The sequence below is a fragment of the Hyphomicrobiales bacterium genome (assembly GCA_030688605.1).
Classification (GTDB): domain Bacteria; phylum Pseudomonadota; class Alphaproteobacteria; order Rhizobiales; family NORP267; genus JAUYJB01.
Genome location: JAUYJB010000041.1, coordinates 1 through 51861, shown reverse-complemented (window position 1 = coordinate 51861; position 51861 = coordinate 1). Strand labels below are relative to the sequence as shown.

Annotated in this window: 45 protein-coding genes and 1 pseudogene; 21 read left to right on the top strand and 25 right to left on the bottom strand. The window is 61.7% G+C overall.

The window, feature by feature from the left end; all coding sequences use genetic code 11:
* Positions 1 to 199: 199 nt before the first annotated feature.
* The 5 genes from Q8P46_05255 (at position 200) to Q8P46_05235 (ending at position 5079) form a co-directional block, all read left to right on the top strand.
* On the top strand, positions 200 to 895 hold the full coding sequence (locus Q8P46_05255) for an IS6 family transposase (GenBank protein MDP2619568.1): 696 nt from the start codon (positions 200 to 202) through the stop codon (positions 893 to 895).
* 220 nt (positions 896 to 1115) lie between these two features.
* Positions 1116 to 1979: a type IV toxin-antitoxin system AbiEi family antitoxin domain-containing protein gene (locus Q8P46_05250; protein MDP2619567.1), complete on the top strand. Its 864-nt coding sequence runs from the start codon at positions 1116 to 1118 to the stop codon at positions 1977 to 1979.
* Complete coding sequence (locus Q8P46_05245; GenBank protein MDP2619566.1) at positions 1972 to 2886, top strand: nucleotidyl transferase AbiEii/AbiGii toxin family protein; 915 nt, start codon at positions 1972 to 1974, stop codon at positions 2884 to 2886. The genes Q8P46_05250 and Q8P46_05245 overlap by 8 nt, the downstream gene beginning before the upstream one ends.
* Positions 2887 to 3044: 158 nt before the next feature.
* Positions 3045 to 3254: a hypothetical protein gene (locus Q8P46_05240; GenBank protein ID MDP2619565.1), complete on the top strand. Its 210-nt coding sequence runs from the start codon at positions 3045 to 3047 to the stop codon at positions 3252 to 3254.
* A 49-nt stretch (positions 3255 to 3303) separates the two neighbouring features.
* Positions 3304 to 5079 (top strand): recombinase family protein, encoded by a 1776-nt coding sequence (locus Q8P46_05235; protein MDP2619564.1) that lies wholly within the window; start codon positions 3304 to 3306, stop codon positions 5077 to 5079.
* 79 nt (positions 5080 to 5158) lie between these two features.
* On the opposite strand, the gene Q8P46_05230 is transcribed toward Q8P46_05235, so the two are convergent.
* The 8 genes from Q8P46_05230 to Q8P46_05195 all read right to left on the bottom strand — a co-directional run bounded on the left by Q8P46_05230 (position 5159) and on the right by Q8P46_05195 (position 11792).
* A complete protein-coding gene (locus Q8P46_05230) occupies positions 5159 to 5737 on the bottom strand; it encodes a TetR family transcriptional regulator C-terminal domain-containing protein (GenBank protein MDP2619563.1) in 579 nt (192 codons plus the stop codon).
* 196 nt (positions 5738 to 5933) lie between these two features.
* Entirely contained in the window at positions 5934 to 6248 is a 315-nt protein-coding gene (locus Q8P46_05225; protein ID MDP2619562.1) for a hypothetical protein, read from the bottom strand.
* Between the two features lie 62 nt (positions 6249 to 6310).
* Positions 6311 to 6697: a hypothetical protein gene (locus Q8P46_05220; protein MDP2619561.1), complete on the bottom strand. Its 387-nt coding sequence runs from the start codon at positions 6695 to 6697 to the stop codon at positions 6311 to 6313.
* A 390-nt stretch (positions 6698 to 7087) separates the two neighbouring features.
* Positions 7088 to 8140 (bottom strand): NAD(P)-dependent oxidoreductase, encoded by a 1053-nt coding sequence (locus Q8P46_05215; protein MDP2619560.1) that lies wholly within the window; start codon positions 8138 to 8140, stop codon positions 7088 to 7090.
* Positions 8068 to 8460: a cupin domain-containing protein gene (locus tag Q8P46_05210; GenBank protein ID MDP2619559.1), complete on the bottom strand. Its 393-nt coding sequence runs from the start codon at positions 8458 to 8460 to the stop codon at positions 8068 to 8070. Before Q8P46_05210 ends, Q8P46_05215 begins: the two co-directional genes overlap by 73 nt.
* Positions 8460 to 9263 (bottom strand): creatininase family protein, encoded by an 804-nt coding sequence (locus tag Q8P46_05205; GenBank protein MDP2619558.1) that lies wholly within the window; start codon positions 9261 to 9263, stop codon positions 8460 to 8462. The genes Q8P46_05210 and Q8P46_05205 overlap by 1 nt, the downstream gene beginning before the upstream one ends.
* The gene (locus Q8P46_05200) at positions 9253 to 10344 is read right to left on the bottom strand and encodes a Gfo/Idh/MocA family oxidoreductase (GenBank protein MDP2619557.1); all 1092 of its coding nucleotides are present in this window, start codon (positions 10342 to 10344) and stop codon (positions 9253 to 9255) included. The genes Q8P46_05205 and Q8P46_05200 overlap by 11 nt, the downstream gene beginning before the upstream one ends.
* Positions 10345 to 10553: 209 nt before the next feature.
* Entirely contained in the window at positions 10554 to 11792 is a 1239-nt protein-coding gene (locus tag Q8P46_05195) for a hypothetical protein (protein MDP2619556.1), read from the bottom strand.
* Positions 11793 to 12499: 707 nt separating this feature from the next.
* On the opposite strand from Q8P46_05195, the gene Q8P46_05190 reads away from it, so the two are divergent.
* The 4 genes from Q8P46_05190 to Q8P46_05175 all read left to right on the top strand — a co-directional run bounded on the left by Q8P46_05190 (position 12500) and on the right by Q8P46_05175 (position 16436).
* A complete protein-coding gene (locus tag Q8P46_05190; protein MDP2619555.1) occupies positions 12500 to 13360 on the top strand; it encodes an ABC transporter ATP-binding protein in 861 nt (286 codons plus the stop codon).
* A complete protein-coding gene (locus Q8P46_05185) occupies positions 13360 to 14244 on the top strand; it encodes an ABC transporter permease (GenBank protein MDP2619554.1) in 885 nt (294 codons plus the stop codon). Before Q8P46_05190 ends, Q8P46_05185 begins: the two co-directional genes overlap by 1 nt.
* Before the next feature lie 61 nt (positions 14245 to 14305).
* Positions 14306 to 15367, top strand: coding sequence for an ABC transporter substrate-binding protein (locus Q8P46_05180; GenBank protein ID MDP2619553.1), 1062 nt, complete (start codon positions 14306 to 14308; stop codon positions 15365 to 15367).
* Positions 15368 to 15626: 259 nt separating this feature from the next.
* Positions 15627 to 16436, top strand: a complete 810-nt coding sequence (locus Q8P46_05175) for a glutathione S-transferase family protein (GenBank protein ID MDP2619552.1) — start codon at positions 15627 to 15629, stop codon at positions 16434 to 16436.
* Between the two features lie 69 nt (positions 16437 to 16505).
* Here the strand turns inward: Q8P46_05175 and Q8P46_05170 are convergent, their stop codons facing one another.
* The 3 genes from Q8P46_05170 to Q8P46_05160 form a co-directional block, all read right to left on the bottom strand.
* Entirely contained in the window at positions 16506 to 17687 is a 1182-nt protein-coding gene (locus Q8P46_05170; GenBank protein MDP2619551.1) for a UxaA family hydrolase, read from the bottom strand.
* Positions 17688 to 17699: 12 nt separating this feature from the next.
* Complete coding sequence (locus tag Q8P46_05165; protein MDP2619550.1) at positions 17700 to 17987, bottom strand: UxaA family hydrolase; 288 nt, start codon at positions 17985 to 17987, stop codon at positions 17700 to 17702.
* 184 nt (positions 17988 to 18171) lie between these two features.
* Positions 18172 to 19314: an alpha/beta hydrolase gene (locus Q8P46_05160; protein ID MDP2619549.1), complete on the bottom strand. Its 1143-nt coding sequence runs from the start codon at positions 19312 to 19314 to the stop codon at positions 18172 to 18174.
* Between the two features lie 173 nt (positions 19315 to 19487).
* Here Q8P46_05160 and Q8P46_05155 point away from each other — a divergent pair, with 173 nt between their 5' ends.
* On the top strand, positions 19488 to 20411 hold the full coding sequence (locus Q8P46_05155) for an alpha/beta hydrolase fold domain-containing protein (protein ID MDP2619548.1): 924 nt from the start codon (positions 19488 to 19490) through the stop codon (positions 20409 to 20411).
* A gap of 238 nt (positions 20412 to 20649) precedes the next feature.
* Here the strand turns inward: Q8P46_05155 and rfbA are convergent, their stop codons facing one another.
* The 13 genes and pseudogenes from rfbA to Q8P46_05090 all read right to left on the bottom strand — a co-directional run bounded on the left by rfbA (position 20650) and on the right by Q8P46_05090 (position 36307).
* Positions 20650 to 21531, bottom strand: coding sequence for a glucose-1-phosphate thymidylyltransferase RfbA (gene rfbA / locus Q8P46_05150; GenBank protein ID MDP2619547.1), 882 nt, complete (start codon positions 21529 to 21531; stop codon positions 20650 to 20652).
* Between the two features lie 40 nt (positions 21532 to 21571).
* A complete protein-coding gene (gene rfbD, locus Q8P46_05145; protein MDP2619546.1) occupies positions 21572 to 22474 on the bottom strand; it encodes a dTDP-4-dehydrorhamnose reductase in 903 nt (300 codons plus the stop codon).
* 3 nt (positions 22475 to 22477) lie between these two features.
* Positions 22478 to 23554 (bottom strand): dTDP-glucose 4,6-dehydratase, encoded by a 1077-nt coding sequence (gene rfbB / locus Q8P46_05140; GenBank protein ID MDP2619545.1) that lies wholly within the window; start codon positions 23552 to 23554, stop codon positions 22478 to 22480.
* A 76-nt stretch (positions 23555 to 23630) separates the two neighbouring features.
* On the bottom strand, positions 23631 to 24194 hold the full coding sequence (gene rfbC, locus Q8P46_05135; protein ID MDP2619544.1) for a dTDP-4-dehydrorhamnose 3,5-epimerase: 564 nt from the start codon (positions 24192 to 24194) through the stop codon (positions 23631 to 23633).
* 245 nt (positions 24195 to 24439) lie between these two features.
* On the bottom strand, positions 24440 to 26641 hold the full coding sequence (locus Q8P46_05130) for a glycosyltransferase family 2 protein (protein ID MDP2619543.1): 2202 nt from the start codon (positions 26639 to 26641) through the stop codon (positions 24440 to 24442).
* Positions 26638 to 27399 (bottom strand): ABC transporter ATP-binding protein, encoded by a 762-nt coding sequence (locus Q8P46_05125; GenBank protein MDP2619542.1) that lies wholly within the window; start codon positions 27397 to 27399, stop codon positions 26638 to 26640. Before Q8P46_05125 ends, Q8P46_05130 begins: the two co-directional genes overlap by 4 nt.
* 26 nt (positions 27400 to 27425) lie before the next feature.
* Positions 27426 to 28208 carry an ABC transporter permease gene (locus tag Q8P46_05120; protein ID MDP2619541.1) on the bottom strand — a complete coding sequence of 261 codons (783 nt, stop codon included), beginning with the start codon at positions 28206 to 28208 and terminating at the stop codon, positions 27426 to 27428.
* A gap of 63 nt (positions 28209 to 28271) precedes the next feature.
* Positions 28272 to 29048, bottom strand: a complete 777-nt coding sequence (locus tag Q8P46_05115) for a Stf0 family sulfotransferase (protein ID MDP2619540.1) — start codon at positions 29046 to 29048, stop codon at positions 28272 to 28274.
* Between the two features lies 1 nt (position 29049).
* Entirely contained in the window at positions 29050 to 29826 is a 777-nt protein-coding gene (locus Q8P46_05110; GenBank protein MDP2619539.1) for a class I SAM-dependent methyltransferase, read from the bottom strand.
* 263 nt (positions 29827 to 30089) lie between these two features.
* Positions 30090 to 31127, bottom strand: coding sequence for a hypothetical protein (locus Q8P46_05105; GenBank protein ID MDP2619538.1), 1038 nt, complete (start codon positions 31125 to 31127; stop codon positions 30090 to 30092).
* 30 nt (positions 31128 to 31157) lie between these two features.
* Complete coding sequence (locus Q8P46_05100; protein MDP2619537.1) at positions 31158 to 34313, bottom strand: hypothetical protein; 3156 nt, start codon at positions 34311 to 34313, stop codon at positions 31158 to 31160.
* Positions 34314 to 34630: 317 nt separating this feature from the next.
* Positions 34631 to 35896, bottom strand: a complete 1266-nt coding sequence (locus Q8P46_05095) for a glycosyltransferase (protein ID MDP2619536.1) — start codon at positions 35894 to 35896, stop codon at positions 34631 to 34633.
* A 288-nt stretch (positions 35897 to 36184) separates the two neighbouring features.
* Positions 36185 to 36307: pseudogene (locus Q8P46_05090) on the bottom strand (helix-turn-helix domain-containing protein).
* Positions 36308 to 36916: 609 nt separating this feature from the next.
* Here Q8P46_05090 and Q8P46_05085 point away from each other — a divergent pair.
* Both Q8P46_05085 and Q8P46_05080 read left to right on the top strand, forming a co-directional pair.
* Positions 36917 to 38266, top strand: a complete 1350-nt coding sequence (locus tag Q8P46_05085; GenBank protein MDP2619535.1) for an aspartate aminotransferase family protein — start codon at positions 36917 to 36919, stop codon at positions 38264 to 38266.
* An 80-nt stretch (positions 38267 to 38346) separates the two neighbouring features.
* Entirely contained in the window at positions 38347 to 39204 is an 858-nt protein-coding gene (locus tag Q8P46_05080; protein ID MDP2619534.1) for a TIGR01459 family HAD-type hydrolase, read from the top strand.
* Positions 39205 to 39237: 33 nt separating this feature from the next.
* Here Q8P46_05080 and Q8P46_05075 read toward each other — a convergent pair whose 3' ends face one another.
* Positions 39238 to 39621 (bottom strand): response regulator, encoded by a 384-nt coding sequence (locus Q8P46_05075; GenBank protein MDP2619533.1) that lies wholly within the window; start codon positions 39619 to 39621, stop codon positions 39238 to 39240.
* A 329-nt stretch (positions 39622 to 39950) separates the two neighbouring features.
* On the opposite strand from Q8P46_05075, the gene Q8P46_05070 reads away from it, so the two are divergent.
* The 9 genes from Q8P46_05070 to mutL form a co-directional block, all read left to right on the top strand.
* Entirely contained in the window at positions 39951 to 40412 is a 462-nt protein-coding gene (locus Q8P46_05070) for a MaoC family dehydratase (protein MDP2619532.1), read from the top strand.
* Between the two features lie 41 nt (positions 40413 to 40453).
* Positions 40454 to 41440, top strand: coding sequence for a bifunctional riboflavin kinase/FAD synthetase (locus tag Q8P46_05065; GenBank protein MDP2619531.1), 987 nt, complete (start codon positions 40454 to 40456; stop codon positions 41438 to 41440).
* A gap of 114 nt (positions 41441 to 41554) precedes the next feature.
* Entirely contained in the window at positions 41555 to 44512 is a 2958-nt protein-coding gene (gene ileS / locus Q8P46_05060; GenBank protein ID MDP2619530.1) for an isoleucine--tRNA ligase, read from the top strand.
* A 16-nt stretch (positions 44513 to 44528) separates the two neighbouring features.
* Positions 44529 to 45029 carry a signal peptidase II gene (gene lspA, locus Q8P46_05055; protein MDP2619529.1) on the top strand — a complete coding sequence of 167 codons (501 nt, stop codon included), beginning with the start codon at positions 44529 to 44531 and terminating at the stop codon, positions 45027 to 45029.
* A 69-nt stretch (positions 45030 to 45098) separates the two neighbouring features.
* Entirely contained in the window at positions 45099 to 45836 is a 738-nt protein-coding gene (locus Q8P46_05050) for a hypothetical protein (protein ID MDP2619528.1), read from the top strand.
* Positions 45837 to 46035: 199 nt separating this feature from the next.
* A complete protein-coding gene (locus Q8P46_05045; protein ID MDP2619527.1) occupies positions 46036 to 47409 on the top strand; it encodes a pitrilysin family protein in 1374 nt (457 codons plus the stop codon).
* A 23-nt stretch (positions 47410 to 47432) separates the two neighbouring features.
* The gene (locus tag Q8P46_05040) at positions 47433 to 48764 is read left to right on the top strand and encodes a pitrilysin family protein (GenBank protein ID MDP2619526.1); all 1332 of its coding nucleotides are present in this window, start codon (positions 47433 to 47435) and stop codon (positions 48762 to 48764) included.
* Between the two features lie 37 nt (positions 48765 to 48801).
* Positions 48802 to 50115 carry a glucose-6-phosphate isomerase gene (locus tag Q8P46_05035; protein MDP2619525.1) on the top strand — a complete coding sequence of 438 codons (1314 nt, stop codon included), beginning with the start codon at positions 48802 to 48804 and terminating at the stop codon, positions 50113 to 50115.
* Positions 50116 to 50139: 24 nt separating this feature from the next.
* The coding region (gene mutL / locus Q8P46_05030) for a DNA mismatch repair endonuclease MutL (protein MDP2619524.1) at positions 50140 to 51861 on the top strand (1722 nt) is incomplete at its 3' end.

Genomic DNA, 51861 nt, shown 5'->3' with positions numbered 1-51861 from the left:
AATTCGTCTCGCTCGCTCTCCGCAAGCACCAGTTCTCTTTCCTGAGGTCGTCCAATGCGCGCCATGATCCCCTCCCTGGCAGGAGCGAATCATGAATCCGTTCGCAAGATATGTAAATTTATTAATGGGACAGAACACTAGTGGGCATTGACACGTTAAGTGGCTGGCCGTTGTTGGCAGGGGCCGGTACGGTCTCTGGATGACCCCCATTTCGTTCAAACGACATCGTTTTCCGCCGGTGATTATCCAGCATGCGGTCTGGCTTTATGCCCGGTTTACGCTGTCGTTTCGCGATGTCGAGGATCTGCTGGCTGAACGCGGCATCGACGTTTCGAACGAGACGGTTCGGCGCTGGTTCCTGAAGTTCGGCCGGCTGATCGCCGGCAATCTTCGCCGCAGCCGGCCGCGTGCCAGCGCGCGCTGGCATCTCGACGAGATGGTCATCAAGATCCGCAGCCGGAAACACTGGCTGTGGCGCGCAGTCGATGACGAAGGCGAGGTGCTCGACTTCCTGGTCCAGCGCCGACGCTGCGCCCGATCGGCCCGGAGACTGTTGCGAAAGCTGCTGAAGAAGCAGGGTTTTGCGCCGAAGCGCATCACCACCGACAAGCTCAGATCCTACGCCGTCGCCATTCGTAAAGAGCGGCTTTCCGCGGTCCATGACCAGGGATTACGGGCAAACAATCGAGCCGAAAATTCACACCAGCCGGTACGGCGTAGAGAACGAAAACTGCAGCGGTTCAAGTCGCCAGGATCCGCCCAACGGTTCCTGTCGATCCACGCCGCCGTCCACAACGCCTTCTACATCCAACGCCATCTTCTGCCGCGCCGCATCTTCAAGGAATTTCGCGCCGGTGCATTCGCTGTCTGGAATCAGAGTTGCCTTCCTGCCTGACCGGGGTCACAGCCGAATTTCAGCCGACTGCCTCAGTTAACGTGTCAGTGCCCTCTATTCTGAGTTGGAGAAAGCCATATCTCACATATGGCTTGGGGCCGGGATGGCGAACTTCGGGCGATTTCGAGATATGATGATTTTAATGGTTTTTAGCCATTGAAACAGAAGATGTTCGAAATTACCCTTGCCCATATTTTGGAAATGTGCAATTTTGATGGTTATGGACCATCAACGGACCCCACGTCTGAAACCCCTCCTGGAGCGCGTTCCGCCCGGCTTCATGGTCGATGCCGCGTGGCTGAAGCGCCAAGGCATCGACCCTAAGTCGATCCATGACTACGTGCAACGGGGCTGGCTGGAAAGGGTGGTGCGTGGCGTCTATCGCCGCCCGCTGGCGGGGCAGGTGCCTTCGGCATCGGCGGCCGACTGGCAGTTCCCTCTGCTCTCCATCCAGTGGATCATGGGGTACGACGTTCATCTGGGCGGGCCGAGTGCGCTCGCATGGCATGGGCTTTCCCACTACCTGCCGCTGGGCGGCGAGGCCCACGTCTGTCTTTACGGCACGGTTCCCGCCTGGCTCGCGCGCCTGCCGGTCAACGTGCAGTTTATCGTTCGCTCGCGCGCTCTGTTCGGCGACGATCTCGCCGGCGTCGAGAACGCAGAGCATCAGCTCGATACCGTCCCGGGATCGGAGCTCGGCGGTGGTCCGACGGTGAGCCCCTGGCGCTGGCCACTCAAGGTCTCTTCTCCGGAGCGCGCCATCTTCGAGGCGCTCGATGAACTGCCCAGTCATGCGAGCTTCCATAACCTGGATATGGTCTTTCAGGGGCTCTCGAACCTGCGCCCCCGACACTTGATGTCTCTCTTGCATGCCTGCCGTAGCATCAAGGTCCGACGTCTGTTTTTCGTGTTTGCCGACCGGCATGAACACGCCTGGCTGAAGCATCTGGACAAGGATGCGATCGATTTCGGCTCCGGTCCTCGCGCGCTCGTCAAGGGTGGCAAGCTGCATCCGACCTACCGGATCTATGTGCCGGAGGAGCTCTTGCCCGCCGACGTGACGGAGGGCGCGACGCATGCATGAGCGGTACATCGAACAGGTCCGTCTGCTGATGCGTGCGCTCCCGTCGATTGCAGAGGAGAAGGTCTTCGCGTTGAAAGGCGGCTCGGCCATCAATCTCTTCTATCGGGACATGCCGCGTTTATCGGTCGACATCGATCTGGTCTACCTACCGGTGGAGGATCGGGAAACGTCCCTGCGCAATATCGACGAGGCGCTCGATCGGATCGTCGGCACGCTCGCCCGGCGCAGTCCGGATATGCGGCTTCAGCGCATCGCCGGCGGCGGGAACAACGAAACCCGCATCATGATCGGCAGCGGACGTGCGCAGGTGAAGGTCGAAACCTCTCCAGTCGGACGGGGGATCGTTCTGGCGCCTCAATCGCTGAGGGTCGCGGACGTGGTCAAGGATACATTCGGCTTTGCCGAGATGCAGGTGGTCGCGTTCGAGGACCTTTACGGAGGCAAGCTGCACGCCGCCCTGGACCGGCAGCACCCGCGGGACTTCTATGACGTCAAGCTGCTCTACGAGAACGAGGGCCTGACCGACAGTCTGTTCCGCGTCTTCCTGGTCTATGTCTCCGCGTCCGGCCGGCCGATGCATGAACTGCTGGCGCCTGCCAAGGCGTCTCTCGACGCGTTGTACACGGAGGAATTCGCCGGAATGACCCGCGACGTTGTGAGTCTCGATGAGCTCGAATCCGCGCGGGCGCGCCTGCTTGATGACATCCGGACCCGGCTGACGGGCGATGCCGCTACGTTTCTGCTTTCGCTCCATGACGCCGAGCCGGATTTTGGGTTGATCGGTCTGCCCGACGCCGAACGCCTCCCAGCCGCTCAGTGGAAGCTCCTGAACCTGCGAAAGCTCAAGGCCGATAATCCCAAAAAGCATGCAGAGCAGCGGGCGCTGTTGAAAGCCTTGCTTGGATAGAGGGTGATCGTCACACGATGTATGATTGCGCACACGAACACGTAGTGCCAATAGAATGCGGCATAAACGCATGGAGAGGATAGAAGGGGTCAGTTTTTCTTCTTTCGCTTTGGGGCGAGCCTGCTTCCTGACCGCAACTGGTTGGAAGAGGTGCGCTCATGAAGGAGACGGACGAGGAGGCGGCGGAAATCATCCCGCCGGCAGCGAATGACACCGACGCGCCGGAAGGCAGTCAGACAGCCGGATCACTGGATCCGCGCATCCGCATCATCGCCCGGGCTATCGGCCGCCATATCGCCCGCGAGAACATAAGGTCCTGGGAGAAGGAAAGGCGGGAGAAGGCGGCCAACGACAACGGACAAGAGTGAGAGGGCTGAAAACTTGGGGGTGAATTGGCCATGTGCAGGAGAGAATTCCATGACCCGCGTTGCGCTATACGCCCGCTATTCCTCGGACAACCAGAGTGTTGCCTCGATCGACGATCAATTCCGTATCTGCCGGGACCATGCGGCGCGGGAGAGGTGGAAGGTTATGAGCACCTACAAGGACGCTGCCATCTCGGGCGCCAGCGTCACCCTGCGGCCGGGCATCCAGGCGCTCTTGCAGGACGCGCAGGCAGGTAAGTTCGACATCGTGCTCGCCGAAGCCCTGGACCGCGTTTCGCGCGACCAGGCTGACGTGGCCATCCTCTACAAGCATCTCAAATTCGCGGGCGTCCAGATCGTCACTTTGGCCGAAGGCGAGATTTCCGAGCTTCACGTCGGCCTCAAGGGCACGATGAATGCCCTGTTTCTGAAGGATCTTGCCGCCAAGACCCATCGCGGCCTCCGCGGCCGGGTCGAGAAGGGTAAGGCGGGTGGCGGCCTCTGTTACGGCTATACCGTGGTCAAGCGTCCCAACAGCGAAGGCGAACAGGTGCGCGGAGAGCGCAACATCAATGAAGCGGAGGCTGTGGTGGTGCGTCGCATCTTCCGGGAGTTCGCCGCCGGTAAGAGCCCGCGCGCCATCGCCGCCGATCTCAACAGTGAGGGCATCCCCGGTCCGCTCTCCCGCGCCTGGGGCGACACCTCCATTCGCGGCCATGTCTGCCGCGGCACCGGCATTCTGAACAACGAGCTCTATGCCGGCGTGCTGGTCTGGAACCGGCTGCGCTACGTCAAGAACCCGGCGACGGGAAAGCGCGTCTCGCGCATCAACCCGGAATCCGAATGGATCAGGACCGAAGTACCTGAGCTGCGCATCGTCGATGAGGAACTGTGGCAAGCGGCGCGCCAACGACAGACAGAGATCGCCAAGCAGTTCGAGAATGTCACGAAGGGCGTGCGCGCCTATCGCGCCAAGCATGTCAACGAGCTGCGCCGTCCGTCCTTCCTGTTCTCCGGGTTGCTCAAATGTGGATGTTGCGGTGGCAGCTACGGCATCATCACCCGTGACCGATATGGTTGCTTGAACCGTTATCGCCGCGGCACCTGTCAGAATGGTCACACCATCCGCCGCGACGACATTGAGAGCCGTGTTTTGGCCGGACTGACGGAGAAGCTCGTTTCCGCCGATGCCGTGGCCGACGCTGTGCGCACCTATGCGGAAGAGCTCAACCGGCAGAACCACGAGCGCCGCGCGCACACCGAACTTGACCGCAAAGCGCTCGCCAAGGTCGAACGCGGCATTGCCGGTATCATGGCGGCCATCGAGGACGGCATGTATCAGCCTGCCATGAAGGCGCGGATGGACGACCTCGAACGTCAGAAGGCGGAGATCATGGCGCGCATGGCCGAGGCCCCGGCGGATGTACCGGACATCCATCCCAACATCGCCGAAATCTACAAGGCCAAGGTCGTCCACCTGACCGAAGCGCTTGCCAATCCGGAACTACACTCCGAGGCCGCCGATGCCATCCGCTCGCTGGTGGGCGAGGTAGTGCTGACGCCAGGAGAGAAGCGTGGCGCGATGCAGGCTGTTCTACGCGGCGAGCTGATGGGTATTCTCGACTTCGTGGCGGAACGCCGGAGCCATCCCAAGCCAGAAGTTATAACAAAAGGGGTTGCGGGCCCCCGCAACCAAATTCGCCCGCCAAGTCAAAGACTTGGCGAGCGTCTTGATTCTGCGCTTATGTTTCCAACCTGCTCGTGGAAGCACCGTGGAAGCACCGTGGAAGCAAGAGGGCGTGTATTCGTAAGTGAATCAAGGGGTTAGCGAGTACGCATTCCCAATTCGTTGCCCCTTGTCTCCCCTTGGTAGCGCCGGTCGGTTTCTTCGCGGGGTGAGAGACCCGTCACCGAGCGCCTGCCGAACGGAAGTAGAAGTCGAGCATCGCGTTCAGCGGCGCGGCTTCCTGCCGAAGTCGGCTGCGAAGCGCGGCACCCTCCCAACAGTCAACCAGCAAGCTTGCCATTTGCCGCGCATTGGAATCGGCTGGGATGTCGCCTCGTTGCCGAGCCTCTTCCAGGCAGATGGCCAAACGCCCGGCAATTTCGGAAAAGCATCCATCGATCTTTCGTCGAAACACCTCGCTTACGCCCGACAGTTCTTGTCCGAGTCCACCCAATAGGCAGCCCATGTACCCCTCCTTTCGGTAATTCTCCTGCGTCATCTCGAAAAAACAACGCACCCGTGCGAGCGGGTGGCGCCCCTTGTCTCCGAGGCAGGCGTCAAGGCCCGCATGCACTTCCCGCATGTACTCGTCGAGGACTTGCAGCGCGAAGTCCTCTTTGTCCTTGAAATGATGATAGAAAGAGCCCTTCGGGATGCCCGTGGCCGAAAGCAGGGCCTGGATGCCGAGATCGTTGTAGCCATGCTCCAAAAGCATTGGCAGACCCGCCTTGAGCAGGCGTAGCTTGGTTGAATGCGTCATCTCATTGTCGACCTAAATGGGGGCATAGCCGCTCGCCGGTACGCACGCATGCGGGAGGGATTGAGGCACAGCGCACCCCCCCGGCAACAGAGTCCCGCGAGCCGAAGCCGGGGAAGCATGGGCGGTGCAAGAGACCCCCTGCCAAATGGACTCTACGGCATCGCGCCTCCAGTTGCAGGCAATCGGAATCCGGGCTTTATTGAATGTCCGCCGCCAGGATCGAGCACACCGCCGCCGGGAAGATGCCGCCACCCGGAACGGTTCCTTGATTACGCACGGCGTCGTTCCACTCGCATTTCTCAGTGAAACTCGAGGGCTTGCCAAAGTGCGCGTCGCAAATCCAGCAGCCATTTTCGAAACAACACGAGCAAATGATCCCGCCTGAGCAATCCCACTTGGAGCAGTCCGACACCCGTTGACCAAATTTGTTGGGGGCGGCCTGACTAGGACCTGTGCTGACGAGCGAAAGGCTGGCACCAGCGGCGAGTGCAACCGCGATGAGGACACGCATGGTGCCTTCCTCCACTAACCAAGATGCAAGGGACCGGACGAAGGTGCTACCTCGAAACCGAGCTAGCTCTTCACTTTCTCGATCATATGGCTGATGACGCGGCTGTGCTCGCGCTGCGGGCTGAACATGACGATCTCCGCATCGGCGTCGACCTTCACGTTGTGGCCTGGCGGCCAGTAGAACAGGTCATTAGCCTCAACCGTCTCCCGCGCGCCATTCGCGTCGGTCGTAGTTAGCCGGCCGTGCAAGACGAAGCCCCAATGGGGGCATTGGCAGAGATCGCCTTCCAGTCCCTGGAAGAGCGGGGTGGTATCGACGCCCGCTGAGAGCGTGAAATACTCGGCGCTGATCTTGCCGAGGCCGCTCGCATCGCCAAAATCCATGCTCTGACGGATCACCGCACCTGGAATGTCCATCCTGACGTCCACTTTGTCCTTTGCCACCCGCATGTTCGTTCTCCTTCCTTGAATGCGTCCATCTGCGAACTAGACCAGTCGGTCTAATCGGCAGGTTACACCCCCGGCAAGGGCTGTCAAGGCGTCGCGCCACGGCTTCTCGCGATGAGGCAGCGCTCGCCTCTTCGCCCAAACACGCGATTGTTCTTTCCCGACTTCACTCCGGCGATCGTCGTTGGGCCTCAACCCGAGCAGCAGATGACAGGAAATGGCGCCGCCCCGCCGTTGCTTGCCCTTTCTCTGGTCGCCGAATTGGCTCAATCATGTGCTAGAATTCGGGTCGTCAGGCATATGTGGCACCAAGCAGAAGTCATGCGGCCGCGGCGACCAGTTCTGCTCGTTGCGTCCCCTTGATGCCGCAATGAGCCATGTCGAACATCTCGCCTAAACGACATGGAGCGGCGCCTGGTTTTGCACGACAACCCGGGTCACGTTGTCCCACGCCGCTCGAAACAGAAACGCCCAGGATTGACGGGTTATTCCGGCGATGTGTGGTGTCAATATCGCTCGACTTGCTGCCGCATCGGAAAGCTTGAGCAACGGATTGTCCGGTGCTGGCGGCTCGCTGGAGTAGACATCGACGGCCGCGCCTGCCAAACGCCCGGATTCGAGCGCGCCAGCCAAGGCTCTCTCGTTTACGACACCGCCGCGGGAAGCCTGGATGAGCACCGCGCCCTTTTTTGCCTTCGACAATACATTTGTTTCGATCAGATCCTTTGTCGCTGGGAGCAGCGGCACATGCACCGAAACGATATCGGACCGGGAAAATAGATCCTCAAGACCAAGCGCCTCGGCCGCCAGGGCACTGGCCGCTTGCGGATCTGCAGGTGCCGGGTCGAAAAATGCTATGCGGCATCCGAACTGTTTGAATTTCCGCGCGACTGCGGTTCCGATGACACCCAACCCGACGATGCCGACCAGCAGACCCTCAAGGCCGTCGACATTGTCGGCGAGAAATCGGCTGCGGAAAGCGCCGTAGCGCCCATTGCGGATTTCGGCGGTCGCCTCGGTGAACCGCCGAAGCAGCGCCGAAGCGCACGAGACCGCGTATTCGGCGATGGCCTCGTTGCTGCCCCCTGGAACATTGGCAAGCGGAATTCCAAGCGCCCGCAACCCGTCGACATCGACACGGTCAACGCCGGCGCCGGTCACCTGAACGAGCTTAAGACGCGTGTCTTCAAACAGACCTAGCGGGAGCTTTGGGCCGACGGCAGGAATGACGAGCGCGTCCGCCTGCTTGAGCAAGGCGGGCATTTGCGCATCGTCCGGCGCAATATAATCGATGTCCATTGACACTGGCGGAACAACGCCAACGCGGGCGAAGTCGGACTCCGGGCGAAGACACAGAACATTCGGCATCGATGCTACCCGTCGGAAGTGTCCCAGGATTCGTACTCGACCGTTGCCGCGCCGACGTCGTTTGTCGGAAAGAAACACAACAACCTCAGAACTGTGGTCCCGGTATTGTAGGTGGCATGTCTTTCGGCGGCGGGCACCAGAACGGTGTCGCCTGCCGCTAACGGATATTTCCCCGCGTCGGTGCGTGTGAACCCTTCCCCGGAAAGAACGTGAATACACTCTTCAAAATCAAAATGGACATGCGGACCGCGCTCGGCAGCGCCGGGCTTGGGCGCTTCAATCTCGACGAGCCGCACTGTAGATCTTTGCGCGCCGGATGCCGCCGCCACGATCTCACGTGAATGCCGGCCGGGTAAGCTCAGATTCCTCGAATCCTTCAGATGAAAGACCCTGGCCATCAGACTGCCTTTCGCAGATTCTTTAATTCTCCGGTTCCGCCCTGTATGCCTTCGAGCTGGGCGAACAGTTCCGTTGCTTCGGCGGCTATCGAGTCGGCAATCCTTGCAAGCATGGCGATGCCGCGCTCTTCAGTGGCTTTCTCCGGCGTGCCATACCATCCCGTCGGCGCAATCGTGCGGATATCGGTCAGGACCGGCTGGTAGCTGCGCGTGCGCCGGAGCTTGTCCATGTAATGGCCGTGCTTTTGATCGGAGGAATTGTCGATCCGGTCGAGATGCACCAGTTCGGGCCTGAAGGCCAGGACCGCCAGTGCCTCGATTTCCCCGCCATGTGTGAGACCATTGCATTCCTCGCCAAACAGATCTGCCGCGACATAGCAGGCCTGCACGGTGAGCACGGTCATTCCGTGCTTTCGATGCAAATCTTCGGCAGCGATGGCCAGCGAGGGAATGTTGCCTTCGTGCCAGTTGAGGATAAGAAGGGATTTGGCGCCATGAACGGCCGTCGACGCGCAGATCTCCGTGACCACCCGAACGTAGGTTTCAGGCGTGAATGTGATCGTGCCCTCATAGGGCATATGCATCGGCGTAACGCCGATCGTGGGACCGGGGAGAACAAGTCCGTCCATTCTTGATGCAAGCGCTTCGGAAATCAGGTTTGCGGCAAAGGAATCGGTGCCCGCCGGCAAATGCGGGCCGTGCTGTTCGACGCTTCCGGCCGGCAGGATCACCAGAGGATTTCGCTCGAATTGCTTGGCGATCTCCGGCTGCGTGAGGTCGGAAAAATACCGACTATGCAACATCGCGTTTCTCCGCGGCGAGTTTGCGGCGTGCTTCTTCGCGAACGTCGTCGAGTTTCACCGACTCGCCTTTGCGTTCGATCGAACACAGCGCGGCATTAACGCAGGCAAGCGCCGAATTTCCGTTCGATGCACTCAGCTCGTTGCCGGTTCCCGATCTGCAACTGTCGGCGAAGAGATCAAGCTCGGCGCGAAACATATTGCTCTCCGGCTCTTCCAGAATCTCGCGCTTTCCAAAGCCGTCCTTGCCGCGCTGGATATACAGAATGGATTTGTCGCGAAGTCTCTCCGGGGTATCCCAGGTGCCGAAATCGATCTCGTAATGCATCAGACCCTTCGACCCGAATACGCGTACGGCGAAGATGCCCGGCGATGTCCAGCAACTGCCGACATAGGCGATCTTGCTGTCGGCGAATTTGAGTAACGTCATCGATTGGTCGTCGACCTCAGCGCCGACGGGCGAAAACTTCGCGGCAACCGAACTGGCTTCGGCAACATCTCCGCCGAGATACTGAACAACATCGAACATGTGGATCGCCAGTTGCGACAAGGGTCCGCCGGGGGCACGGTCCTTGTACCAGCGCCAGGTCTTGGGCGTCAGCTCGAGCGCACGCTCATTGGAAAAATTCGCTTCGATAAACCCGACAACACCCAGTTCTCCCGCATCGATTGCTTCGCGGATCGCGCGGATTCCGCCAAGCAGACGGGCACTGTGTCCGACGGTCACGGTGACGCCATATTCGTTTTCGAGCGCCTCGATCTCCAGCCCATCCTCCAGCGTGCTGGCAATCGGCTTTTCGGTGTAGACATGTTTGCCGGCCTTTGCCACTTCCAGCGCAACCGGCAAATGCTGCTCGTTCGGGACGGTCAATATCATGCCCTTGGTGTCCGGATCGGACAACAGCGACTGCAGGTCAGGTACGACGGAAATCCCGGTCTCTTGGGCAAAGGCGCTGCGTTTTTCTTCCGAGCGGCTATAGCCGGCCACAATCTCGATTTTGTCGGAAAGTTTCGCCGCGCGGGTCAGAACACGCGCCCATCTTCCCAGACCAATAATTCCGACTCTGATCGGTTCGGTGCTCATTCCTTTACCTTATGGATTTAGGGGATTAGAGCTGCATATTAGGTCGTATCACGGTAAGACAGTGCGATGGTAGGGGTCAAGGACAGCCCATCCGGATTGGCACGAGCGCGTATCGACGGCCGCCGCTTCACGCGCGCCACGCGGACGGCCAAGGCGCTGGCCCGTGGCGAGCAGGATCCGCAGAGGGAAACAGCCGGTCCGTAAGCTCTCTAGAAATCCATTTCGAGGACATAGAGCCCGCCCACATGCCGATCGACCGTATAGACCACGCCGCGTTCGTCCGCGAAGACATCATTGAGCTGGATCGATCCGCTCGGCGCCAGCGGCGGCGCGGGGGGCACAAAATGCGCGATCTCTTGAGGCTGATAGGGGTTGGAAATATCGAACGCTCTCAGGCCGCCATTGAAGAATGTCCCGAGAATGACCTGGTCCGACTGCCAGGATGTCGGGGTCGGAATGTTCTCGTGAATATTATGCGCCCCGAACCTGCCGCCGCGATGCGCGAATTCCTCGACCGGCGGAAGCGGGCACGTCGCGATAGGAATTAGATTTTCCTCGTGGCGCGCATCGAGAATCCAGACCAACTTCGGCCAGTCGGCGGCGGCGTCGGCTACCGATTCATCCGTCACGACCAAAAGATTGCGGTCAAACAGCGGCAGCACCGTGTGCGTGAACCCATGATAAGGCGGTGAATTGTCCCACCGCGAGATCATTTTCGGCTGCGTCATGTCGGAGATATCGAGGATGATGACCCCGCCATCGACATAGCCCAGATAGGCTCTGTCGGACCGCTGCGGATAGACGTTCGTGTTATGCACACGAAAGCCTTTGCCGTCCGGGTTGTGCTGGACGGGCGGCTCCTCGCTATCGCCGACCCGCACGCCCGGCAGCCACCAGCGCCCGACTTCTTTCGGTTTCGACGGAGTGCGTACATCGATTGTCCGGTAAAACTGGTCGTCGCCAGGGCGGTGCGACTGAAAATCGGCGGCGCCCGCCGCCATGTGGACATATTCCCCGTCGCAAAACCACAGCTGGTGGACGCCACGGGAATGGGGTCCCGACGCGTCGAAAAAGGCGATGGACTGCGGGTCTTCCGGCTTTGAAATGTCAAACAGCTCGAAGCCCGCCGGCTGCTGGCCGGGTTTCTTGCACTGGTAGGCAACGGCCATGACGTCGCCGACCACCTCGAGCGAATTCGACCGCATGTAGGGTTCAGGCAGGTTGGTTTGAACAACAAGCCGCGGATTGCGGGGGTCGCTCACATCCAGGGCCGTAAAATTCTTGGGCGCGGTTTCGTGTGCAAGCCACAGGATTCGCCGGCCGTCCTTGGCCATTTGAATTGCCGTGCCTTCCCCGAGACCACCAAATCCATCCAACTCGTGATGAGCCAACAGCCTGAAGCCGCGGATGATCGGCGCGCCAGACGAGGATCGAGTATTCATCCGCATTTCCTTTCACCAGGTTTCCGCCACCGGCCCGCATCGATAAATGCCGCCGACACGCGGTAACCGTGTCTCTGCAATGTGAGGCGATCCCGCAACGGTTCACGGACTGGTACGTTTCGCCATATCGCACTATCGCACGACTAACTTGAAACCTTGGCTGCCGCAACTATAGCAACGGCAAGTGGATGAACCAGGTCGCTTTCGACCATCGCGATATGTCGACTCGCCTTGGTTAAGAGCGGCATGCGCATTTCGTCGTGATTCCGAGATATTCCAATTTCTCTTATACCCCGTCTGCAGGACCCGCGGGGTAAAGTGGGAGCGTGCGCGCGTGGAGCCGAACTCGTGCCGGTGGCAAATCACCACAAGTTCAACAGAGGCCCTGGCTTTGATCCTTTTGTCATATGATAATACCGTATGAGCTTGAGCGATTTCATCGGAGAGGGGGATGACCCACGTCACGAACCGCATGTCGCGACGAGTAACGGGCACCTGTTCCCGACGCTTTCGGAGACTGATGCATTGCCTCGGAACATCTCCGCTGGCCGTTGCCGACGGACCCATCCGAAAATTCGACTGACAGGAACGCCACAGGGGAAGTAGCCGGGGATATTCTTGCCCATGCGAAACTGATAAGCTCAAAAATGAGTGCAAACGATTGCAACCAAAACCATGAAGTCTGTGGGAGGACGACAAGGGCAATGACCCTCATGGAAACCAAGCGGCTTGGTGCCGCGCCAGGTCAATCGCCCGCGCCGGCATCGGCAAACGCCGTGCCGGTTATAGTCTCCAAAGGCCTCACCGTCGGCTACAAGCTGCACCGCGAGCGCAAGCGGCTGACCGCGCTCCGCGATATCAGCCTGTCGGTGAACCGCGGCGAATTCGTGGTGCTGGTCGGGCCATCGGGCTGCGGCAAGACGACCTACATCAACGCCGTCTCCGGCCTCGTCCAACCCTGGGAAGGAACCATCGAGGTGAACGGACGCCCGGTGACAGGCCCCGGCCCCGATCGCGCCATGGTGTTCCAGGACTACGCGCTGATGCCCTGGCGGACTGTTGAATCGAACGTCCGCATGCCCTTCGAATTCCAGAAACTGGGCCTTTCCAAGCGGGATATGGACGAGCGCGTTCGCGGCTGCCTTGATCTCGTCGACCTGACCGGCTTCGAGAAATCCTACCCTTACGAATTATCGGGAGGCATGAAGCAGCGCGTCGGCATCGCCAGGGCGCTGGTCACCCAACCCGATATCCTGCTTGCCGACGAACCGTTTGCGGCGATTGACGCAATGACGCGAGAAGCGATGCAGGGCGAACTCGAGCGGATCGTCTCCAAAACCGGCCAGACGGTCATCTTCATCACCCATTCGATCGACGAGGCGATCACTCTCGCCGACCGGGTCGTTGTAATCTCTTCCCGCCCTGGCCGTATCAAGGAAGTGGTCGACATCGACCTGCCGCGCCCGCGGTTTGACTACGACGTGAAATTGCTTCCTGAATACGGCGAATTTCGTGATCACATCTGGCGGCTGGTGAAAGACGAAGCGCTTCAGTCCGAACGCGGAGCAAAATGATGAGCACGATAGAGGATAGGGAAGTCGTTTCCCTCGGCGAAACCAGCGACTCGGGACGCATCGAAGATACCGAATGGACGACCGGCGAGGCCTGGGGGCGCTATGGCTCCTGGGCCGTCACCGCGGTCAATCTGACCATATTCTTCATCCTCTGGGAGCTTTTTGCCCGATCGGGGGCCATCAACCCGCTCTTCCTGCCCTCCGCAAGCAGCATGTTTGCCGCGCTTTGGGATGGGCTGACCACGACGGCGCCGCCGGGCTCGGTGATTTCGGGCAGCATCCGCGACCACCTTTTCTACAGCCTGTCGAATCTGGGCATCGGGCTGGGCATCGCCTGCGCGATCGGCATCCCGGCCGGTCTGCTGATGGGCGGCAATAAATATGTCGAGACCGTGCTGAGCCCCTATGTCTGGGCGCTCGCCTCGCTGCCGCGTATCGCGCTGGTCCCGCTGTTCATCCTGTTCCTCGGGTTCACGGTCAAGATGCAGCTCACGATCATCGTGCTGTCCGCCGTGTTCCCGATCATCATCAACGCCTGGGCCGGGGTGAAGACGACGGAACAATCGCTGCTTTCCGCAGCCAGAGTATTCGGCGCGAGCCGGCGCGAGCTCTACATCAAGGTGGTCCTGCCCTACACGCTCCCCTTTATCATCGCGGGGATCCAGCAGGGTATCGGCCGCGGCCTGATCGGCGTGATCATCGCCGAGATTTTCGGCGGGTCGCGCGGGCTGGGATATCTGGTGAACCGCTCGGCCGATACGTTCAACTCTTCGCTCATGTATGCGGTGCTGTTTCTGCTGGTGGTCGTGTCGCTGTCGCTCATCCAGATCACCCGCTGGTTGGAGGCCTATGTCGCCCCGTGGCGGCGGATTGAGACGCTGTGAATGGCGCGACGCCGGCCACAGGATAGTTTGAAGTGAAGCAACCCGAATGGGAGGGAAAAGCATGAAGAGACATCACATCGTTTTGCCGCGCCGGGAGTTTCTGATGCTCGGCGGAGCCGGCGTGCTCGGCACGATCATTGCCGCCGCGACCAGAAACGTGGCCGGTGCGCAGGCGCCAAGCGCCGAAAACGTCATGGCCAATCTGAAATCGCTCACGATGGGCGATTTCAACCCCAACTACGCCACCCAGTGGTCTTACAGGCTGGCGCAGGCGCTGGGCTATATGAAGGAGGTCGGCATCGAAGAATTCGATGTCATTCTTTCGGAAGAATATATGCCCGGCCTGATCGGCGGCAGCCTCGACATCACCCATGGCGATACCAGCGTCTTCTTCGGCTCCGGCGAAGCCAGCGGACTGCCGATCAAGATGATCTCGCTCTACCGCGACAAGGAATGGTGGATCATGGGCGTCCGCAAGGGCATCGAAAAGCCCGAGGATCTCAAAGGCGCCAAGATTACCGGCGGCGGGCTGGACGGCCGCAATACCTGGGTCATGCGCCAGGTCGTTGCGGAGATGGGCCTCGATCCCGCAAAGGACGTTGAATTCGTTCCGATGTCCGGCGCCTCCGATGGACGCTTGCAGGCGCTCCTCGCCGGCACGGTCGATGGCGCCAGCCTGTTTCCGCGCCATCAGGCGGGGCTTGAGGCCGCCGGCGGCAAGTTCATCTCGGCGAATCTGCATGAGGTGCCGCAGGAAGGCTTTGCCGCCATGGGCGGCTGGTTGGAGAAGAACGAGGACACCGCCTATGCTTGGGCCCGGGCCGACGTCAAGGCCCGGCGGTGGATGTTCGACCCGGCCAACAAGGACCAGTCTTACAAGATCATGCGCGATCTTGGCTTCGACATCCCGCCGGCATTCGAGGCTCAGTACAAGCTCGAGCTTGACCAGATCAGCCCCGACGGCGGATTCGAGAGCGCTGAGGTGATGGACAATTTCGTCGAGTCCCTCGCCATAACCGGCGATGTGCCCAAGGGCCTCGACTGGCGCAAATATATGGACATGAAGTATGTCTGGGCGGCGCAGGAAGCCAACGGACTTCCGAAACGTCCGGCTTCGCTCTGACCCTGACGCGGGTTTGCGGTCGGGGCCGGTCCCCGACCGCTTGGACAACCGGTTCCCGGCGGCGAATTCCGTCGCCGGGAACTGTATTTCCTGGCGGCCGGTGTTGATGCCTACCTCGCCCGGGTGGGCAAGATCGCTCCGCGCCCTGACCCGCCTTTGCCGCAACAAGCGGGCGTTCCCGAATAAGTCGGCGACTTGATTATGGATGGCGGCAAAAATACGATCCTCGTCTCGTATCAACTCCCAGGTGCTCCGATCCATGCTCGAGCTGTATAATTTTGCGCAATCGACCTGCAGTCTGAAGGTCCGCATCTGCCTGGCGGAAAAGGAACTCGACTGGGTCGATCGCCGCCTGGTGTCCAAGAACCACGACCATCTCTCCGACTGGTATCTGAAACTCAATCCGAACGGCGTCGTCCCGACGCTGATCCATGACGGGCGGCCGGTTTTCGAATCGTCCGTCATCATGGAATATCTTGACGAAGTCTTCCCGGAGCGGTCGCTGGCCCCGGCGGATGCCTACGACCGGGCGCAGATGCGCTCCTGGCTTGCCTATGTCGACCAGGTGACGACGCCGGCCGGCCGCTACCCGTCGTTCCAGTTTGGCGGGCTGCTGCTGAAGTTCCAGAACATGAGCGACGAGGAATTTGCAGACAAGACGCGGCGACGGCCCGTGAAATCCGCCTTCTACAGGAAGATGGACAAGAATACCGGGTTTGCCGGCGAGCTGCTCGAAGAGGCTTTTCGCGACATCCGGAATTCGGCGGCGCGGATGGACCAGCTGCTTCAACAGAACGGCGGGCCGTGGCTGCTTGGCGAGCAATTCACCCTTGCCGACATTGCCGTGGCGCCCCTGATCGACCGGCAGGAGGATATCGGACTGGAATATCTATGGGAGGAGAACTGTCCCAGCGTTGCCGACTGGCTGCGGCGGATTCAGGCGCGGCCGGCTTACAAGAAGGCCTATTATCGCGGCTCCCGCCTGTCGGAGATCTATCCTGAACTGAAGCTCGGCCGCGGATCGCACCGCCATATGTTGGATCGGGGCGCGATCGCCGCCAGCGCCTGAGGAACGACGGCGACCAGGCTTCTTTCATCGCAAGGATGAACGGGATCAGACATTACCGCCAGCCGCCGCTCAGGCGCTGCGGTAAAGCTTGGTCATGACGAATTCGCGGTGGCCGAGCGCCTCGGCCGCGGTGTTGCGGCCATTGGCGGTGCGCACGACCATGTCGATCAGCGCATCGCCGGCTGCATCGATCGTCAGTTCGCGGCGCAGAATGCCCGATACGTCGAGGTCGATGTGCTCCGACATCGTGCGGACGGTGCGCGGATTTGCCGACAGCTTGATGACCGGGACGATCGGATTTCCGACAATATTGCCCTGCCCGGTCGGAAATGTGTGGACGACGTATCCGGCGGCGGCCATCAGCGTGACGCACTCGGCCGCGGCCGATGAGGTGTCCATGTAATAAAGACCGTGGCCGGATTTCGGCGCTTCGGCCGGTTCCAGAACATCGATATAGTGGCAGGTCCGGCCGATTTTTTCCAGATTGCCGAGAGCCTTTTCCTCGATTGTCGTCAGTCCACCCTCGAAGTTGCCCTTGGTCGGCTGGGAATCGGACAGATCGTCGGTCTTGTGTGCCTCGATGACCTCGTTCTGATAGGCCTTCCAAACAGCGTACCAGCACTCGCCGACCTCTTCATTGATTGCGCGCGCCTTGCAGATATGTTCCGCGCCGGTGATCTCGGTGGTCTCGCCGAAGATGCCGTATATGCCCTGCGGGATCAGCTTGTCGTACATGTTGCCGACGGTCGGGCACGAACCGAGGCCGGTGGTGGTATCGCTCTCGCCGCATTTGGTGGAGATCCACAGATCGGAAATCGAGCATTCCTCGCGCTGCAGTTCGGTCGCCCATTGAACAAACTCCTTGGCCTTGCGGGAGGCGGCGGCGACGGTGTTGATGTCTCCGTTCTGCTCGATGGAAAAGCCGGCCACCGGCTTGCCGGTCTCGGCAATGCCGTCGACGATGCGCTGCGTCCAGCCGGGCTCGATGCCGATGACCACGCAGGCGGCGACATTGGGATTGGCGCCGGTGCCGATCATGGTGCGGAATTGCAGGTCAAGATCCGCGCCGAATTGCAGCCGGCCATAGGCATGCGGCAGGGCCATGGTGCCCTTGATGTAGTTGGCGACCGCTTCGCAGGCGGCGTTGGAAATGTCGTCGAGCGGCAGAATGACGACATGATTGCGGACGCCGACGCGGCCGTTCTCGCGCCGGTAGGCATGAATCGTCCCGTTACCTCTTATTGCTGCCATGACCGCAGCCTCCTACCAACGCTTCGTCTTAAGATTGTGGATATGGACATGGCAGCCCTTTTTGACGTCGGCGACGATCTTGCCGATATCCTCGCCGTATTTGACCGCCGTATCGCCGGCGGCGAGATCCTTCAGCGCCACCTTGTGACCGATCGGAACGTCGTCGCGGGCCGTCAGGTGGAAAGACGAATCGTCGGCGGTGACGACGCACAGCATATCGGTGCCGGCGGTCAGGCCCTCGACGCAGACGACGCCGACATTGTCCTTGTTGTCGTGAACGAGAAGCTGGGGAATGGTCATCGGATACTCCAGAGATTGCCCAGGGGTACTGCGGGCAAAGATGCGGGACGCGGAGGCTGCGAACGTTCGTTTGAATGGAACGCCAAATCCGGCGGGAGATATAGAACGCCCGAAAAGCGGCGGTCAAGAAAAGCGACCGCGCCCTGAGACGCTGGGACCCATCGGCGGCAAGTGGGCCGGACTCTCAGGCGCCGAGCTTTTCGGCGAGCCAGGCGAAGGAGGCAGGCGCCCATTCGCGATAATATTTGAACGCGCAGTGGCCGGCATCCGGATAGATGCGCGCCTCGCGACCGGTGACGGGCCCGTGCTCGAGCATGAAATAGATGTTGCCGATGGGCGCCAGATGATCCTGCTTGCCGTTGATCATCAGCACCGGCTGGGTGATGTTGTCGAGGACGCCGAGCTCCGACAGCGCCCAGCGCGAGAACTCCTGTTCCTCCTTTTCTACCGACCAGGGTAGAAAGGAAGGCGGCCCGCCCGGCTCTCCAAATGCGAACCGGGCGCGCGCGTTGCGGGCCTCGATGAATTCCATCAATTCCGCATCGCTCATCCGGTACCCGAATGGGTGGCCGGCGATGGCCACCACGGCTCGCACGCTCTCCGGATGCGTGCCTGCGAGCTGCATCACCGAATAGCCGCCGCGGCTGATGCCGAACGCCCCGATCCGCGCGGCGTCGACCTCCGGGCGCGCCGCCAGATAGTCGACCGCAGCCTTCCACGCCTTGACCGAAGCGGGATCCCAGGGAAACGGGTTCTCGCCGGTGCCCGGGCCGTCCATCACCAGCGCAGCGAGGCCGTTGTCGAGCGCCATCTCCGCGGCCCAGCCGCGGTCCTCCTTGAACACGTCGGCTCCGCACATGATCAGAACGCCAGCGACCGGAGCGCGGGCGCGGGGGCTACGAAAATGGGCGTGAATGGCGCGGCCTTCGCATTTCACCTCAACCACCTCCATGGGCGGATCGAGATGTTCGCAAGCCTTGCGGTAGGCCCGCGCGCACGCGGCGCTGATTTGCGCCTTGACGGGGGTGATTTCGCCGGGAAAGCGGCCGATGGCGTAATAGGTCTTGGCCTGGAGATACGCCTTGCGCGCGCGGTCATGCTTGCCCGCCGAGGCGAGCCGGTCTCCCGCCTCTTCGTGACGCCGGCCTGCCGCGCGCCAGACCGGCACCCATTTGTCCTGCGTTGTAGCCTCAAGCCTGGCGACCGTCGCCTTCAGCTCGTCGAGATCGTCGATCATCGACAACCATCGGCGGTAGAACCCGCCATGGGCGACCACGAACGGGTCCTCGTTGGGCGCAAATCCAAGTGTTTCTCGCTTTGCGGTCATCGGTTCCTCCAGGCACGGACGGTCTGGTGGGGCAGAGACCATCCGCCCTTGTACCCGCAAGGTTGCCCTTGCATACTTCGGCGCAATCGTTTGCAGATATCTGGGAAAAATCAAGCCCACGCAGCCGCGCACATGTCGAAGCGCGTGCCATAATCAGGCGATTTGGAGGCACGATGGCCATTGAGATCGATCCCGAGAATGTCGTCATCACGGAGACGATCGATGGCCGTCCCGTGCTGCTCATGTATGTAGAGACCTGGGACGGTCTCTATGCGCCGATCGGGCTGCGCAAGCCGGAGGGGGGCGAGGGCCCGTTTCCGACCGTGCTGCTGGCCTCGGGCAATGGCGGGCAGGGCATGCGCTGGATCCGCGAGGCAGTGCGCAACCAGGCCTATACGATGGACCGGCTTGTGGACGCCGGCTACGCCTGCGCGTGGCTGAGATACCGCACCGAGGTTGAGCTCGGCTACAATGAAGGCGGCCCGCTGGTACGCGACAGGCGCCAAGGGAAGGAGATGTTCAACCGGGCGCCACTCGAATATGAAGACGAGATCGCCATTATCGAGCACGTCAAGACGCTGCCCTTCGTCGATCCCGGGCGAATCGGCCTGATCGGCAAGAGCCATGGCGGCGAGATGGTGCTGAAGATCACGTCCGAATATCACGGCGTCGCCGCCGCCGTCGCGAGCGAGCCCGCGGCCCACGAGTTCCTGGCGCTGACCCCCGACGACAGCGCCTTCGTCAACCCGGAGACCAAGCTGCGCAACATCGAGGGCATGCAGATGACCGAGGTGGACAAGGTCCGGCGGCGCATCGACGCGGAGCTCGCCGCCGCCCGCATCGCCACCATCGACACGCCGATCCTTATCATGGGCCGCAAGAGCGATCATCTCCAAGGGATCTTCCGCGCCACATACGAGCTTCTAAGGGAGGCGGGCAAGGAGGTCGAATGGGTGTCCTACGACCACGACATGCACGGCTACATCTATCCCGTTCGCGGCGGCGATGGCGCCTACGAGGTCGACGACGTCCAGGCCGAGGCGATCGCCGGACTCATTTCCTACCTCGATCGGTATCTGAAGCCCCGATCTCGGTGAATTGCCAGACCGGATGGCCGAGACGGGTGAGATGAGGGGTTTTGCCTTGACGGAGCCCAGGTTCAGTTCGGAAAAAGGTGGCAGCGGGTTCCCGCAGTCACCCGGGCTCAACCTCGCGCTGGGTTTTGTTGGTCAAGGACGGTCACTTTCGACTTGCAGCCGCTCTGGGGCTCGCCCTGGAGCCAGAAGCACTGCGCGGCTCTTCATTGCCCTTTTTGCGGCCGCCGAACCAGCCCAATCATGTGCCGGAACCGGAGTCGTCGGCCATATCCAGAAGGTATTGTGCGTAAGCGGAATTGCCCATCCGCCGGCCAAGCCCGATTAGGTCCTCGCGGCTGATGAAACCCATTCGGAAAGCGACCTCTTCCGGGCAAGAAATCCGATAGCCTTGCCGCTTTTCCAAGGCGTGCACGAAGGCGGACGCCTCGCTCAGCGACTCCGGCGTGCCCGTGTCGAGCCAAGCATAGCCGCGCCCGAGCCGCTCGACGAACAGTTCGCCAAGCTCCAGATAGGCGGTGTTGACATCGGTGATTTCCAGTTCACGGCGGGCGGAAGGTTTAAGAGAGGCGGCGATGTCGACAACCCGTTCATCGTAAAAATAGAGGCCCGTCACGGCCCAATTCGACCTCGCAACCTTGGGCTTTTCCTCCAGCGACAAAGGGCGACCGTCCGGGTCCAACTCCACCACACCGTAGCGCTCGGGATCGGTGACGTGATAGGCAAATAGCGAGGCCCCTTTTTGGCGCGCGGCGGCGCGCGCGAGCAACTCCGGCAGGCCGTGACCATAGAAGATGTTGTCGCCGAGGATGAGGACCGAATTGCCGCCGGAAACGAAATCCGCGCCGATGATATAGGCTTGGGCGAGTCCTTCCGGACGCGGCTGCTCCGCATAGGAGAGTGTGATGCCCCAAGCGCGACCATCGCCGAGCAGGCGCCGATAGGCTTCCAAATCGTCGGGTGTTGAGATGAGCAAGATGTCGCGAATGCCGGCCAGCATCAGTGTCGTGATCGGATAGTAGATCATCGGCTTGTCGTAGACCGGCAGCAATTGCTTGGATGTCACCAAGGTCGCCGGATAAAGCCGCGTGCCCTTTCCGCCAGCGAGGACGATACCCTTCATTGTTCCTGCCCGACATTCACCAGTCAAAAATCCAATCTGTCTATGCGCTACCCAAAGCACGTTCTAGGCGCTCCACACATTCCAGCACGCCCACACGCCATTCGGGCAAGCGCACGCCGAAGATCCGTTCCAGCTTGGTACAGTCGAGCCTGGAGTTGGCGGGTCGCTTTACTGGAGTCGGGTACTGCGCAGTCGTGATGGCGCGAAGCTGGGCGTGCGGACCCTGCAGCCGGGCAGAATGCTCAAACGCCTCTGCGGCCACATCGTGCCAGGTGGCATCGCCCGCGCCGGCGGCATGGTAAATGCCCCAGTCGGCCTCGCCGGTCCCGTGTTCCTGCGAAAGAACCTGTGCTGCTATGGCCAAGATGCCGTCCGCCAGATGCGGCGCGAAGGTTGGGCTTCCCGACTGATCGTCTACGACGCTGATTTCAGCGCGGCTTTCCGCCAGTCGCAGAATGGTCTTGACGAAATTGCGGCCGAAGGGGCTGTGCACCCATGCCGTGCGCAAGATGATATACCGCGCACCCTCAGCCGCCACGCGCCGTTCCCCCTCCAGTTTGGATGCACCATAGACGCCAAGCGGCGCGACCGGGTCGTCTTCAATGTATGGCTCACTCTTTGAACCATCGAAGACGTAATCTGTGGAGACATGAATGAGCGGAATGCCGTTACGGCTGCAGATTGCCGCCAGATGGCCTGGCGCATGCGCATTAACGGCATAGGCAAGTTCCGGCTCCGACTCGGCCTTGTCGACTGCTGTATAGGCGGCCGCGTTGACGACGAGACAGGGTGCGACACGATCCAGAACAGGCTCCATGGTCGCCGGAACAAGCAGCTCGATTTCGGGACGCCCCACGGTCAGCACCGTGATCCCATCAGGGGGATTGGCACCGGCGAGAGATTTGGCAAGTTGGCCCGTCGCACCAATCACGAGCACCTTCATGGCTTAAGCGCCCTGGGCCGCTGAAGCTGCTCCGGAGATCATGCCCAGACGCTCCCCGGAATAGACGCGCTCGCGTAGCGGTGCCCACCAATGGGCGTTCTCGAGGTACCAGCTAACCGTCTTTTCAATGCCGCTGGCGAAATCCTCCTGCGCACGCCAATTCAGCTCCGTTTCGAGCTTCGTGGCGTCGATGGCGTAGCGCCAATCATGGCCCGGCCGGTCGGTCACGAAGGTAATCAGGCGGCCATGCGGCGCAGCGTCCGGTCGGTGCTCATCCACCAGCGTGCAGATTTGCTCGACGACCTCGATATTCGTCCGCTCATTGCGGCCACCGACATTGTATTTTTCGCCGAGCCGGCCCTGCGTCGCGATGAGGTAGAGGGCGCGAGCATGGTCGTCGACATAAAGCCAGTCGCGTATGTTGGACCCATCGCCATAGATGGGAAGAGGCTCTCCATGCAGAGCATTAAGAATCATCAACGGGACCAGTTTTTCGGGGAACTGGTAAGGGCCGTAATTGTTCGAGCAGTTGGATATCAGGGCAGGCAAGCCATAGGTCCTGTACCAGGCGATCACCAGATGGTCGGAGGCAGCCTTGCTGGCGGAATAAGGTGAACTCGGATCATAGCGCGCATCCTCTCGCGAGAGTTCATCGGGGCCGAGTGAGCCATAAACCTCATCGGTTGAGACATGCAAAAACCGAAAGTCATTTCGCGCGCCGTCGGGCAGGGCCGACCAGTATTTTCGCGCCGCCTCCAAGAGGGTGTAGGTCCCTCTAATATTGGTCTGCATGAATTCATCCGATCCGGTGATCGAACGGTCGACATGGCTTTCTGCCGCCAGATGAATGACCATATCCGGCGCGAAAGCCGAGAACGCAGCATCCATAGCCGCAAGATCGCAGATATCGGCCCTTCTGAACTGGTAGCGGAGATGATCGGCGATTGGATCGAGCGACCGCAAATTCGCGGCATAGGTGAGCTTGTCGATGTTGAGCACGGTGGCTCCGACCTCGGCCACTAGATAGCGGCAAACCGCCGAGCCAATGAAGCCTGCGCCCCCCGTGACAAGCACCCTCATGAGTGACCCCGTCCTCCCATTCCGGCCCAGTTCTCCGTCAAATCCACCTCACGTACTGGGCTGCCAAATATTCGCTCTATTGCCCATAGATGAAGTATTCCGGAAGTTCGTCAAGCTTTGGATGGTTCATGTCCTTGGCCGACAAGATCGCCTCATTGGCAGCGACCGTCCAGTCAATACCGAGGTCCGGATCGTCCCAAGCCAACCCACAATCATGCTTGGGCGCATAATAGTCAGTGACCTTATAGAGGACTTCCGTATTCGGCTCCAGCGTGCAAAATCCATGGGCAAATCCCTTGGGAATCCACAGTTGGCGCCAGTTGTCGGCGCTGAGCATGACCGTGACATGTTTTGCGTAGGTGGGCGACCCTTTGCGGATATCCACGGCTACGTCTTGGATCGACCCACGCAGAACCCGCACGAGCTTGTCCTGGGCATGGGGAGGGCTCTGAAAGTGAAGGCCACGGACGACCCCCTTGTCGACGGACAAAGAATGGTTGTCCTGAACGAATTCGACGCGTATTTCAGCTCTTTCCAGGATGCTTTTCTTATATGTCTCTGAGAAAAAACCACGACTGTCTACGATTACATTGACCGTTATCAATTTTACATCAGGTATTTCAAGCGATAGAATGTCCATCAATGCTTCCAAACCTAAATGTATATAGCGTTTGCTTGTATGGATATTCGTGGGCGCCGTCCAAATCTTCGCTGGGTCGCACTGGTTCCACGTCGCAACTCATCAACTTATTCCCCAACATCGAAGTGAGCCAGCGATGGTCCACGGGGAGTGTCTGAGAATGAGTAAAACAAAATGGATGGGACATCCAGGTTCCCGATGGCAGGACGGCTGGCCAACCCGAATCCGGCCCATGCATTCACAGGCTACGAATAGGCCGCGTCGCTTGTACGCAGCCGCAGGTTCTCATGACGGCGTGAAAGATGCCGGCTGTAGTATGGGTCATCCAGTATCTCGAAGCCCCACCGATCGATGAATTTGGCGTTTTCGCGCGCCAATCGGGCCATGCGTTGCGGCGTGACGTCGAGACCGCGGCTGATTGACTCAAAGTGGGTGAGGCGCGCATGCGGCGTCACGACAATCCTCAGACCGCGCTCACGTGCCCGGAGGCAGAAATCAACGTCGTTGAGCGCCACCGGGAATGACTCGTCGAAGCCGCCGAGCGCATCGAAGGTTCCGGTCCGCACGGCCAGACAGGCGGCGGTAACCGCGGACACTTCTCTGCGCGCATGGAGCCACTTTCCCAATTGCCCAGAGTTGGAGAGATCGGGTTGTGCACGGCGAAAGGCGTGGCCGGCGATCCCGCCGATACCAAGTATGATGCCAGCATGTTGGACCGTCCCATCGGGGTAGAGGAGTAGCGCGCCCACGCAGCCCACATCGTCGTGACCCGCAAGCGACACAAGCTCTCGCAGCCAATCCTCGTCGAGGGCCGCAGCATCGTCATTGAGCAGAACCAGGATCTCGCCAGTGGCCGATTGGCGGCCTTTGTTGATCAGCGCCGAGAAGTTGAATGGTCGTTGATCGCGGCAAATGCGAATTCTTTCGTGCGATTCCCAGTCTGCGAGAAGTGCGCGCTGTTGCAGCGATTGCGAACCATTGTCCACGATAACGACCTCGGAGCGATCGTATGTCGCCGCCAGCACCGAATGAACGGCCTTTCGCAGCAGGCTGGAATTGTCCTTGCTGGGGATGATGACCGAGACCAGCGGTCGGGGCTTTGCAATATGATAGCGCAGGTGGCGCAGAGCGCCGTGGTCGCTACCCGGCGGCTCCATGATTTGCGCGGGTCTGGCAATACGTTCGAGGTGTTCCTCCACGACGGCGCGCTCTTCACGCAGGCGATGCTCACGATGAGCTGCTTCGTCGCGGCCAAAGGCATCGTGGAACAGGATTTTCGGGATGTGGCGGATCGACGCCGAATTCGCGCCCTCCCAGATGCGCAACAGTAGCTCGAATGCGGGCACGGTCAGGTGGTCTAACGCGCCGACGAGATCGATCACCCTCGATGTGGCGCGGAACATCACCGGCTGAGCGATATAGTTAATGGCCAAGGCGTATTCCGGGCTCCAGTCCGGCTTGAAGGTCGGATCCATTCGCCGGCCGTCCTTATCGAGCCGGTCGGAGTCGGCATAGACCGCGAGACATTCGGGGTGACGCGCCAACTCCAGCAACATGGCCGGTAAGGCCTGCGCATGAAATTGCCCGGACCGGTCCAAGAACAAGATTGCCGAGCCCTCGGGCAACTGCTCCATTTCGCGAACGATGCTCGCCGGCAACCCGCCTTCCGCGCACGGCATAATCCGTGCACCTTGTTTCTGAGCGGCCTTGCGAAGCTCCGCCGGCAATGGCTCCGTCTCGTGCTCGACGATCAACACGGCAAGCTCATGGGGCGCGCCCGCATCGACACGAAGGTGCAGCAATTCCCCGAGCGCTTCATAACAGCGCATGCGCGTGTCATAGACGGCGAGAACGCTTTGCGGCCCTTCGTGCCGGCGCGGGGCCGCATCGAGACGTCGTAGCTCGGCGGGCGACTCCATCACCTCGCATGTGAGCCGGTAAGCATCGTCGGGATCGCGCGGCCTGGTCGGGCCTGAACCGATCGAGAAACTGGCCGCACCCGTCAGATAGATCCGCAGCTTGCGCACGAACGGGAGCGGCGATTTGAAATTCCTGACAAGTTTCCCAAATCCGGCGAAGAGTAACTCTGGAAGAGAAAGCCGATTGACTTCCAGACTCAGGGGCACGTCCGGCGCCACTGGCGGCTCGAGCACAAGTGTCATGCCTTCGCATTCCAGCCTTGTGCGAAAGCGTGTCGCGTAGCTCTGCGAGCCGGTTCTGTCGAGCGCCAGAATCAAGGGCGGTTCGTCGCCGCCGGCAAAAGTGATGCGCAGTTCCACATACACGGGCTGCGGGCATTCGAGCCGGGCCTCGTAGATGCCGCGGGACCGGCGGGCAGGCTGCACGACAGCGTGGGTTTGGGCGTTCCAAAAGTCCCTTTCGTGGGTGCGCAGGTCGGTCAGTTCGACGCGGCCGCGGGGCCGGCGCCCCTGAAGAAACCGTCTCACGGCGACGTCCCGACCGTCTCGCCTTGATAGCAGGCAAGCGCCTCGTCGAGGTTGCCGAAAAACAGCATCCTGCCCTTCGACAGTACGAGCCCGTGGGTGCACAGGCTCTTCATCAGGGAGGCATTGTGGGTGGCCATGATCAAGCCTCGGCTGTGTTCCACCAGCGCATCCATGCGCGCCTTGACCTTTTCACGGAAGCGCGCGTCGCCGGCGCCGATCCACTCGTCGAGCAGCAGGATGTCGGGCTCGATCATGGTCGAGATCGATACCGCCAGCCTGAGCCGCATGCCGGTCGAATAGGTATTGAACGGCTTCTCGATATCGTCCTTAAGCTCGGCGAAGGCGACGATCTCGGGAACCAGCGTCTTTATTTCCCGCAGCTTCAGGCCCATTTGCAGGCCGCGCAGATAGATGTTTTCGAGCCCGGTGGCCTCCTGGTTCATGCCGAGCGAGATGTCGAACAGGCCCTTGGCGGTTCCGTTCACCGTCAATCGCCCGCTCGTCGGAGCGTAGATGCCGGCGAGCACGCGCAGAAGCGTGCTTTTTCCCGCGCCGTTGGCGCCGATGACGCCAAGCCGCATTCCGGGCGAAAGCGTAAATGAAATATCGTCGAGCAGGGTGGCGATGCCGCGCCGGGTGCGCGAGAAATAGAGGTCGGTCAGGAACCGTGTCGGATTGCCGAGAAGCTGGCGGTCGTCCGGGCGGAAGACGGGGACCTTCAGGGTGATGTTGCTGGCCTCGATGAGCGGTTGCTGCATGGAGCGGCATCGTCTTCCTGTTGGCGTCAGACCCACAAGGGGACCAGGCGCGAGAAGCGCCGAAAAAAGACGTGCGCAAGAGCGAACCCGGCCACGGTTATCATGAGCACGACGAGCCAGCTCAACGGCGCGATCGGGTTGCCGAGAAGCGGCGCGCGGATCAGCTCGAGGAAATGATGGAACGGGTTGAAGGTGAGGAACGCGCCGAGCACCCCGCCGCGGCCGCCCGGAACCGGCATCCAAAGGATCGGCGTTGCCAGAAAGGCGATGCGCATGACGGCCTGGACGACCTCGCTGAGATCGCGATAGCGCGCGCCGACAATGCCGAAGACGATGGTGAGCCAGATGCCGTTGGCGATGAGCAGGGCGAGCCCGACGAGGCTGACAAGGGCATAGACGCCGACGCCGCGCCCGAAGATCAGGAACACGGCGAGGATGATGATCGCCTGGTGCAGGAACTGCAGGATGGTCGAGAACACGTCCACCAGCACGAGATCGGTGATCTGCATGTTCCCCTGCAGGATCTGCGGCCGGTTGCGCTGAAAGACGGAGGTGCTGCCCGTGACGAAGCCGTTGATCAGCGTCCAGACGATGAGCCCGATCGCCAGATGCGGCACGAATAGGGCGGTATCCACGCCGCCGATGCGGGAAAAGAGCAGGCCCAGCACGGCGATGAACAGTGTGGGCCCGACCAGCAGCCAAACAGGGCCGATGGCCGTCTTGCGGTAGCGCACAAGGAAATTGAGCCAGGTGATGTAAAGCCAGGATTCATAGCTGGGCAGCGTGCGCATCAGGCCGCGGAAAATCATCAGCGCTCACGCCCAGTACAACACTGCATCATTGGCAAAATTGCCTCCAAATTTGCAGTACTTCTACTCTTTCTTCCACATTAGGTCGTGCCTAGCTCGCAGCCGTTGCATAAACTCCTGATTTAATTGGTTAGCTTGGCGTTTGAGGGGGATCTGCCCCCGATCTGGCGGGGTCACGGCGACAAGCGCCAACGAGTCAAGCAGTATGCGCATCGTCTGATCGTAATATTTATCAAGTTCTTCGTAGGTGACTTTTAAGGAGTCAATCCCAAATAGTTCAAAATACGCCTCAAATCTAGCATTTGTAGTCAAAGTCTGCCACAGACACTCAAGTATATCCTGCTCATCAAACACCACCTTGGCCTCTTTGAATCGTTGAGTAGACGCCCACTTTTTCGATTGTTTTGCTATTGAAAAAGAAATCGCCTGAGATAAGCTATTTTTCCTTGTAATGTGAATGAATATCGGCCTCAATAATTGTGGTATCACGCCAACACTAGTAAGAAAGTAAAGTTGACCCCACCACAACTTAAGCGACAACAACCGATTGGATGAAGTAGCATCATCAATATGAGATTGGACGTATTCTTCCAGGGTTTTTGTACCGCGTCGCTCTGATCGAGCTATGACAGAATCCCAGTTAAAACACTCGTTAGCATTCCATACACGTCCCGTATGTTCAAGGGCAGATGCAAGGAAATTTGATCCGCACCTATTTGAAAAACAAATAACGACGCACTCAACGGAACGAAATTTATGCTTATCTATCTTGTAATTGTCAGGAATATTAAAATATTCCCGAACTTTATTTTCATGTATCGATCTAGGATACTCAAACATATTACGCCCCCCGCCCCCGGCGATACACCATGCGAAGACCGTCTTGGAGCAGAACCTCCGGTCGGTATACCTCGAGGAGGTGCTTCGGTGGCTCAAGGTCGACCTTCGAAGTCACCTGGTCTAGTATATCGAATCCTGCTCGCTCGATCTCATTCCGGAGCTCTCGAAAGGTAACCCTGTTGAGGCCGCAGTATGTCGTCCATACCGACTCGCGCCACTCTGCACTCCTTGGGTCGGATCCGAGGAGGATGTTATCCAGCCCGCGGTGCGACGTAACCTTTGACCCATGAAGAACCTCCTCGCGCAAGCGGTCGAGCGGCATAGCAAGGTGAGCCCACGGTTCATCGATCACCGTTCGAAGGTGGGAGCCAAACGCCGAGTAGTAGAGGGGGTTGACTTGCATGAAGCCCAACCCTCCGGGTCGCAGCACTCGATAATGATCGACGAGTACCGAACCGATTATTTCACGTGGCAGGTGCTCGAATACCGACCAGGAGAAGACTACATCAGCCTTCAGCGAGTCAGAAAGCCGCTCGCCCGAGGCGATCTGTCGGAATGATAGATTGTCCGGAAATGCGTCAATCGGTCTGATATTGTTCATGGTCGTCAATAGGTTCTTGAAACCACAATGAATATCAACACCGATCACCGATGTGGCCTTGGTCGCCATAGCGATGCCAAGCGTCTTCGTTCCCTGTCCACATCCGAAGTCGACAATTGTGGCAGAGTCCAGCTCTATGAACTCAGCTACGGACCTCATAAAGATCTGAGGGACCATATCTAATTCTTGATGCTCTAAGTCCTCATTCTGCATTTCCGCTGCTTTACCTTTGATATGCTGACAGTCCGACTCGAAATGAATTCATAGCGTTTCCCTCGTGAGATCGCCAATCGGCCCCAAGGCTGGAGGGTGACCGCGAGAATGATCACGGCGGTGGGCACGACAAGCACCCGACGATCCAGCTTGTCGATGACCCCGAGTTGCGGCTTTGCCCCAACTCTTGAGGCATCGAGTGCTGTATGACCGCTATCAGTGTCACATTACGCACTCACCGTGATATCGTTTTCATACCATGCCAGGTAACCGCCTTGCGAGGCATCGAACGGGTTCGGAAATGCCGATCTCAAATCTTCGCGATACCGGTACAGCACTCGCGCCTCCTTCGGGATCGGCACGTTATTACTGTAGTAACCGTAATGCCACCAGCCATTCGGAATACGTGGATCGGTCAATGCGTCGATTTTGCGCTTGTACCACGCCCAAAGCTCATAGACCTCTACATTGTCCCCGGCATACCTACGGGTCATCGTGTCGCCAATGGGGCCAAGTTTAGTGAAATGGTAAAACCGCAGTGGGAAGGTTCCGTTGATTAGGATTTGGCCGTCCCCAGTGATATCGATTTTGCGCTTGTTTAAATTCCAACTCGCCACGTTGTACCCGGGATCGCGAACGATGCGAACGTTTTCAAAGAAGGCAGGGACAAGATCACACCACTTCTGATCGACGAACAGCCCTTTGTCTCGCTCGTCGTAGCAAAAGCGCGTGCATCGATCGCACCACCACCGAGCAAAGGCACGTCCTACGTTATCGTTACGGATAGCGACGAAGCCGAGATTGTAGGTCCCATGACTGAGGGAGCATATCTCATTGTCGTAGATTGACTGGATTTCGTGATCAGGCTCCAGCTGGTGGGGTGTCAGGAGCACCGAGGCGTCATCCAGCATCTCGACCATGGGCTGTAAACTGGCAAATATCGCGATATCCGGATCGATGTAGAAAATCTTCTCTGCGCCACTCTGGGTGAGTCTTTCCAGCACCAGCCCTTTGACCGCTGTACATGCCTCTACGACATCATGCTTGAACAGCCACGCCTGGATGTTGGGAATATCAAGATCGCCCGCAAATAGCACCTCATCATAAGGCTCGTCTGCGACGTTGAATGTGAAGCCTTCCGGCTCCTTGTCTGTAATGCAGAGCCAGAGCGTCCACTCCGGGTGGTGCCGCTTCAGTGTCTCCCCGAGAACGCGTGCCCTATTCAGATAGGAATAGGAGATGCTGGTAAAGCAATGAACCGTCATTTAACAGATGTCCTACCTTTGGCGAAGAATTCAATTTGAATGGGTATTGAACACTAATTCACCGCGGACGCGCGGTTTTGACCGATGCGCTCGCACGAGTCTCTCCAGCTCGTCATTGCCAAATAGAGCGAATAACTCCGCTTCACTGCTCAATACGACCGAGTCAGAACGTGTCTTTGCCTGTGCCTGTATATTGCCTGAGACGGCGGAAGTGAGCACCAAGGCGCCGCCGGCGACTGCCTCGTGAAACGTAAAGGAAAATGTCTCAGGCCAGATCGCCCAAAGCAATACTACGTCGATTTCATTTGCCACGATGGCGTGAACCATCGCCTGTGTCATGCTCGCCGACACGCGAACTGGTGTGAACCGCAAATTCGGATATAGCGATGGGGTTTGACCCAAATGGTGAAACTCGTAGCGATCGTAGCCGCCAAACTCTGTCACCAGTTTGGCAAACACATGCCAGCCTTTATGCGCTGCCGGGTGTCCCAAGAAAGCCACCCGAACGGCCGCGTCTTGCTCCCGCGAACGCACAATTTCCTTGCCTGTCGGCTGCAGGATACAGTGCGGCTCGACCCGCGCATTCCGAAATGGAAGCTCGCTTGAGCGTCGCCAGAGTTCCAACGCATGAGTAGACGGGGCAGCTATCTCGAACGACACGGCATTGAATAGAGCCTGAATTCTTGCGAGATGGTCCAGTCTTTCCTCGCCAAAGTGGCAGATGGTACAGGCCGCGGATCTGGAATCAGGTGCGCCACAATAAGAAATTTCATTACGCAATAGTTGAGGGCTGGGGCAAATGGAAAAGTAATCGTGCAACCAGAAAACATTTTTTGTCGCATCAGCTGCCTTCAGTACTTCGACGAGCACCTCAGGCGAGTGTCCCAGTAGCGCGTGTATTACACACTCGAACTCAATTTTGCGGCTTTTGATGTCGTTGACCAGTTTGGTCATATCCTGCCCGGTGACTGCACCGAGGTTGCTGCCGTTGGCAATTATTTGAAAGATGAATTGTGAACTCTGTCTTTCCCTCGATAGCGCTGGAAGTGGCGCGTGGGGACAAAGAACTAGGTAAAGAGCGGATCGCCTTAAGCTTGCTTCCTCTTCAACTTGTACGCACAATTGTACGCCCCCCAAATTCGACGTGTAATCATCATGCGTGATCGACAGGATAACCCGTTGTGTAGTTGTACCCATCACTGAACGGAGGCGTTCTCTCAGGTAATCGAATTTACGTATGGTCTTTGGGGCTGGGCGAGTCCAGGCGACAACCTTGGCGTCGAACGGCTGCTGGGCTTCCAGAGTACGCCGCTTGAATTCTGCGACCGACATCGTCTCGGGCTTCTCAGCAGCAGAATCAAGTGTCAGGTTCGCCGCCATGGAGGCAAGATTGCCCACATAATGAATTCTACGACCAAGACCTTCGATACCTTCCGTTCGCAATATTCGAAGGGCCTTGACGCTTGTTGCGATTGCCCCGCCACCAAGTCGTAGGGCGTGCGGCACGACCCGCCAGATCGTTGTCAGTCGTATTTGTCGCTGCCTAATGGACCTCAGAGGACGGGTCAGCTTCCACGAGGTCGAATTCTCATAGGCCCGCCGCCAGTCTTCCGAGATAACGAGATTGGCCTTGCTGGCCTCCTCCTGACGCTTTGATTCGGCGAGCGCGGAGGTCAGTCGCGCCGCCTCCTCCTCGCGCTCGGCGAGCGCGGCCGCCAGCCCGCCGGCCCGGGCTTCGGCCTCCAACAGCGCCGTCCTAAGGCCGTTTGCCTCTTCGTCGCGCTCCTTCAGTGTCAACGCGAGGCTGTCGGCTTTCTTCGTGGACTTGGTCAGCTTTGATTTGACGACGGCGGTTTCTTTTTTCCGCGCTGCCAGCGCCTGCGACAATTCTTCCCTCGTGCCATCCGCCTGGGCCAGCGCCGCCGTCTGCTTGCTGCTCTCGTCCCCGGCGGCCGAAACGGCCGCCTCAAGAGCTGCAATCGTTTGGGCATGCTCGGCGATGACGGTCGCTATCCGCTCGGCTTTGTGGTTGGTGGTGGCGAGCGCCGCGCGCATGCGCTCGATCTTCTGCTCGCGCGCAACCAAGTCGGCCGTGAGATCAGCCACATGGCCGCTTGCGGCTTCCAAATCAGTTCGCAGCCGCTCGATTTCCTTGTCGCGCTCGGCGTCATCGGCCGCCAGTCGCTCGGCTCGGCCCTCGGCCTCCCGCGCCTTGCCTTCCGCCTCCGCGACCGCCGCCTTCAGCCCGGCGGTCTCCTTGCCCCAGGTCTCTCGCATCTCCCCGCGCAGTCGGTGAATGATCGGGCAGGCGTGGTTGAACTCGCGGCGGATGCGGTCGAGCTCGGCCAGCGCCGCCTTGGACAAGGGATTGCGCTCCAAGACCAGGAGCGCGGAATAGGCATCGCCGACCCAATCCTTGAGCAATGGATCAAGCAGCACGTCCTCGGTGGACCTGGCGTGATGGCGTTGCGCCGGCGCGAGAAAGCCGTCGATCTGCGGGGCGATGTCGTCCGCCTCATAGGGCCAATCCGCGCCGGTCCGCTCGGTCATCGTCTCAAGCGCTGTCCGCCAGTCGGCGAGAAGACTGGCATAACTGACGAAGGCGCGGTTTGCGGAGCGGGTCGCGGCGTCGGCATCGAGCACATGTCTCAGCCACAGCAGGGCGGCGTCGGCCCTCGCCATGCCATCGCGCCGCTCCAGGGACTCGATCACCTCGAGCGGGTTGCGGATCGGCAAGGCGATGCATGCGTCGATCCCGGCGTCGTCAAGAGCCTCGAGGAACAGGGATGCGAATCGGCAGATGCGCGGATCCTTGACGACGAAAAGCGATTGGTCGGGATATTCGCTGTTCAAGACGTTCGAAATCTCGGCCTTGATCTCGTTTCGCCGCTGGCTCCGCACGCGGGCGAGATCAAGTGCCCGCCAGTCGCTCCAAGAGCTGCCCAGTTCGGCGAGCAGCCCGTCGTGAAGCTGCACGAGGGCATTCGACTCCCAATGTCCCGCCTCATTGCCTCTGGCGGCGCCCATGAGATCGGCCGGCAGCCGTGCCCCGGAAATACTCAGAATCCGCGTCAATGCCGACGTGCCGCTGCGGTGCATGCCGAGCACAAGCACGCAGACCCGGCGCTGGCCGCCGGCCTCCAGGCCGACCTCGACGATCTTTGCCACCCTGTCCTGATCGGGCATTTCCCGCACCCACGTCCGCGCCGCACCGGTCGACCAAAACAATTGGTCAACCAAGGACTGCTATTTCCCCCTAGCCCGTTGCCAAAGCGCGTGTAAACGATAGTTATTTCTAGTATTTATTCCGTATTTATCTACTCAGACACTTGAAAAACAGTCAAGCATTGGCAAATAAAAACAGCAAAAGCTCGGGAAGCGCGTTGCACCATTCTCAGAGGTAGTACGCCTCATCCCCGCCGCTCCCGGCATCTGCAATGCGCGGACCCACACGTGATTTCTAGTGCGAATATTCGCTTCCTTTGTCAAGTGATGTACCGGTCCTAGCGATTGATGACCGCCCTTGCCGAGACGTCCGGCGCTGCCGCCCCCTCCCGAAACAGCCCACGCAGGATTTCCGCCGCCGCCGCGACATCCGGCTCCGCCCAGCGGGCTCCCATATCGCTTGGATAAATGCCATCCGGATCCTCCACCGGCACCAGGCGGTAGGGAACCGGATAGGCGTTCTCGCCGGTCATGAAATCCATGTTTCCCGACCAGCCGGTGGCAACCGTCGGCTTATCGAGCATCAGGCCCTGCTTGAGGACCAGTCCGAAGCCCTCGGCGCGGTGCAGCGACAGCACGCAGTCGCAGCTGGCAACCAATTTCCAAATATCGCCCTCGCTCAGATCCTCTTCGATCAGGCGCATATTGCGGTTCCCGGCGACCATGTCCCGGAGACGCCGCAACGCGCCCGGGCTGAGGTGCCCATCATGAACCTTGACGACCAGCAGCGCCGCATCGTCACCGCCGAAGGCCTGACGAAACGCCTTGATCGTCGCGGCAGGGTTCTTGCGGGCCAAGCCGGAGCGCAAATTCAAAACGGTAAGGACAATGAATCGCTCCTCCGGCAATCCGAAACGCGCCCGGTCGTCCGTCAGCCCCGCGGGCAGCTTCAGACGATGCGGGATTACCCGGATGGGCTTGTCGATCCCGGAGTTGACAAAGGCATCGCGCACGAAGGTGCTGGGTACCCAAACCTCGCGGATCGAGGCGAGGCCGGCGTGCCAGGAGGGCGGAATCGTCTCCAGCTCCCAGACGCAATAGCCGATGCGATATTTCCCGGCCATCCACTGCTTCGGAATGATCGAGCACACATAATTCATCTGGTCGGGATTGACGTTGAGGATCAAGGTGCCGCTGCGGGGAACGCGCGCATGAGGCCGGCGTTCGCGTCTTGACTTCTTCGCATCGGTCCAAAAGTAAGATGAGACATCAAGGGCGATCGGCTCATGCCCCAGCGCCTCAAGATGGTCCAGCATGGAGCGCATCGACCATCCGAAGCTCGCGTGGCTCGTGGCCATGCCGCAAACCACGAACGGCGGCTCGGCGCGGGACGGGGACGCATCGAATGCGCTATCGGGAATGACCGTCAGCCGATCGACGATGCGGCGCCGCGCGGAACGCGGAAGACGCTGCCAGAGCCGGAATAGGCCAAGCCGGAAGAACACAAACGGAATGAAGCGCAGGACAAACCGCTTCGTCCGCGAATCCAGGCGTCCGCCCGGCCTAACGATCACGCGGCCGGCATAGCTGCGGCGTTGCAGCATTTTGCCACTATTCCCCCGGCTTGAGTAAGCCAACCGACCGCGCATCATCGCCGATGTCTGGCGGCATGTCGACAACAGATCCTCAATGCCGACGAACACGATCCCGCATGGTGGCAGGCGCGGAGCCAGAGGATCCGATTCGGGCAACCCGGCAACCTGCCTGTGATCGGGGTCCGCTGTTACACAGGCCAACTTGAAGGGCCCACTGTCCGCATGCCCCGGTAGGCCGGTCGCAAAACCTCACCCAACGGAGACAAGGCTGGGCTCGAAAGGATATTCTGGCCAAGACTACGCCTGCCAGAGTTGGATCTTGCGGTAGATGGTGGACGGGCTGATTTCGAGCGCGCGCGCAGCTTTGCCGATATTGCCGCCTGTGCGCCGGATCGCGGTTTCGATGATTCGCCGTTCCTCGATCCGGAAGGGCAGGATTTCATCATTGCAGGCGCGGCTGGGCTTTGCCGCGAGCTCGCCGTCGGATTGCCCGCGCGAAGCGCTGTCCAGCTCGAAAAGCGAAGGCAGCGCCTGGGCGATGCACGCCCGCGGGATGATCTCGACCGCGCTCGAGACCGGGCGGTGGGCGTGGCGCGCGATGAGAACGATGCGCCCCTCGCCGCCGCTTTGGCGGATCGCATCAACGAGCAGATCGCTGTCGCCGCCGGCAAGGTCGTCGCTGGCGATGATCAGCCCGGCGTTTGCGTCGCGCAGCAGGACGCGGACCGCATGCAGAGTGCTTGCCTCGCGCACCTGGGTAGCACCCGGCAGCGCGGCTTCGATGATCTTGCGGCAGGTTCGCCGCATGGCAGGGTTCTGGTCGGCGACGATCGCCGTGAGCGAAGATGGTTGTTCTTGACGAGATTCCATGACCGCGTGCCCCCGGACGCGAACCGCGCTATTCCTGCGTGACGCTTGGGAGGCAAGTTTCCGCGAACAGGGTAAACAAAGGGTTTTCGCGCGGCAGGCGAGGGTCATAAGATCGTGCCTCCCGTCAGCGCGGCGACGGGCGACAAACTGGAGTGCCCCATGACGAAAGCCCAAGCGACCCAGCAGCCCTGGCAACCCTCGCCGAACAATCTCGAGCCCTATTGGATGCCCTTCACGCCGAACCGGGCGTTCAAGAAGAGCCCGCGCCTGGTCGCCCGCGCCGAGGGCATGCACTATTACAGGCTCGACGGCGGCAAGGTTCTCGACGCCACGGCGGGCCTGTGGTGCTGCAACGCCGGACACGGCCGCGCGGAGATCGTCGCGGCGATCCAAAAGCAGGCCGCCGAGCTCGACTATGTGCCGCCCTTCCAGTTCGCCCATCCGCGCGCCTTCGAGCTCGCCTCGCGGCTGGCGATGATGGCGCCGGGCGATCTCGACTATTGTTTCTTCGCCAATTCCGGCTCGGAGGCCGTCGACACGGCGCTGAAGATCGCGCTCGCCTATCACAATGTCCGCGGCGAGGGCGCGCGCACTCGCCTCATCGGCCGCGAGCGCGGCTATCACGGCGCCGGATTCGGCGGCATCTCCGTCGGCGGCATCGTCAACAACCGCAAATTCTTCGGCGGCCTGCTGACCGGCGTTGACCATCTGCCGCACACCTATGACCGCGACAAGCAGGCCTTTTCCCGCGGCGAGCCGGAATGGGGCGGGCATCTCGCTGACCGGCTCAACGACATTGTCGCCCTGCACGACGCCTCGACCATCGCCGCGGTGATCGTCGAGCCGATGGCAGGCTCCACCGGCGTGCTGCCGCCGCCCGTCGGATATCTGCAGCGCCTGCGCGAGATCTGCGACCGGCACGGGATCCTGCTCATCTTCGACGAGGTCATCACCGCCTTCGGCCGGCTGGGTTTCGCCACCGCGGCGGAGCGCTACGGAGTGGTTCCCGACATGATCACCTTCGCAAAAGGGGTAACCTCGGGAACCGTGCCAATGGGTGTCGTGCTCATCCGCACGCCCATCTATCAGGCTTTCATGGGCGGCCCAGAACACGTCGTCGAGCTGTTCCATGGCTACACCTATTCGGCCCATCCGCTGGCCGTCGCGGCGGCGCTGGCTGCCCTCGACCTCTACCGCGCGGAGAAGCTGTTCGAGCGTGCCCGCGGCCTCGAAGAACGTTGGGCGGACGCTGCGATGGCCCTCAAGGGTTTGCCTCACGTGGCAGACATCCGCACCATCGGGCTGGTCGCCGGCATCGATCTTGAGCCGCGTCAGGGGGCTCCCGGTGTGCGCGGCTATGAGGCCATGGACCGGGCCTTCCACGAATTCGGCCTGATGATTCGGGCGACCGGCGATACCATTGCCCTTTCGCCGCCGCTGATCATCGAGGAAGGTCAGATCGACGAACTGTTCGGCAAGCTTGAGCGCCTGATCAGATCGCTTGCGTGAGCCGGCGCAAGACCGCTAAAGGGAGCCCGGCCAAAAGCCTGGTTTCATCTCCCGCCGGGTCAGCAAGGGAAAGGTCGATCGTGGACGAAAATGTCGGGCCGCGTCGGATCGCAGGTCTGTCGGAGATTGCCGGCGACTATCAGGGGCTGCTGTGCGATGTCTGGGGGGTGTTGCATAACGGTGTTGAAGCGCATGCGCCGGCCGTCGAGGCGCTGTGCCGCTTCCGCGACGGCGGCGGTCGGGTTGTCTTGATCACCAATGCGCCGCGCCCGGCGCGGCAGGTCCGCGCGCAGCTGCGCCGTCTGGGCGCGGTGGACGCCGCCTATGACGCCGTCGTCTCTTCCGGCGACGCGACTCGCAATCTCCTTGCCACGCGCGCGGGCGCGGCCATGTTTCATCTCGGACCGGAGCGTGACAGGCCGCTCTTCGAGGGGCTCGACTTAACCTTGGAGAGCCCGGATCGGGCTGAATTCGTCCTCCTCACCGGCCTGTTCGACGACGAGGTCGAGACGCCGGAGGACTACCAGGACCTGCTCGCCGAGTTGCGCGCGCGCGACCTTGAGGTGATTTGCGCCAACCCGGACATCGTCGTCGAGCGCGGCGGCCGCCGCGTCTATTGCGCCGGCGCCCTGGCACAAAGCTACGAGGCGCTGGGCGGCACGGTCATCTATGCCGGCAAGCCGTACCCGCCGATCTACGAGACGGCGCTCTCTCTGCTCGCCGAAATGTCGGCCGAGCCGGTGCCGAAAAGAAAGATCCTCGCCATCGGCGACGGCATCAGCACCGACCTTAAGGGCGCCGCGGGCGCCGGCCTTGACATGCTGTTCATCACGGGCGGCATTCACGCCGATCAGGGGACCGGTCCTGCGGGCCTTCAGGCGCTATTTGCCGACTCCGGGGTCAGACCGCGCGCCGTGCTCGAGGCGCTGGTCTGGTAGCCGCCAGGCTGTAACGGGGCAATTGGGGGCAGGTTACGCGCCAAAGACCATGTCGATCTTGCTCTTCAAGGTGGCGGCGTTGAACGGCTTGACGATGTAATTGTTAACGCCGGCCTGTTTGGCGGCAACGACGTTTTCGGCCTTAGATTCGGCGGTTACCATGATGAAGGGCGTGCACGTCAACCGGTCGTCCTGACGCACTTCCTTGAGCAGCTCATAGCCGCTCATCGGCTCCATGTTCCAATCGGAGATGATCAGCCCGTATGGCCGCCGCCTTAGCTTTTGCAGCGCCTCGGTTCCGTCCATGGCCTCGTCGACATCGGAAAACCCAATCTGTGACAAGAGGTTACGGATGATCCTTACCATCGTTCGGTAATCGTCGACCACGAGAACAGGCATCGTATGATCAACAGCCATCTCACCATTTCCCTTGGTGCCATGTGAGAACGCGATCGCCGCCGCCGCGTCCTATTGAAGCACCTACACCCGACATGGCCCGCATCTTCCCGGTGCCAAGCATGTCACCGGTGCGCGCAACGGTATCGGAACCGCCTAAAAATGCGGTTAATGGCGCGCGTCGCCCTGCACTCTGCGCTTGGCAATCGGGCCGACCGAGAAACGTTTGCAGTGCAAAAGTTGCGCCGTTAGGATGCCGCCGCCGGGCATGGGACGCGCCGTACCGGCCCTCCATCAGACGCCGGCAAGAACCATCGGTGGGGGCATCAAAGGGGCACTGGGGGAATGAAATGTCGCAAACGCGACCGATCAAGCTGGGTCTATGTTTCGAGGACGTCCATCTCGGCATGGAGGGGACTTTCTCCAAAACGGTTACCGCCAAGGACATAGACATGTTCGCCGCCGTCTCCGGCGATACCAATCCGTTCCATCTCGACGAGGCCTTCGCCGCCTCGACCGCCTTCGGGGGACGGATCGCCCACGGGCTGCTGGTCGCCAGCTATTTTTCCACCATTCTCGGCACCAAGCTGCCGGGGCCGGGCTCCGTCTATGTCTCCCAGACCCTCAAATTTCGTGCCCCGGTATATATCGGCGATACCGCCGTTGCTCGGGTGCGGGTCAAATCCAAGAATGACGAGAAGTTCCGCGTCACCCTTGAATGCGAATGCACGGTCAAGGGCGAACCCGTGCTTGACGGCGAAGCCGTCGTGCGGATTCCTTCACGCGCCGAGCGCGCCGCCAAGGGCGCTTGATTCTCCGTCCACACCCGAAGATCCGGCGAAGGCAGGTTTCGATGCGTGTCGTTCACGAGCTTTCCGACCTGCCCTCCGCGCTCACCGGCGCGAGCCTGGCACTTGGCAATTTCGACGGCGTGCACCGCGGCCATCAGGCGGTGCTGGCGGCGGCCATGAAGGTCGCGGCCAAGGGGGACACGGCTGCCGGCGCCATGGTCTTCGAGCCGCATCCGCGCGAATTCTTTCGTCCCGACGTGCCGCTGTTCCGGCTGACGACGATGGAGACCAAGCTCGAACTGTTCGAGGCGCTGGGGCTCGATTTCACCGTGGTCATGCGGTTCGACGCCGAGCTTGCCAGGACGCGCGCCGGCGATTTTATAGAGGCGTTTCTCGTGCGCCGGCTCGCCATCACGCACGCCGTCGCCGGTTTCGACTTCCAGTTCGGCAAGGACCGCGAGGGCACGCCCGAATTTTTGAGCCGTGCCGGCAAGGAGCACGGCTTCGGCGTCACCATCGTCGAGCGGGTCTCGGGCGCCGAGGGGCTGTTCTCCTCCAGCGCCATCCGCCGGCACCTGGAGGCCGGCGAGGTCGAACAGGCGGCCCAATCGCTCGGTTATCGCTGGTTCGTGTGCGGCGAGGTCATCGGCGGCGACAAGCGCGGCCGCGACCTCGGCTTTCCCACCGCCAACATCTCCTTGCGCGTCGGCACCCGGCTGCGCTTGGGCATCTATGCGGTGCGGGTGCGCCGCGGCGCCGGTGAGGATGCGCGCGTCCACGACGCGGTGGCAAGCTACGGCGTACGGCCGACCTTCGGCGGCGGCCAGCCGCTCCTGGAAGTATTCATTTTCGACTTTTCCGAAGATCTTTACGGCGAGACCATCGAGGTGGAGTTCGTCGGCTTCATCCGTCCGGAAGCGCGATTCGACAGCATCGACGCCCTGGTCGCGCGGATGAACGAGGACCTTGAGGCGGCGCGCGGCCTTCTTGCCGCGGCGCCGGCGCATGATTCACGTCTCGACGCCGCGCTCGGCTTTGCCAAAGGCTGAGCGGGGATTCGCCACTGGATTGTTGCCGGCCACATTGCTAAAAAGCGCCGGCCCAAGGGCCGGACACGGGGTTACAAGGCGTCGGCCCGGTTCCTATAGCCCCACGGACCATTCATGACGGCCGATACGACTGAAGCCATACCGGATTATCGCGCCACGCTGCACCTGCCGCAGACGGAGTTTCCGATGCGCGCCGGCCTGCCGGCGAAGGAGCCGGAGATTCTGGCCCGCTGGGCCGGGCTTGGCATGTATGCCCGCCTGCGCGCCGCGGCGAAGGGCCGCGAAAAATATGTCCTGCACGACGGCCCGCCCTACGCCAACGGCCACATCCACATCGGCACCGCGCTCAATAAGATCCTCAAGGACGTGGTCACCCGCTCGATGCAGATGCTGGGCTGCGATTCCAACTATGTGCCCGGCTGGGACTGTCACGGCCTGCCGATCGAGTGGAAGATCGAGGAGGAGTACCGCGCCAAAGGCAAGGACAAAGACGCCGTGTCGCTAATCGAGTTCCGCAAGGAGTGCCGCGACTTCGCTCTGCATTGGATCGACGTGCAGCGCACGGAGTTCAAGCGCCTCGGCGTCGAGGGCGACTGGGACGACCCATACACCACCATGTCCTATGCGGCGGAAGCCCAGATCGCCCGCGAGCTGATGAAGTTCGCGACAAGCGGCCAACTCTATCGCGGCTCCAAGCAGGTCATGAGGTCGGAGGTGGAAAAGACCGCGCTCGCCGAGGCCGAGGTCGAATATCACGACCACACCTCGACAACGATCTACGTGAAGTTTCCGGTGAAAGAAGCTGAAATAAGTGAAGTTCGGAGAAAATATCTGAGCGCTGTAGAGAGCGAAAGGCGCCTGCAACAACTAAGAAACGCCTTTGTCGTCATCTGGACGACAACGCCTTGGACAATTCCAGGAAACCGCGCGATATCTTTCTCTTCGCGAATTCAATATGGCCTCTACGAGGTAACCGCTTCAGGAAGTGATCACGGCCCGCAACCTGGCGAGCGATTGATAATTGCAAGCACCCTTGCAGAAGAGTGTGCGGTAAAGGCGAAAATCACGCTCGATTTGGGTGGTGTGAAGCATCTGGAACCGGACGAGGTTGCATCTATCATTTGCGCCCATCCGCTCAAGGACCTCGGCTACACCTTCGGCGTGCCGCTGCTTGAAGGCGAGCACGTCACCGAGGAGACCGGCAGCGGTTTCGTCCACACCGCGCCGGGCCATGGCGCGGAGGATTTCGACGCCTGGATCGGCAACAAGACGGCGCTCGAAGCCCGCGGCATCGACACCGCGATCCCCTATACGGTCGACGAGAACGGCGCCTTCACCAAGGACGCGCCGGGCTTCACCGGCAAGCACGTCATCACCGACAAGGGCGAGGAGGGCGAGGCCAACGAGGCAGTCATCGCGGCGCTGATCAAGGCTCATATGCTGATCGCGCGCGGCAAGCTGACCCATCAATACCCCCATTCATGGCGCTCCAAGAAGCCGGTCATCTTCCGCAACACGCCGCAATGGTTCATCGCTATGGACGGGGACATCGAGGGGGAAGGCGATACGCTGCGGGCGCGCGCGTTGAAGGCGATCGCCGAAACCCGCTTCGTGCCCGAATCCGGCCGCAACCGCATCCAGGGCATGATCGAGAACCGGCCCGACTGGGTCGTGTCGCGCCAGCGCGCCTGGGGCGTTCCGATCACCGTTTTCGTCGACAGGGAAAGCGGCGAGATATTGAACGACGCGAAGATCAATGCCCGCATCGCCGAGGCGTTCGAACAGGAAGGGGCGGATGCCTGGTTCGCCGACGGCGCGAAGAAGCGCTTCCTTGGCAATGACCATGATCCCGACGGGTGGGAGCAGGTCACCGACATTCTCGACGTGTGGTTCGATTCAGGCTCGACCCACGCCTTCGTCCTGGAGACCCGGGACGACCTGAAATGGCCCGCCTCGCTTTATCTCGAAGGCTCCGACCAGCATCGCGGCTGGTTCCATTCCTCGCTCTTGGAAGCCTGCGGCACCCGCGGCCACGCGCCCTACGAGGCGGTGCTGACCCATGGCTTCGTCATGGACGAGGAGGGCCGCAAAATGTCGAAATCGCTTGGCAACCAGGTTCAGCCGCAAGAAATCGTCGAGCAATATGGCGCTGATATCCTGCGCCTGTGGGTGATGAGCTCCGACTATGCGGAGGATCTGCGCATCGGCCCGGAGATCGTCAAGTCCAACGCCGACGCGTATCGCCGGCTGCGCAACACGATCCGCTTCATGCTCGGAAATCTGAACAGCTTCGGCGAGGAAGAGCGGCTGCCCGCCGCCGACATGCCGGAGCTCGAGCGCTGGGTCCTGCACCGGCTCTGGGAACTCGACCGCAGGGTGCGCCGGGGCTATCGCGACTTCGCCTTCCAGCGCATCTTCTCCGCCTTGTTCAATTTCTGCACCGTCGATCTGTCGGCGGTCTATTTCGACATCCGCAAGGACGCGCTTTATTGCGACCAGGCGACCAGCACCCGCCGGCGCGCCTGCCGCACGGTGCTCGACAATCTGTTCGGCTGCATCGTCACCTGGCTGGCGCCGATGCTCTGCTTCACCGCCGAGGAGGCGTGGCTGACCCGCTACCCCGGAAACGAGGAGAGCGTGCATTTGAAGCTTTTCCCCGAGGTGCCGGCAGACTGGCGCAATGATGCGCTTGCCGAAAAATTCGCCAAGGTGCGCACGGTGCGCCGCGTCGTCACCGGCGCACTGGAGCTGGAGCGGGCCGAAAAGCGCATCGGCGCGAGCCTCGAGGCAGCGCCGATTCTGTACCTTTCCGATCCCGACCTGCTGGCCGCCCTCGACGGCCTCGACATGGCCGAGATCTGCATCACCTCCGGCTTCGAGATCAGCCCCTTTGATGCGGCGCCCGCCGACGCCTTCCGGCTGGCAGAGGCGACCGAAAAGGCGGCCGTCAAGGTCGTCGAGGCGAGCGGAGCAAAATGCGCCCGCTGCTGGAGGATCCTGCCCGACGTCGGCAGCCACGAGGAGGCGCCGGGAACCTGCGAGCGCTGCGCCGAAGCTGTCGCCGCGGCTTAGAGATAGCATGGCCCCCATGCGCCTTCGCGGACCCTGGAGCCGGTTCGGCCTTGCCGTCGCACTTGCGGTCTTCGTCGTCGACCGTGCCCACAAAGGCTGGATGCTCGGCGTCTACGACATTGCCGAGAAGGGCAGCGTCAAGCTCGCGCCGTTCTTCGACTTGGTGCTGGTCTGGAACCGCGGCATCAGCTACGGGCTGTTCCAGCAGGACAGCGAGTTCGGCCGCTGGCTGCTGATCCTTTTCGTGGTCGCCGTGCTCGGCCTGCTCACCGTCTGGCTCGCCGCGGCGCGAGCTCGCCTTGCCGCGCTTGCCCTTGGGCTTGTCATTGGCGGGGCTGCCAGCAACCTCGTCGACCGGCTGATCTACGGGGCGGTTGCCGACTTTTTCCATTTCCACGTCTACGGCTATAGCTGGTATGTCTTTAATATTGCTGATGCCGCGATCGTTGCAGGGGTCGCCGGGCTCTTGTATGACTCGTTCTTCGGCAGACACAAAAGTGCCTCAAACGGGGACTAGTCCGGCGAGCAAACAGGCCATCGACAGGCGTTTCGAACACCGGCGGCCGCATCGGAGTAGGACGAGACCATGGGTGGAGCGACACGCAATGTGAAGGCTGTGGGCATCCTGCAGGTGACGGCTCTGTCTCTCCTCCTTGGCGCCGGCGGCTGCTCCAATCTCGACGATTTTAGCGGCCAGGACATCACCAAGGCGGCGAGCACCGGGCTCGGCTCCCTGATCGGCGCCAAACCGTCGGAACAACGCAACGAGGAGATCGAGCTGCGCGCGCGCTCTCCCTTGGTGATTCCGCCGGACTACAAGCTCCGTCCCCCGGTCAACCCCGTCGAAGAAGAGCAGCAGCTCAGCGCCGACTGGCCCGAGGATCCCGACCTCAAGGCCAAGGAGACGGCGGCGCTTGAGGCCGCGAGGGCCGCAGCCGAATATCAGAGGATCAAGAAGCTCCCGGATGGCCGGTCCACGCCGCTGACGCCGGAAGAGATGGCCGCGGGCGTGCGGCCGGCGAGCGAAGAGCCGCAGGGACCGACCGGCAAGCTCGCCCGCGTCGAGCCCTCCAGGGCGCTCTCCCCGGAGGAGCTCTTGCAGCGCCATCGCGCGCGGCAGCAGGCCGAAGCGCAAGCCCAGCAGACGGGGTCCCTGCCGCAGCCGGGGGCCAGCTCGCAGCCGGTCGTCGTCGCCAGCAGCCAGGTCACCACCGATGAGGCCGAAGACGGCGTCCAGCGCCAGACCCAGGAAGTGGTCGAGAACAATCCTCCACCGCCGCCCAAGAAAAAGAGTTTTTTGGATCGTCTGGTCTTCTGGAAGTGATCCCGGGATTGAGCGATCCGAATTCCTTCGATTCGTCACACCGACCACACCCGGCAATCCGGGGCTTTGACCTTTGCTGCAAGGGGTCCTTGATTGCCGATCGCGGCAGCTTGGATGCCGGTCAGGTCGTGACACGGAAGGAATCATGACAAATTGTTAATTTGACTAACTCAACCGGTACGACCACGGGTAATGTGCCATGCGCGCAATCCGCACCGTTCTCTTGTCCGCCCTCTTTCTCGCGCCGGCGCTGACATCGGCCACGGCGGAGCGTTTCGCCCCCAACGCCCAGGAGTTCAGCCTTGCCAACGGCATGCAGGTGGTCGTCATCCCCGACCATCGGGCGCCGGTTGTCACCCACATGATCTGGTACAAGGTCGGCTCCGCCGACGAGCCGCCGGGCAAGACGGGCGTTGCCCACTTTCTCGAGCACCTGATGTTCAAGGGTACGCCCACCCACCCCAATGGCGATTTCTCGCGCATCGTGGCAGAGAAGGGCGGCCAGGAGAACGCCTTCACCTCGACCGACTATACCGGCTATTTCCAAAAGGTGGCGCGCGACCATCTCGGCCAGGTCATGGAGCTGGAGGCCGACCGCATGGCCAATCTCGTTCTCGGCGAGAAGGAAACCGCGGCCGAGCGCGACGTGGTCCTGGAGGAACGGCGCAGCCGCGTCGACAACGATCCCGGCAGCCAGCTTGCCGAGGAAATTGCGGCGAGCCTCTACCGATCCCACCCCTATGGCCGGCCGGTCATCGGCTGGGAGCATGAGATCAAGGCGCTTAACCGGGCCGACGCGATCGAGTTCTACAACACCTATTACACGCCCAATAACGCTATTCTGGTCGTCGCCGGCGACGTGACACCCGAGGAGGTCCGCGCTCTCGCCGAGAAAACCTACGGCAAGCTTGCCCGGCGCGCCGAGCCTGGAGCCCGCGTGCGCCCGGCCGAGCCGCCGCAACGCGCCGAGCGCCGCCTCACCCTGGCGAGTCCGCGGGTCGAACAGGAGACGCTGCGCCGCGCCTATGACGTGCCGAGCACCAGCACGGCCGCGCCCGGCGAGGCGGAGGCCCTCGACCTGTTCGCGGAGCTCCTCGGCGGCGGCCCGACCAGCCGGCTCTATCAGAGCCTGATCGTGCGGCAGAAGATCGCCACCAGCGCCGGCGCCTGGTATTCCTCGAGCGCGCTCGACGATGGCCAGTTCGGCATCCACGCCGTGCCGCGCGACGACACCAAGCTCGCCGATCTCGAAACGGCGATCGACGCGGTGATCGCCGAGCTCATCGAGGAAGGAATTTCCGACAAGGATCTGGAGCGGGCCAAGACCGGCCTCCTCGCCAGCGCGGTCTATGCCCAAGACAGCCAATCCCGCTTGGCCCGCACCTTCGGCGCCGCGTTGGCGAGCGGCGAGACCATCGCCGAGGTGCAGGACTGGCCGGATCGCATTGCCAAGGTCGGCGCCGCAGAGGTGATCGCCGTGGCGCGAAAATATCTCGTCAAGGAGCGCGCAGTGACCGGCTTCCTCGTCCGCGAGCAGGGCAAACCGCAAGAGCAGACGGGCAACCGGTCGTGACCGGCAACAGACAGGTGGGCTTGATGACCGCTTTCCGGTTCGTCGGTTTTTTTGTGCTTCTTGTGATCGCCGCGGAAAGGCCGGCCTCCGCGACCGAAATTGCGCGCGTCGTCAGCCCCGGCGGCATCGAGGCCTGGCTGGTCGAAGAACACTCGCTGCCGCTGGTGTCGCTGCATTTGGCCTTTTCCGGCGGCGCGGCGCAGGACCCGGCCGGCCGCGAGGGGCTTGCCAACATGGTCACGGCGCTTCTCGACGAGGGCGCGGGCGAACTCGATTCGCAAACCTTTCAGACGCGCCTCGAGGAGCTGGCGATCCGGCTTTCCTTCGATGTCAGCCGCGACGCCTTCTATGGCGAGATGAAGACCTTGAGCCGCCATCGTGATGAAGCTTTCGATCTCTTGCGCCTTGCCCTTACCGCGCCGCGGTTCGATGCCGAGCCGGTCGAACGCATGCGGGCGCAGCTCCTCAGCCGGCTGCGCTTCGAACAGGAGGACCCCGAAGACGTCGCCGGAAAGGCGTGGTTCGAAATCGCCTTCGGACAGCATCCCTATGCCCGCCCGGTCAATGGCCGCCCGGAGAGCGTTGCCGCCATTACCATCGACGATCTGAAGCGCTATGTCGGCCGCGTATTCGCCCGCGGGAAATTGAAGATTGCCGTCGTCGGCGACATCGACGCGAAAACCCTCGGTGCCAAGCTCGACGAGATTTTCGGCGCCTTGCCGGCGACGCCCGAGCTTGAGCCGGTGGCGCAAACCACCATCGTGGACGGTCCGGTGCGCCGCATCATCGACATGAACATCCCGCAGACCGTGATTCAATTCGGCCACGCCGGCATCGCCCGCAAGGATGCGGATTTCATGCCCGCCTATGTGGTCAACTACATTCTCGGCGGCGGCGGCTTTTCCTCGCGCCTTTATGAGGAGGTGCGCGAGAAGCGCGGGCTTGCCTATTCCGTCTATACCTATCTCTATCCCCTCGACCATGCAGCACTTCTGCTCGGCGGCGTAGCGACCCAGAACGAGCGCGCCGCCGAATCCCTTGCCACCATCGAAGAAGAGTTGAAGCGGCTCGCCGAAGAAGGGCCGAGCGTGGACGAGCTTAACGCCGCCAAGAGCTATCTGAAGGGCTCCTATGCGCTGCGCTTCGACACCAGCGGCAAGATCGCCGAGCAGCTCGTCGCCATCCAACTCGACGACCTCGGCATCGACTATATCAACAAGCGCAACGATCTCATCGACGCGGTGACCATCGACGACGTGAAGCGCGTCGCCCGCCGCCTGATCGCGCCGCAGCGGCTGATCGTCACTGTGGTCGGCCGGCCGAAGGGGCTTGAGGAAATCCGCCCGGGCGGGTAAGGCGACGCGTCCAACCGATTCCGCACCGGGGGCAGGGGTGCAGCAAGCCATCGAGCGCTGTTTCGAGGAGAAGATCGGCCCGGCCGGGCTGAGCCGGTCGGAGTTCGAGACGGCGCTCGCGCACACCGCGCCGGTCCTCGAAGAGCTGCGCGCCGCCCACCGGACGCAAAGCCTGCCGCTTCTGACTCTGCCGTCGCGAAGCGACGATCTTGGTGCGCTCGAGGCGCTGGCCGGTCGCCTTTGCGATGCGGCGGACGACATCGTCTTCTGCGGCACCGGCGGCTCCAGCCTCGGCGGCCAGGCGCTGGCCCAGGCTGCCGGCTGGAATGCGCCGGTCACCGGCGCGGCGAGCGATGCGGCTCCGCGCATCCATTTTGCCGACAATCTCGATGCCGAAGGCTTCGAGCGTCTCCTCTCGCGGCTCGACCTCGCGGGTGCGCATTTCGTCGTCATCTCCAAGTCCGGCGACACCGCCGAAACGCTCGCCCAGGCGATCAGGGCGTTGCAGGCCTGCGATGCGGCGGGCCTTGCGGCAAGCGTGCCTTCCGCCTTCACATGTCTGACCGAACTTGTGCCTGGAAAAGACAATGGACTGCGCGGGTTGTCCGAACATTTTAAAATTCCGATTCTGGAACATCTGGCCGATCTCGGCGGCCGCTATTCCGCCCTTTCCAACGTCGGCCTGCTGCCGGCGCTCATCGCCGGTCTCGACGCCCGCAAGGTGCGCGCGGGTGCCGCCGGGATCGTCGAGGCGCTGATCGCCGGCGAGGCGCCGGCCCGCTTCGCGCCGGCGGTCGGCGCCGCGGTCAATGTGGCGCTTGCCGAGCGGCGCGGCGTGACCATCTCGGTGTTGATGGCCTATAGCGACCGACTCGAGCGCTTCAGCCACTGGTACGTGCAGCTGTGGGCGGAAAGCCTCGGCAAGGAGGGACGCGGGACGACGCCGCTGGCGGCACTTGGCCCGGCAGACCAGCACAGCCAACTGCAGCTTTTTCTCGACGGGCCGCGGGACAAGCTTTTCACCCTCGTCATGACCGCCGCCGCCGGCAAGGGCGCGGCGCTCGACCCGGGGCTGGCGCAGGCTGCCGGCGCCGACTATCTGGCTGGCCACAGCATTGGCGATGTCGTCGAGGCGATGCAAGAGGCCACCGCCGACAGCCTTGCGGAGGCCGGCCGCCCGGTGCGAACATTGCGGATCGATTCGGTCGACGCCGTCTCGCTCGGCGCGCTGATGATGCACTTCATGCTGGAGACGATCATTGCCGCCCGGCTCATCGGCGTCGACCCGTTCAGCCAGCCGGCGGTCGAGGCCGGCAAGGTCCTGGCGCGCCGCCGTCTGGCCGGTCTCTAGCCTCGGCCTGCGAGGAGGAAGCCGGTGCCGATACGTCAACTTCCCGAGGCGGTCGTCAACCGCATCGCCGCCGGCGAGGTCGTCGAGCGCCCGGCGAGCGTCGTCAAGGAGCTGGTCGAGAACGCGCTCGACGCCGGCGCGCGGCAGATCTCGGTCACCGTTGGCGGCGGCGGCCGCGAGCTGATCCAGGTCGCCGACGACGGCGCCGGCATGAGTGCTGCGGACCTGGCGCTGGCGATCCTGCGCCATGCCACCTCCAAGCTTCCCGGCGACGACCTGATGCGGATCTCGACCCTCGGCTTCCGCGGCGAGGCGCTACCATCGATCGGCGCGGTCGGCGATCTGACCATCACCAGCACGACCGCGGGCGCGCCGCACGCCTGGGAGATCCGGGTGCGCGGCCCCAAGGCGAGCCCCGTCAAGCCGGCGGCGCTCGCCACGGGCACGCGGGTTGCGGTCCGCAACCTGTTCGAGCGCACGCCGGCGAGGCTCAAATTCCTCAAGAGCGAGCGCGCCGAGACCGCCGCCGTCAACGACGCCGTCAAGCGCCTTGCCATGGCGCACCCGCAAACCGGCTTCGCGCTGACGGCGGGAGAGCGGACCTCTCTCTCCTACCGGCCCGAGGCGGCGGGGGAGGCAGGATTGCTAGCCCGGCTCGGCGCAGTCATGGGCCGCGACTTCGCCGACAATGCGGTTAAGGTGCGGGCCGAGCGCGACGGCCTCAGGCTTGCCGGGTTTGCCGGCCTGCCGACGCTCAACCGCGCCAACGCCCAGATGCAATACCTGTTCGTCAACGGCCGGCCGGTGCGCGACCGGCTCCTTATCGGCGCGGTGCGCGCCGCCTATGCCGACCTGCTGCACCGCGACCGCCATCCGGAATTGGCGCTCTTCGTCGATCTCGATCCCCAAGAGGTCGATGTCAATGTCCATCCGGCCAAGGCGGAGGTCCGCTTCCGCGATCCGGGACTGATCCGCGCCCTCATTGTCTCGGCGCTGAAGAACGCGCTCGCCGACGCCGGCTTCCGCGCCTCTTCGACCAGCGGCGCGGCGACCATCTCAGCCTTTCGCGCTTCCGGCGACTCTTCCGGCGGCGGTACGCGCCCGTATGCCGCGCCCGGCTACGGTTTTGCCGAGCGCAGCCACGCCTATGCCCCCTTGCCGACGCTCGACCTCGACGGCGCGGCGGCGCTTGCCGCCGACGCGCGCGCCGGCGGCGAGGTCCCCGACGCGGACGCCATCGACCGCCCCCTGGGGGCGGCCCGCGCACAGCTTCACGAGACCTATATCCTGGCTCAGACCCGCGACGGCCTCGTTGTCGTCGACCAGCACGCCGCGCACGAACGGCTCGTCTATGAGCGGCTAAAGGGGCAGCTTGCCCGTTCGGGCGTCGCCCGCCAGCGGCTGCTGATCCCCGAGATCGTCGAGCTCGACCCCGACGCCGCCGCCTGCCTCGCCGAGCGCGCCGATGATCTGGCCGAGATCGGCCTGATGCTGGAGCCGTTCGGCCCCGGCGCGGTCTGCGTGCGCGAGGTGCCGGCGCTTCTCGGCGAGATCGATATCCGGGCGCTGGTCAAGGATCTCGCCGACGACATCGCCGACCTCGACCTTGCCGTGCGGCTTAAGGAGCGGCTCGACGCGGTCGCTTCCACCATGGCCTGTCACGGCAGCGTCAGGGCCGGCCGCCGCCTGACGGCGCAAGAGATGAACGCGCTGTTGCGCGAGATGGAGGCGACGCCCCATTCCGGC

Coding starts and splice junctions, on each gene's coding strand:
- Q8P46_05160 (MDP2619549.1), bottom strand. CDS start 19,314: ATGACCGCAAAGCGAGAAACACTTGGATTTGCGCCCAACGAGGACCCG.
- Q8P46_05100 (MDP2619537.1), bottom strand. CDS start 34,313: ATGCCCGATCAGGACAGGGTGGCAAAGATCGTCGAGGTCGGCCTGGAG.
- Q8P46_05220 (MDP2619561.1), bottom strand. CDS start 6,697: ATGCGGGTGGCAAAGGACAAAGTGGACGTCAGGATGGACATTCCAGGT.
- Q8P46_05105 (MDP2619538.1), bottom strand. CDS start 31,127: ATGACGGTTCATTGCTTTACCAGCATCTCCTATTCCTATCTGAATAGG.
- Q8P46_05175 (MDP2619552.1), top strand. CDS start 15,627: ATGCTCGAGCTGTATAATTTTGCGCAATCGACCTGCAGTCTGAAGGTC.
- Q8P46_05125 (MDP2619542.1), bottom strand. CDS start 27,399: ATGCAGCAACCGCTCATCGAGGCCAGCAACATCACCCTGAAGGTCCCC.
- Q8P46_05225 (MDP2619562.1), bottom strand. CDS start 6,248: ATGCGTGTCCTCATCGCGGTTGCACTCGCCGCTGGTGCCAGCCTTTCG.
- Q8P46_05195 (MDP2619556.1), bottom strand. CDS start 11,792: ATGCGGATGAATACTCGATCCTCGTCTGGCGCGCCGATCATCCGCGGC.
- Q8P46_05190 (MDP2619555.1), top strand. CDS start 12,500: ATGGAAACCAAGCGGCTTGGTGCCGCGCCAGGTCAATCGCCCGCGCCG.
- Q8P46_05240 (MDP2619565.1), top strand. CDS start 3,045: ATGAAGGAGACGGACGAGGAGGCGGCGGAAATCATCCCGCCGGCAGCG.
- Q8P46_05180 (MDP2619553.1), top strand. CDS start 14,306: ATGAAGAGACATCACATCGTTTTGCCGCGCCGGGAGTTTCTGATGCTC.
- Q8P46_05245 (MDP2619566.1), top strand. CDS start 1,972: ATGCATGAGCGGTACATCGAACAGGTCCGTCTGCTGATGCGTGCGCTC.
- Q8P46_05110 (MDP2619539.1), bottom strand. CDS start 29,826: ATGGTCCCTCAGATCTTTATGAGGTCCGTAGCTGAGTTCATAGAGCTG.
- Q8P46_05230 (MDP2619563.1), bottom strand. CDS start 5,737: ATGACGCATTCAACCAAGCTACGCCTGCTCAAGGCGGGTCTGCCAATG.
- Q8P46_05255 (MDP2619568.1), top strand. CDS start 200: ATGACCCCCATTTCGTTCAAACGACATCGTTTTCCGCCGGTGATTATC.
- Q8P46_05075 (MDP2619533.1), bottom strand. CDS start 39,621: ATGGCTGTTGATCATACGATGCCTGTTCTCGTGGTCGACGATTACCGA.
- rfbA (MDP2619547.1), bottom strand. CDS start 21,531: ATGAAGGGTATCGTCCTCGCTGGCGGAAAGGGCACGCGGCTTTATCCG.
- ileS (MDP2619530.1), top strand. CDS start 41,555: ATGACGGCCGATACGACTGAAGCCATACCGGATTATCGCGCCACGCTG.
- Q8P46_05155 (MDP2619548.1), top strand. CDS start 19,488: ATGGCCATTGAGATCGATCCCGAGAATGTCGTCATCACGGAGACGATC.
- Q8P46_05050 (MDP2619528.1), top strand. CDS start 45,099: ATGGGTGGAGCGACACGCAATGTGAAGGCTGTGGGCATCCTGCAGGTG.
- rfbD (MDP2619546.1), bottom strand. CDS start 22,474: ATGAAGGTGCTCGTGATTGGTGCGACGGGCCAACTTGCCAAATCTCTC.
- rfbB (MDP2619545.1), bottom strand. CDS start 23,554: ATGAGGGTGCTTGTCACGGGGGGCGCAGGCTTCATTGGCTCGGCGGTT.
- Q8P46_05085 (MDP2619535.1), top strand. CDS start 36,917: ATGACGAAAGCCCAAGCGACCCAGCAGCCCTGGCAACCCTCGCCGAAC.
- Q8P46_05045 (MDP2619527.1), top strand. CDS start 46,036: ATGCGCGCAATCCGCACCGTTCTCTTGTCCGCCCTCTTTCTCGCGCCG.
- Q8P46_05250 (MDP2619567.1), top strand. CDS start 1,116: ATGGACCATCAACGGACCCCACGTCTGAAACCCCTCCTGGAGCGCGTT.
- lspA (MDP2619529.1), top strand. CDS start 44,529: ATGCGCCTTCGCGGACCCTGGAGCCGGTTCGGCCTTGCCGTCGCACTT.
- Q8P46_05170 (MDP2619551.1), bottom strand. CDS start 17,687: ATGGCAGCAATAAGAGGTAACGGGACGATTCATGCCTACCGGCGCGAG.
- Q8P46_05040 (MDP2619526.1), top strand. CDS start 47,433: ATGACCGCTTTCCGGTTCGTCGGTTTTTTTGTGCTTCTTGTGATCGCC.
- Q8P46_05205 (MDP2619558.1), bottom strand. CDS start 9,263: ATGTTGCATAGTCGGTATTTTTCCGACCTCACGCAGCCGGAGATCGCC.
- Q8P46_05235 (MDP2619564.1), top strand. CDS start 3,304: ATGACCCGCGTTGCGCTATACGCCCGCTATTCCTCGGACAACCAGAGT.
- Q8P46_05210 (MDP2619559.1), bottom strand. CDS start 8,460: ATGGCCAGGGTCTTTCATCTGAAGGATTCGAGGAATCTGAGCTTACCC.
- Q8P46_05165 (MDP2619550.1), bottom strand. CDS start 17,987: ATGACCATTCCCCAGCTTCTCGTTCACGACAACAAGGACAATGTCGGC.
- Q8P46_05095 (MDP2619536.1), bottom strand. CDS start 35,896: ATGCTGCAACGCCGCAGCTATGCCGGCCGCGTGATCGTTAGGCCGGGC.
- Q8P46_05185 (MDP2619554.1), top strand. CDS start 13,360: ATGAGCACGATAGAGGATAGGGAAGTCGTTTCCCTCGGCGAAACCAGC.
- Q8P46_05070 (MDP2619532.1), top strand. CDS start 39,951: ATGTCGCAAACGCGACCGATCAAGCTGGGTCTATGTTTCGAGGACGTC.
- Q8P46_05120 (MDP2619541.1), bottom strand. CDS start 28,208: ATGATTTTCCGCGGCCTGATGCGCACGCTGCCCAGCTATGAATCCTGG.
- Q8P46_05200 (MDP2619557.1), bottom strand. CDS start 10,344: ATGAGCACCGAACCGATCAGAGTCGGAATTATTGGTCTGGGAAGATGG.
- Q8P46_05065 (MDP2619531.1), top strand. CDS start 40,454: ATGCGTGTCGTTCACGAGCTTTCCGACCTGCCCTCCGCGCTCACCGGC.
- Q8P46_05115 (MDP2619540.1), bottom strand. CDS start 29,048: ATGTTTGAGTATCCTAGATCGATACATGAAAATAAAGTTCGGGAATAT.
- rfbC (MDP2619544.1), bottom strand. CDS start 24,194: ATGGACATTCTATCGCTTGAAATACCTGATGTAAAATTGATAACGGTC.